The organism is Bradyrhizobium sp. SEMIA (assembly GCF_014844175.1).
GTDB lineage: Bacteria > Pseudomonadota > Alphaproteobacteria > Rhizobiales > Xanthobacteraceae > Bradyrhizobium > Bradyrhizobium arachidis.
The window spans coordinates 2,829,744-2,885,063 of sequence record NZ_CP046601.1 but is presented as its reverse complement, the minus strand read 5'-3'; the positions used below and the strand labels follow the sequence as shown (position 1 = coordinate 2,885,063).

54 protein-coding genes, 1 tRNA gene and 7 pseudogenes (1 of these 62 cut by a window edge) are annotated in these 55,320 nt (G+C 64.3%); 35 read left to right on the top strand and 27 right to left on the bottom strand.

Annotation, left to right across the window (positions count from 1 at the left end; genetic code table 11):
• Positions 1-531 (bottom strand): annotated as a pseudogene (locus FOM02_RS14095) (dienelactone hydrolase family protein) (it extends 212 nt beyond the left edge of the window).
• A 180-nt stretch (positions 532-711) separates the two neighbouring features.
• Here FOM02_RS14095 and FOM02_RS14090 point away from each other — a divergent pair.
• From FOM02_RS14090 to ychF, 4 genes and pseudogenes are all read left to right on the top strand, one after another.
• Positions 712-963: an accessory factor UbiK family protein gene (locus FOM02_RS14090; RefSeq protein WP_018648337.1), complete on the top strand. Its 252-nt coding sequence runs from the start codon at positions 712-714 to the stop codon at positions 961-963.
• 275 nt (positions 964-1,238) lie between these two features.
• The gene (locus FOM02_RS14085; protein WP_265441840.1) at positions 1,239-1,967 is read left to right on the top strand and encodes a 50S ribosomal protein L25/general stress protein Ctc; all 729 of its coding nucleotides are present in this window, start codon (positions 1,239-1,241) and stop codon (positions 1,965-1,967) included.
• A 58-nt stretch (positions 1,968-2,025) separates the two neighbouring features.
• Positions 2,026-2,631 (top strand): aminoacyl-tRNA hydrolase, encoded by a 606-nt coding sequence (gene pth / locus FOM02_RS14080; protein WP_027563014.1) that lies wholly within the window; start codon positions 2,026-2,028, stop codon positions 2,629-2,631.
• 122 nt (positions 2,632-2,753) lie between these two features.
• A pseudogene (ychF, locus tag FOM02_RS14075) lies at positions 2,754-3,850 on the top strand (redox-regulated ATPase YchF).
• Between the two features lie 113 nt (positions 3,851-3,963).
• Here ychF and FOM02_RS14070 read toward each other — a convergent pair.
• A complete protein-coding gene (locus tag FOM02_RS14070; protein WP_027563012.1) occupies positions 3,964-4,260 on the bottom strand; it encodes a DUF4282 domain-containing protein in 297 nt (98 codons plus the stop codon).
• A 175-nt stretch (positions 4,261-4,435) separates the two neighbouring features.
• Between FOM02_RS14070 and FOM02_RS14065 the strand changes: the two genes are divergently transcribed.
• The 3 genes from FOM02_RS14065 to FOM02_RS14055 all read left to right on the top strand — a co-directional run bounded on the left by FOM02_RS14065 (position 4,436) and on the right by FOM02_RS14055 (position 5,830).
• Positions 4,436-4,888, top strand: a complete 453-nt coding sequence (locus FOM02_RS14065) for a MaoC family dehydratase (protein ID WP_027563011.1) — start codon at positions 4,436-4,438, stop codon at positions 4,886-4,888.
• Entirely contained in the window at positions 4,888-5,367 is a 480-nt protein-coding gene (locus tag FOM02_RS14060; protein WP_027563010.1) for a MaoC family dehydratase, read from the top strand. The genes FOM02_RS14065 and FOM02_RS14060 overlap by 1 nt, the downstream gene beginning before the upstream one ends.
• Before the next feature lie 316 nt (positions 5,368-5,683).
• Entirely contained in the window at positions 5,684-5,830 is a 147-nt protein-coding gene (locus tag FOM02_RS14055) for a hypothetical protein (protein ID WP_007596790.1), read from the top strand.
• Positions 5,831-5,866: 36 nt separating this feature from the next.
• Here the strand turns inward: FOM02_RS14055 and FOM02_RS14050 are convergent, their stop codons facing one another.
• From FOM02_RS14050 to FOM02_RS14030, 5 genes are all read right to left on the bottom strand, one after another.
• Positions 5,867-6,004, bottom strand: a complete 138-nt coding sequence (locus FOM02_RS14050) for a hypothetical protein (RefSeq protein ID WP_167336550.1) — start codon at positions 6,002-6,004, stop codon at positions 5,867-5,869.
• A 315-nt stretch (positions 6,005-6,319) separates the two neighbouring features.
• Positions 6,320-6,742 (bottom strand): hypothetical protein, encoded by a 423-nt coding sequence (locus FOM02_RS14045; protein ID WP_027563009.1) that lies wholly within the window; start codon positions 6,740-6,742, stop codon positions 6,320-6,322.
• 337 nt (positions 6,743-7,079) lie between these two features.
• Entirely contained in the window at positions 7,080-8,000 is a 921-nt protein-coding gene (locus FOM02_RS14040) for a hypothetical protein (RefSeq protein ID WP_027563008.1), read from the bottom strand.
• A 273-nt stretch (positions 8,001-8,273) separates the two neighbouring features.
• The gene (locus FOM02_RS14035; RefSeq protein WP_027563007.1) at positions 8,274-8,714 is read right to left on the bottom strand and encodes a nuclear transport factor 2 family protein; all 441 of its coding nucleotides are present in this window, start codon (positions 8,712-8,714) and stop codon (positions 8,274-8,276) included.
• Between the two features lie 359 nt (positions 8,715-9,073).
• Positions 9,074-9,520: a nuclear transport factor 2 family protein gene (locus FOM02_RS14030; RefSeq protein WP_027563006.1), complete on the bottom strand. Its 447-nt coding sequence runs from the start codon at positions 9,518-9,520 to the stop codon at positions 9,074-9,076.
• 270 nt (positions 9,521-9,790) lie between these two features.
• On the opposite strand from FOM02_RS14030, the gene FOM02_RS14025 reads away from it, so the two are divergent.
• From FOM02_RS14025 to FOM02_RS14015, 3 genes are all read left to right on the top strand, one after another.
• Positions 9,791-10,039, top strand: a complete 249-nt coding sequence (locus tag FOM02_RS14025) for a hypothetical protein (protein ID WP_027563005.1) — start codon at positions 9,791-9,793, stop codon at positions 10,037-10,039.
• An 87-nt stretch (positions 10,040-10,126) separates the two neighbouring features.
• Positions 10,127-10,306, top strand: a complete 180-nt coding sequence (locus FOM02_RS14020) for a hypothetical protein (protein ID WP_027563004.1) — start codon at positions 10,127-10,129, stop codon at positions 10,304-10,306.
• Between the two features lie 117 nt (positions 10,307-10,423).
• Positions 10,424-10,813 carry a hypothetical protein gene (locus tag FOM02_RS14015; protein ID WP_027563003.1) on the top strand — a complete coding sequence of 130 codons (390 nt, stop codon included), beginning with the start codon at positions 10,424-10,426 and terminating at the stop codon, positions 10,811-10,813.
• Between the two features lie 82 nt (positions 10,814-10,895).
• On the opposite strand, the gene uvrB is transcribed toward FOM02_RS14015, so the two are convergent.
• The 5 genes from uvrB to FOM02_RS13995 all read right to left on the bottom strand — a co-directional run bounded on the left by uvrB (position 10,896) and on the right by FOM02_RS13995 (position 15,449).
• Positions 10,896-13,178, bottom strand: coding sequence for an excinuclease ABC subunit UvrB (uvrB, locus tag FOM02_RS14010; RefSeq protein ID WP_416207781.1), 2,283 nt, complete (start codon positions 13,176-13,178; stop codon positions 10,896-10,898).
• Positions 13,103-13,585 (bottom strand): hypothetical protein, encoded by a 483-nt coding sequence (locus FOM02_RS47130; protein ID WP_416207770.1) that lies wholly within the window; start codon positions 13,583-13,585, stop codon positions 13,103-13,105. Before FOM02_RS47130 ends, uvrB begins: the two co-directional genes overlap by 76 nt.
• Before the next feature lie 311 nt (positions 13,586-13,896).
• Positions 13,897-14,124 (bottom strand): hypothetical protein, encoded by a 228-nt coding sequence (locus FOM02_RS14005; RefSeq protein ID WP_027563001.1) that lies wholly within the window; start codon positions 14,122-14,124, stop codon positions 13,897-13,899.
• 49 nt (positions 14,125-14,173) lie between these two features.
• On the bottom strand, positions 14,174-14,398 hold the full coding sequence (locus FOM02_RS14000) for a hypothetical protein (protein ID WP_027563000.1): 225 nt from the start codon (positions 14,396-14,398) through the stop codon (positions 14,174-14,176).
• Between the two features lie 109 nt (positions 14,399-14,507).
• Positions 14,508-15,449: a LysR substrate-binding domain-containing protein gene (locus tag FOM02_RS13995; RefSeq protein ID WP_265441838.1), complete on the bottom strand. Its 942-nt coding sequence runs from the start codon at positions 15,447-15,449 to the stop codon at positions 14,508-14,510.
• Positions 15,450-15,755: 306 nt separating this feature from the next.
• Here FOM02_RS13995 and FOM02_RS13990 point away from each other — a divergent pair, with 306 nt between their 5' ends.
• Entirely contained in the window at positions 15,756-16,535 is a 780-nt protein-coding gene (locus FOM02_RS13990; RefSeq protein ID WP_265441837.1) for a sulfite exporter TauE/SafE family protein, read from the top strand.
• Positions 16,532-16,762 (top strand): hypothetical protein, encoded by a 231-nt coding sequence (locus tag FOM02_RS13985; protein ID WP_027562997.1) that lies wholly within the window; start codon positions 16,532-16,534, stop codon positions 16,760-16,762. Before FOM02_RS13990 ends, FOM02_RS13985 begins: the two co-directional genes overlap by 4 nt.
• A 33-nt stretch (positions 16,763-16,795) precedes the next feature.
• On the opposite strand, the gene FOM02_RS13980 is transcribed toward FOM02_RS13985, so the two are convergent.
• Both FOM02_RS13980 and FOM02_RS13975 read right to left on the bottom strand, forming a co-directional pair.
• Positions 16,796-17,371, bottom strand: a complete 576-nt coding sequence (locus FOM02_RS13980; RefSeq protein ID WP_231164145.1) for an SCO family protein — start codon at positions 17,369-17,371, stop codon at positions 16,796-16,798.
• A 23-nt stretch (positions 17,372-17,394) separates the two neighbouring features.
• Positions 17,395-18,510: an MBL fold metallo-hydrolase gene (locus FOM02_RS13975; protein ID WP_027562995.1), complete on the bottom strand. Its 1,116-nt coding sequence runs from the start codon at positions 18,508-18,510 to the stop codon at positions 17,395-17,397.
• 193 nt (positions 18,511-18,703) lie between these two features.
• On the opposite strand from FOM02_RS13975, the gene FOM02_RS13970 reads away from it, so the two are divergent.
• Positions 18,704-19,402 (top strand): glutathione S-transferase family protein, encoded by a 699-nt coding sequence (locus FOM02_RS13970; protein WP_027562994.1) that lies wholly within the window; start codon positions 18,704-18,706, stop codon positions 19,400-19,402.
• 191 nt (positions 19,403-19,593) lie between these two features.
• Here FOM02_RS13970 and FOM02_RS13965 read toward each other — a convergent pair whose 3' ends face one another.
• Positions 19,594-19,797 (bottom strand): cysteine-rich CWC family protein, encoded by a 204-nt coding sequence (locus FOM02_RS13965; RefSeq protein WP_028146510.1) that lies wholly within the window; start codon positions 19,795-19,797, stop codon positions 19,594-19,596.
• A 517-nt stretch (positions 19,798-20,314) separates the two neighbouring features.
• On the opposite strand from FOM02_RS13965, the gene FOM02_RS13960 reads away from it, so the two are divergent.
• From FOM02_RS13960 to FOM02_RS13950, 3 genes and pseudogenes are all read left to right on the top strand, one after another.
• Positions 20,315-21,523 carry a DUF1800 domain-containing protein gene (locus FOM02_RS13960; RefSeq protein WP_416207780.1) on the top strand — a complete coding sequence of 403 codons (1,209 nt, stop codon included), beginning with the start codon at positions 20,315-20,317 and terminating at the stop codon, positions 21,521-21,523.
• Between the two features lie 2 nt (positions 21,524-21,525).
• Positions 21,526-22,741: pseudogene (locus FOM02_RS13955) on the top strand (DUF1501 domain-containing protein).
• Positions 22,742-22,828: 87 nt separating this feature from the next.
• Positions 22,829-23,152, top strand: coding sequence for an antibiotic biosynthesis monooxygenase family protein (locus FOM02_RS13950; RefSeq protein WP_027562991.1), 324 nt, complete (start codon positions 22,829-22,831; stop codon positions 23,150-23,152).
• Between the two features lie 31 nt (positions 23,153-23,183).
• Here FOM02_RS13950 and FOM02_RS13945 read toward each other — a convergent pair whose 3' ends face one another.
• From FOM02_RS13945 to FOM02_RS13920, 6 genes and pseudogenes are all read right to left on the bottom strand, one after another.
• Positions 23,184-24,125 (bottom strand): aldo/keto reductase, encoded by a 942-nt coding sequence (locus FOM02_RS13945; protein ID WP_027562990.1) that lies wholly within the window; start codon positions 24,123-24,125, stop codon positions 23,184-23,186.
• Between the two features lie 263 nt (positions 24,126-24,388).
• The gene (locus tag FOM02_RS13940; RefSeq protein ID WP_027562989.1) at positions 24,389-24,844 is read right to left on the bottom strand and encodes a GNAT family N-acetyltransferase; all 456 of its coding nucleotides are present in this window, start codon (positions 24,842-24,844) and stop codon (positions 24,389-24,391) included.
• A gap of 307 nt (positions 24,845-25,151) precedes the next feature.
• Positions 25,152-25,957: pseudogene (locus FOM02_RS13935) on the bottom strand (PAS-domain containing protein).
• A gap of 217 nt (positions 25,958-26,174) precedes the next feature.
• Positions 26,175-26,333, bottom strand: a complete 159-nt coding sequence (locus FOM02_RS13930) for a hypothetical protein (protein ID WP_035730709.1) — start codon at positions 26,331-26,333, stop codon at positions 26,175-26,177.
• A gap of 72 nt (positions 26,334-26,405) precedes the next feature.
• Positions 26,406-26,582 carry a hypothetical protein gene (locus tag FOM02_RS13925; RefSeq protein ID WP_167336551.1) on the bottom strand — a complete coding sequence of 59 codons (177 nt, stop codon included), beginning with the start codon at positions 26,580-26,582 and terminating at the stop codon, positions 26,406-26,408.
• 154 nt (positions 26,583-26,736) lie between these two features.
• Entirely contained in the window at positions 26,737-27,387 is a 651-nt protein-coding gene (locus FOM02_RS13920) for a glutathione S-transferase family protein (protein WP_027562986.1), read from the bottom strand.
• A 647-nt stretch (positions 27,388-28,034) separates the two neighbouring features.
• On the opposite strand from FOM02_RS13920, the gene FOM02_RS13915 reads away from it, so the two are divergent.
• A complete protein-coding gene (locus tag FOM02_RS13915) occupies positions 28,035-29,237 on the top strand; it encodes a pyridoxal phosphate-dependent aminotransferase (RefSeq protein WP_027562985.1) in 1,203 nt (400 codons plus the stop codon).
• A gap of 485 nt (positions 29,238-29,722) precedes the next feature.
• Here the strand turns inward: FOM02_RS13915 and FOM02_RS13910 are convergent, their stop codons facing one another.
• Entirely contained in the window at positions 29,723-30,859 is a 1,137-nt protein-coding gene (locus FOM02_RS13910) for an alpha-hydroxy acid oxidase (RefSeq protein WP_027565105.1), read from the bottom strand.
• Positions 30,860-30,963: 104 nt separating this feature from the next.
• Between FOM02_RS13910 and FOM02_RS13905 the strand changes: the two genes are divergently transcribed.
• The 11 genes from FOM02_RS13905 (at position 30,964) to FOM02_RS13855 (ending at position 42,707) form a co-directional block, all read left to right on the top strand.
• Positions 30,964-31,131, top strand: a complete 168-nt coding sequence (locus FOM02_RS13905; RefSeq protein ID WP_167336552.1) for a hypothetical protein — start codon at positions 30,964-30,966, stop codon at positions 31,129-31,131.
• Positions 31,132-31,353: 222 nt separating this feature from the next.
• On the top strand, positions 31,354-32,700 hold the full coding sequence (glmM, locus tag FOM02_RS13900) for a phosphoglucosamine mutase (protein ID WP_027565106.1): 1,347 nt from the start codon (positions 31,354-31,356) through the stop codon (positions 32,698-32,700).
• Between the two features lie 267 nt (positions 32,701-32,967).
• The gene (locus FOM02_RS13895) at positions 32,968-34,218 is read left to right on the top strand and encodes an MFS transporter (RefSeq protein WP_027565107.1); all 1,251 of its coding nucleotides are present in this window, start codon (positions 32,968-32,970) and stop codon (positions 34,216-34,218) included.
• Between the two features lie 227 nt (positions 34,219-34,445).
• A complete protein-coding gene (locus tag FOM02_RS13890) occupies positions 34,446-35,282 on the top strand; it encodes an outer membrane protein (protein ID WP_027565108.1) in 837 nt (278 codons plus the stop codon).
• 170 nt (positions 35,283-35,452) lie between these two features.
• Positions 35,453-36,343, top strand: coding sequence for an outer membrane protein (locus FOM02_RS13885; protein WP_027565109.1), 891 nt, complete (start codon positions 35,453-35,455; stop codon positions 36,341-36,343).
• 75 nt (positions 36,344-36,418) lie between these two features.
• Entirely contained in the window at positions 36,419-37,009 is a 591-nt protein-coding gene (locus tag FOM02_RS13880) for a glutathione S-transferase family protein (RefSeq protein WP_092215218.1), read from the top strand.
• 137 nt (positions 37,010-37,146) lie between these two features.
• Entirely contained in the window at positions 37,147-37,611 is a 465-nt protein-coding gene (locus FOM02_RS13875) for a GNAT family N-acetyltransferase (protein WP_027565110.1), read from the top strand.
• Between the two features lie 255 nt (positions 37,612-37,866).
• Positions 37,867-38,073 carry a hypothetical protein gene (locus tag FOM02_RS13870; RefSeq protein ID WP_027565111.1) on the top strand — a complete coding sequence of 69 codons (207 nt, stop codon included), beginning with the start codon at positions 37,867-37,869 and terminating at the stop codon, positions 38,071-38,073.
• A 79-nt stretch (positions 38,074-38,152) separates the two neighbouring features.
• Complete coding sequence (locus tag FOM02_RS13865; protein ID WP_027565112.1) at positions 38,153-39,325, top strand: phosphoserine transaminase; 1,173 nt, start codon at positions 38,153-38,155, stop codon at positions 39,323-39,325.
• Between the two features lie 275 nt (positions 39,326-39,600).
• Positions 39,601-41,190: a phosphoglycerate dehydrogenase gene (gene serA, locus FOM02_RS13860; protein WP_027565113.1), complete on the top strand. Its 1,590-nt coding sequence runs from the start codon at positions 39,601-39,603 to the stop codon at positions 41,188-41,190.
• A 344-nt stretch (positions 41,191-41,534) separates the two neighbouring features.
• On the top strand, positions 41,535-42,707 hold the full coding sequence (locus tag FOM02_RS13855) for a thiolase family protein (protein ID WP_027565114.1): 1,173 nt from the start codon (positions 41,535-41,537) through the stop codon (positions 42,705-42,707).
• A 196-nt stretch (positions 42,708-42,903) separates the two neighbouring features.
• Here the strand turns inward: FOM02_RS13855 and FOM02_RS13850 are convergent.
• Both FOM02_RS13850 and FOM02_RS13845 read right to left on the bottom strand, forming a co-directional pair.
• Positions 42,904-44,454 (bottom strand): annotated as a pseudogene (locus tag FOM02_RS13850) (PAS domain-containing sensor histidine kinase); the annotation flags it as partial.
• A gap of 1,063 nt (positions 44,455-45,517) precedes the next feature.
• Positions 45,518-46,492 carry an NADPH:quinone oxidoreductase family protein gene (locus tag FOM02_RS13845; protein WP_027561790.1) on the bottom strand — a complete coding sequence of 325 codons (975 nt, stop codon included), beginning with the start codon at positions 46,490-46,492 and terminating at the stop codon, positions 45,518-45,520.
• Positions 46,493-46,714: 222 nt separating this feature from the next.
• Here FOM02_RS13845 and FOM02_RS13840 point away from each other — a divergent pair.
• The 6 genes and pseudogenes from FOM02_RS13840 to FOM02_RS13820 all read left to right on the top strand — a co-directional run.
• A pseudogene (locus tag FOM02_RS13840) lies at positions 46,715-46,876 on the top strand (SDR family NAD(P)-dependent oxidoreductase); the annotation flags it as partial.
• A 482-nt stretch (positions 46,877-47,358) separates the two neighbouring features.
• Positions 47,359-47,601, top strand: a complete 243-nt coding sequence (locus tag FOM02_RS47125; RefSeq protein ID WP_416207769.1) for a hypothetical protein — start codon at positions 47,359-47,361, stop codon at positions 47,599-47,601.
• Positions 47,602-47,724: 123 nt separating this feature from the next.
• The gene (locus FOM02_RS47120; protein ID WP_416207768.1) at positions 47,725-48,438 is read left to right on the top strand and encodes a hypothetical protein; all 714 of its coding nucleotides are present in this window, start codon (positions 47,725-47,727) and stop codon (positions 48,436-48,438) included.
• A 232-nt stretch (positions 48,439-48,670) separates the two neighbouring features.
• On the top strand, positions 48,671-49,054 hold the full coding sequence (locus FOM02_RS13830) for a phasin family protein (protein WP_027565116.1): 384 nt from the start codon (positions 48,671-48,673) through the stop codon (positions 49,052-49,054).
• Positions 49,055-49,514: 460 nt separating this feature from the next.
• Complete coding sequence (locus tag FOM02_RS13825; RefSeq protein WP_027565117.1) at positions 49,515-49,949, top strand: phasin; 435 nt, start codon at positions 49,515-49,517, stop codon at positions 49,947-49,949.
• Positions 49,950-50,147: 198 nt separating this feature from the next.
• Positions 50,148-50,224, top strand: a tRNA-His gene (locus FOM02_RS13820).
• Positions 50,225-50,438: 214 nt separating this feature from the next.
• Here the strand turns inward: FOM02_RS13820 and FOM02_RS13815 are convergent.
• Together FOM02_RS13815 and FOM02_RS13810 are read right to left on the bottom strand one after the other, a co-directional pair.
• Positions 50,439-50,993, bottom strand: coding sequence for a tyrosine-type recombinase/integrase (locus tag FOM02_RS13815; protein WP_231164144.1), 555 nt, complete (start codon positions 50,991-50,993; stop codon positions 50,439-50,441).
• Between the two features lie 168 nt (positions 50,994-51,161).
• Positions 51,162-51,620, bottom strand: a complete 459-nt coding sequence (locus FOM02_RS13810) for a hypothetical protein (RefSeq protein ID WP_231164143.1) — start codon at positions 51,618-51,620, stop codon at positions 51,162-51,164.
• Between the two features lie 583 nt (positions 51,621-52,203).
• Here FOM02_RS13810 and FOM02_RS13805 point away from each other — a divergent pair.
• Positions 52,204-52,738 (top strand): annotated as a pseudogene (locus tag FOM02_RS13805) (IS3 family transposase); the annotation flags it as partial.
• Between the two features lie 783 nt (positions 52,739-53,521).
• Here the strand turns inward: FOM02_RS13805 and FOM02_RS13795 are convergent.
• Complete coding sequence (locus FOM02_RS13795) at positions 53,522-53,746, bottom strand: hypothetical protein (protein WP_028146525.1); 225 nt, start codon at positions 53,744-53,746, stop codon at positions 53,522-53,524.
• Positions 53,747-55,320: the final 1,574 nt, after the last annotated feature.

Sequence of the window (55,320 nt, the reverse complement as noted above, 5' to 3'; positions counted from 1 at the left end):
AGGCGAAATAGAGTTCGGCCCTGGTCTTGCTTGCTGCAAGATGCGGGCTGTCGTCCTGGTCGGTTGCGAGATGGGTGCCGTAGATCGAGGCGGCGGCCTTGACCGATCGGGGAAGTGCGTGGCGGCGTTGACCGCGTAGCGGCCGCTCATGCAATAGCCGACGGTGCCGACGATTTTCGTGTTCGCTGCGGCCTGGCCCTCGGCGTAGGTGAGCAGGGCGCGGGTGTCGTCCATGATCATGGGAATGGTGAGCGAGCCCATCAGGGCGAACATGCGCTTGCGCTCGGGCGCGTTCGGATCGGCCGGCAGCGCGCCGAGCTCCATCACGCCGGAGCGGTAATAGAGGTTCGGCAGCATCACGTAATAGCCGGAGGTCGCGAGCCGGCGTGCCATGTCACGCAGCTCCTCGCGGATCGCCGGCGCGTCCATGTAGAACAGGATGACCGGAAACGGCCCGCCACGTTCGGGATGGGTGATGAAGGTTGCGGTGTGGCCGTCCTTGGTCGGGATCGCGATCTGCTGGTCGATCATCTGTTCGATCCTTTCTTGCACCTTCTGATTCTTCTTATGCCGGGACGTTGAATACGATTGCAAGGAAACCGGGGCATGACAAGGATACCGCCGCTTCGCCCTTGAACCATCAGGTGCGGATTGCCATTGTCTTTCCGAGCGTTCGCGCAAAGTTTATCGGAAGACCGCCAGGAGACCGACATGACCCAGACCAGCAACCGGTTTTTCGACGAGATCGGCCGCCTGATGAACGACGCCGCCGGTGCGGCCCAGGGCGTCAAGCGCGAGTTCGACACGGTGATGCGCACGCAGGCCGAAAAATTCCTGCGCGACATGGACCTCGTCAAGCGCGAGGAGTTCGAGGCGGTCAAGGACATGGCGCGCCTCGCCCGCGAGGAGAACGAGGCCCTGAAGGCGCGGATCGCGGCGCTGGAGGCCAAGCTGGGGGGATAGGTATTGTCGTTCCGGGGCGCGACGAAGTCGCGAACCCTGGTGCGCGATTGCGCACCAGGGAACCTCGAGATTCCGGGTTCGGTCGCTGCCGCGACCGCCCCGGAATGACAGCTGATCCGGTCCCTTCCGGTCGCCCATTCTCCTTGTCATTTCCGCATCTTCCGGGTAAAAGCCCGCCACGTCCGCGGCCCCCGCACCCCTGGAGGCTTGCTGCGGACTATGCCATGGGCCGCGCTGCGGCCCATTAACTTTTGCAAAAACAAGGACTTAACGACATGGCGACGACCGTCAAGGAATTGAAGGCGACCGCACGTCCGAAGAGCGGCAAGGGGGCCGCCCGGGCTGAGCGTCGCGCCGGGCGAGTGCCCGGAGTGATCTATGGTGACAACCAGCCCCCGCTGACGATCTCGATTGCAGATCGTGAACTGCGCCAGCGCATCCTCGCCGGCCGGTTCCTGACCACGCTGGTCGACATCGACCTCGACGGCAAGAAGCACCGCGTGATTCCGCGCGACTATCATCTTGATCCGGTCAAGGACTTCCCGATCCATGTCGACTTCATGCGTCTCGGCGAAGGCGCCACCATCCGCATCAGCGTGCCCCTGCACGTGGTGAAGGCGGAAGGCTCCCCGGGCGTGAAGCGCGGCGGCACCGTCAACATCGTCGCCCATGCGATCGAGCTCGAATGCGGCGTCGAGAGCATTCCGCAGTACATCGAGGCCGACGTCGGCTCGCTCGAAATCGGTCACTCGCTGCATCTGTCGGACGTCAAGCTGCCGGCCGGCGTCAAGGCGCTGACCCGCGAGGACGCGACCCTCGTCACCATCGTGCCGCCGTCCGGCTACGCCGAAGAGCAGAAGGCCGCGGCTGCGGCTGCTGCTGGTGGCGCGGCTCCGGCTGCGGGCGCTGCTGCTCCGGCGGCTGGCGCGGCTGCTGCTCCGGCGGCTGGTGCTGCTGCTCCGGCGGCTGCCAAGGCTCCCGCCGGCGGCGACAAGAAGAAGTAATCTCTCAAAGCTGGCGCGCGGTCTCTGGCCGCGCGCCGAGCGAGGGGCGCGCCGCGTCATGCGACTCTTTGTTGGGCTCGGCAATCCCGGCGCGAAATACGCACGTAACCGGCACAATATCGGCTTCATGGCCGTCGACGAGATCGCGCGGCGTCATGGTTTTTCACCATGGCGCCGTCGTTTTCAGGGCGAGACCTCGGAAGGTGCGCTCGGCACTGAGCGCGTGATCCTGCTCAAGCCCACGACCTACATGAACGATTCCGGCCGCAGCGTTCAGGAGGCCGCGAGCTTCTTCAAGATCGCGCCGGGCGACGTCACCGTGTTTCACGACGAGCTGGAGCTGCCACCGGGCAAGGTGCGGGTGAAGATCGGCGGCGGCATCGCCGGCCACAACGGCCTGCGCTCGATCTCCGCCCATATCGGCAACGACTATCGCCGGGTGCGGCTCGGAATCGGTCATCCCGGCGTCAAGGAAATGGTGCACGGCCACGTGCTGTCGGACTTCGCCAAGGCCGACAACGACTGGGTGACGACGCTCTGCGACGCGGTCGCCGAGCACGCCGCACTGATCGCCAAGGGCACGGATGCGACCTTCGCCAACAGGGTGCATCTCGCCATGCAGGCGAAGGGATTTTTGACCAAGGACGAGAACGGCAAGGAATGACACTTGTCATCGCCGGACTTGATCCGGCGATCCATCCCTTCGAAGACGATGGATGCGCGGGTCAAGCCCGCGCATGACGAACTCGGAAGACATTGACGCGCGGAGCGCGGAGGCCAGGACTTATGGGATTCAAATGCGGGATCGTCGGATTGCCCAATGTCGGCAAGTCGACCTTGTTCAACGCGCTGACCGAGGCGGCCGCGGCGCAGGCCGCGAACTATCCATTCTGCACCATCGAGCCGAATGTCGGCGAGGTCGCCGTGCCCGATCCGCGGCTCGACAAGCTCGCGGCGATCGCCAAGTCGGCGCAGATCATCCCGACGCGACTGACCTTCGTCGACATCGCCGGCCTCGTGCGCGGCGCCTCCAAGGGCGAAGGCCTCGGCAACCAGTTTTTGGCCAACATCCGCGAGGTCGACGCGATCGCGCATGTCGTGCGCTGTTTTGAAGACTCCGACATCACCCATGTCGAGGGCAAGATCGCCCCGCTCGCCGACATCGAGACGATCGAGACCGAGCTGATGCTCGCCGACCTCGACGGCCTCGAGAAGCGTGTCGACAACCTCACCAAGAAGGCCAAGGGCAACGACAAGGACGCCAAGGAGCAGCTCGACCTCGTCAACCGCACGCTGGTGCTGCTGCGCGACGGCAAGCCCGCGCGCCTCGTCGAGCGCAAGGCGGAGGAGGAGCGGGCGTTCTCCATGCTCGGCCTGCTCTCGTCGAAGCCTGTGCTCTACGTCTGCAACGTCGAGGAAGGCTCGGCCGCGACCGGCAACGCCTTCTCCAAGGCGGTCGAGGAGCAGGCGGCCAAGGAAGGCGCCGTAGCCGTCGTCATCTCCGCCAAGATCGAATCCGAGATCGCCACCATCTCGCGCGAAGAGCGCGCCGACTTCCTGGAGACGCTGGGTCTTGAAGAGGCGGGCCTCGATCGCCTGATCCGCGCCGGCTACTCGCTGCTCCAGCTCATCACCTATTTCACGGTGGGCCCGAAGGAAGCGCGTGCCTGGACCATCCATCGCGGCACCAAGGCGCCGGGCGCGGCCGGTGTGATCCACACCGATTTCGAGAAGGGTTTCATCCGCGCCGAGACCATCGCGTATGAGGACTACGTCACGCTCGGCGGCGAAGCCGGCGCCCGCGATGCCGGCAAGCTGCGCCTCGAAGGCAAGGAATATGTCGTCGCTGATGGCGAGTGATGCATTTCCGGTTCAATACGTAAGCCCTGTCATTCCGGGGCGCGCGAAGCGCGAGCCCGGAATCCATCGCGCCTCAGAATGATTGGATGAATGGATTCCGGGCTCGCCTCTTCGAGGCGCCCCGGAATGACGGGGGCTACCGCATCCCGCCGCCCTGATCCCGGATCGCGCCGAGATGCTCGTTGATGCGGAATACGATCAGGATCAGCTCGGCGGCGATGCGCGAGAACACGACGCCGACGACGACGCTGGCGATCGACGACAGCAGCACCAGGAAGCCGCCGAACGGGCTGATCGCCATCGTCGCCAGACCCGAGAAGACGCCGGAGAGGCCGAACAGGCAGATCAGCGCGATCACCAGCCAGTAGAAGGTCTTGATGATGGTCGGCGTGATGAAGCGGTCCCATTGAAACAGGTCGCTGAATGAAAACATTGCTCTCCCCAGGGCAAATCGGGACTTTCGGATCGGGACGTCACTCGGGCCTCGGCCTTGACCCGACTCAAATCAAGACAGCCGCCTCCTATGTAGCACGAGCCATGCGGGCCGGCGGGTTGAGATTGCCGCAAACTGCGGCCACAATCTGTCATTTCCGCAACGCACTCCCAAGATGACCCTGACCTTCGAAGACTTCCCGCCCGGCCGGTACGGCACATTCGGCCCGCGCCATGTCACCCGCGACGAGATCCTGGCCTTCGCCGCCGAGTTCGATCCGCAGCCGATGCATCTCGACGAGGAGGCTGCCAGCAAGAGCATGCTGCGCGGCCTGTCCGGCTCCGGCTGGCACCTGTGCTCGCTGATGATGCGGATGATGGCCGACGGCTTCATCACCCGCGCCGCCTCGCTCGGCTCGCCCGGCGTCGACGAAGTGCGCTGGCTCTCGCCGCTCAGGCCCGGTGATGATCTCATGCTCGACGTCGATGTCGTGGAGGCGCGCGCCTCGAAGAGCCGCCCCACACTCGGCATCGTCAAGTTCAAATGCACCGTGCGCAACGCGGCTGGGCAGGCGCTCGCCGAGATGACCTCGCCGATCCTGATCAAGCGGCGCGAGGGAGCGGTCTGATGCGGTTCTTCGAAGACATCGCGATCGGCCAGCGCCGCGAGATCGGCGCCTATACGTTCACGGCGGAGTCCATCAAGACGTTCGCCGCAAAGTTCGATCCGCAGCGCTTCCATCTCGACGAGGAAGAGGGCAAGAACTCGCTGTTCGGCGGGTTAGCTGCTTCCGGCTGGCATGTCGGCTCTGCCTGCATGAGCCTGCTTGTCGCGGATGGCCAGCGTCTGGCGCGGGAAGCCGCAGCGCGCGGCGAGGAGGTCGCGGTGTGGGGCCCGTCGCCGGGCTTTCGCGATTTGCGCTGGATCAAGCCGGTGCTCGCCGGCGATACAGTCTCTTACGTCAACGTCGTCATCGACAAGCGCACCTCCGCCTCGCGCCCCGGCTGGGGCATTTTGACGGCCCAGACCACCGGCACCAACCAGCGCGGCGAGGAAGTCTATTCCATCACCGCCAGCGCCTTCGTGCCGATGCGGAAGAGCGCGTGATTTAGAATAGGTCGACGCGAAGGCTTTCTTTCACCTCTCCCCGCTTGCGGGGAGAGGTCGGATCGCTCTTGCGATCCGGGTGAGGCGGAGAGAGGCCCCTCACCCCAGCCCTCTCCCCGTAAGAACGGGGAGAGGGAGAAGCGAAACCGAGCGAGTGTTGCCCGCGCGCTATGGACGCGATTCCGGGCGGCTGCCATAAGCCTGCTCAACATGGTTACCCGCGAAGCAGTCGGCGGAACCATCGAGTTGCTAACCAATTATGAACCTGTCGCTGTCTAATTGAAACGAATTGGGCAGAGAACAGGGGACGAGGACCATGGCAGACCGCGGCGCACTCAAGCTGGTCGGATTCATTTTTGCTACCGCCACGCTGGCCGTGATGCTGGTTGCCGGCATGGTGGTGAAGGGCTACGCCGACGGCGCCTACACCCTGGAAGCCTCGACCGTGGAAGCGGCCCGGTAAGATCTTAAATCTTCGCGGCCGGATCCGGCCTTCAGCTTAGCGGCTATAGACGAACGCCAAGATGGCGATCGCAACCACGAGCAGCCCGACAAAGCGCAGCATGATCGTGCCGAACTGGTTCGGCGCGGGCCGCAGCGGGATGGGGTCCGTGTTGTCGGGCCGAATGCTTTCCATCTGACATGTCCCCGGCCCGGCCGTGACGGCACGGGCGCTTGGCATTGGTCGCGGGGGCGGGGGAGAGGGTTCAAAACCTCCGCTGTGATGCCCCGTCCTGCCACGTCTTCCACTGTCATGCCCCGCGAAGGCGGGGCATCCAGTACGCCGCGGCCTCTCGGCTCAATCACTGCGGTCTCTGGAATACTGGATCGCCCGCCCCAGTGCGCAATCGCGCACAAGGCGGGCGATGACACCGAGAATGTAGCCCACAAAATCAAAACCGCCGCGCTCCCTTCCGGGAACGCGGCGGCCACTGATGCTTGAAGCTGGCGCTTAGCTGTTGCGCAGGCCGTCGGCGGCGCGCTTCCACTGCGCGACGTTGTCGGAGATCATGCGGGTCGACTTCATCGCGGCCTGGCTGAGCTGGGCGTAGCCGGAGATCTCGCGCTGGACGCGCTGGCCTTCGGCGTGGAGCAGGTCGCGCAGGCTCTCAAGCTCGGAGATCAGGTTCTCGATCTCGGCGAGCGAAGTGCCGGCGACGCGCTGGATCAGCGAGTTGACATTGGTGACGGTGGCCTCCGCGCTCGGATCGAGCGGCGGCGCGTCGGTGGTCGGCGTCGCCGGCCGGCGCAGATAGGCGATGTCATTGCGGACGAAGTCGCGGATGCCGGCCTCGACCTCGGTCACGGCGGCGAGGTCGGTGTCGACCGTCTCGGTCTCGGTGGATTCGATCTTTTCCGGACGAGTAGCGTTCATCGTTGTTCCCCTGATCGCGTTGAGCGCAGCGCGAGTGTCCCCCGCACGACGGCGTTCTATGGGCCGACTAGGGCGCCCGATTTTGGCCGCAACTGGGCCAAGATGCGGCAAGGGCGGACCATTCGGGGGCTTTGCCGTGGCGTATGGTTAGGGAAATGTGAACGGCTGCTGTGAAGATGATCCTATCCCCTCATGGTGAGGAGCGCGAAGCGCGCAGCGGACGATGCTGCGCATCGCCGCGAGAACCATGCGGGCCCCGCCGCTGCGGGGCCTCGATCCTTCGAGACGCGCTCCTTCGGAGCGCCCTCAGGACAAGGGGAAAGAGTGGGGGCTAGGCCTACCAGCTCTTCTTGAAGCCCGCCGTCACGCTCTTGTTGATCGCGCCCTGCGAGGTCTCGCCGACCGAGCCGGAGACGGTGACGTTGTCGAACAGCTTTTGCTCGGCGCCGACCTTGCGCAGCCATTTGTCGTCGGTGGTCGACAGCGACTGGCCGGCGCTGATGCTGGTGCCGGTGTCGGTGATGGTGACCTTGGCGCTCTGGTCGGTCTCGTAATTGCGCGTGATGTGGCCGCCGATGCCGGGCACGGCGGTGGTGCCCTGCTGGTTGACGCTGTAGCCGTTCTGCAGCGTCAGCGACGTGTCGCCCGACAGCGGCATCGACTTGGTCAGCGATGCCCCGAGCTTGCTCTGTTCGGAGCCGGGATCGACACGCGCTTCGACCGCGGTCTTGTCCCAGATCGCGCCCGCGCCCGGCGCGGTCGCGGTCGCCCAGGCGCTGCCGGAGGATTGCGGCAGGCTGCCGCCATTGGCGGCCTTCTGCGCCAGCAGCTCGGACATCGTCCGCGGCTCGCTCGCCACCGTCATGTCGGCGCCGATCCTGGTGTCCCAGAACTCGAACACCGACTGCTTCACGGTCACCGCGGAGGAGCCGTTGGCGTTGGCGTTCGACGACCAGTTCAGCCCGTTATTGGCCGTGGCCTGGGCGCGTTTCTTGGCGGCGATGATGTCGTTGAGCGTGCCGGCGTCGATGGCGAGCTGGCTCCAGTCGAGCTTGTCGACGTCGATGCCCTTCATGATGTCGGGATCATTGACGCTGGGGGCCTCCGCCGTCTCGGCTTCCTCGTCGTCGGGCGCTGCGGCCGGGCCGGGGGAGAAGGGCGGAATGATCTGCGCCGAGACCGTCAGCACCGAGCCGACAATGAACGCGGCCGCCAGCACCGGCAGCCTGGTCCAGCCAAAACCTGTCGAGAATTCCATCGTCCTGCCCGCGAGCCCCGGCGCATGCCGTCCGCCAATAATATAAGGCGGCCTTCGGTGATGACCATGCGCCATTCGGTCCGCAGGCATAGATGCTGATCTATCGTTGCGAAATTGTGGCAACTCGCGCGGACGCGAACCAACGGGCCGCGCGAAGAGGCGCGCGCCCGATGACGAGCTCGTGACACGACGGCATCCGGCGGGGCTGGAAGCCAGGACGTCGCGTCAAGCGTCGTCATCGATCCCGAAAAGCGGGGCCCGTTGGCGTCCCCCTCAGCCGGCGCTGGTCATCTTCGGCAGATGAATGGCGCGGCCGAGTGCCTGCTCGACCAGGTCGAAGGTGTCGATCAGCACGCGCATGCTGATCAGCTTGCCTGCCTTGAACTGGGCGAATTGGGCGACCCGCAAGGAAATCGGCTTGTTGGAATCGAGCGCCGTCAGCGAATAGCGCAGCATCGAGGCGGCGGAATCCACGCCCAGCATGATGCTCTCGCGGTCGAAGCGACGGACCTGGAAATTGTCGGCGAGCTGGCGGATGACCTCGAGCACGGCGTCCCGGCCCTGGCGTGCGCCGAGGAATGGAAACATGTCGATGGGACCATAGAGCGCCCACTCGACGTCCTCGTCGATCAGGGACTCGATGTCCTCGAAATGCCGGTCGTTGATCGCGCGATGCAACGCACGCGAAAAACGCCAGAGGCTGTGCTCTGTCATTTGGGGCAGTCCTGAAGCTGGCTTGCAGAAAAAACGGAAAACGGCCCCATGCACCGCAATGTGCCCCGGGGCGTTCAACTCATTTGTATGCGAACAAGGTAAGGGATTTCGGCCAAAACGCAATTCACGTTTTCGCAATGCACAATTGATGGCGTTTTGTGAGATTTACAATAGAAGCCTGTAGTTTTCCGGTTTCTGCTTCACCTCTCCCCGCAAGCGGGGAGAGGTCGGATCGCTCTTGCGATCCGGGTGAGGGGGTACAGGTCTCATTGCGACCTGATGCGTGGAGAGAGCCCCTCACCCCCACCCTCTCCCCGTAAGAACGGGGCGAGGGAGCGCAGCGGTGATCGCCTCGACACTCAATCCACCCGCCGCCCCATGATCAGCGGCCTGATCTCGCGCTCCAGCACCTGCTGCACCAGATCGTAGGAATCGATGATCTCGCGGATCTGCGAGACCTGCCCGCCGCGGAAGGTGTAGAATACCGCCATGTCGAACTGCACGATGCGGCCGTTGCTGCGCTTCTTGAAATAGCTGTGCATGTAGGTCGCGACCTCGTCGCCGTCGGCGAGGATGTGCGGCGCCTTGTAGCGGATCTCCGAATAGCGCGACCAGATCGTCTGCCAGAGCTCGCGCAGCTCGGCCTTGCCGTGCCGCGGCACCATGTGCGGCAGCACGTCGATCGGCGCATGGGTGAGGAAGTCGACGTCCTCGGTGCAGCACGACAGCGCGGTCTCGAGATCGCCGCGCGCGAAGGCGTCGAGCAGATGCAGCACACGCTGCCTGTTCAGCTTTTCAACCGTCATGCGGCGCCGCCTTTCCTCGGCCGTGGATTGCAAACGCTATCGCGCCGCTCGCGCGCGCTTCAATCCGCAAAAACACAGGGCACAAGGTATGACGCGCGAGCGCAATACCCGGTTCATGGGGTGCAATTGTGGATTGCGTTTGCATCCGCATGCGCGAATTCGGCCGCACCCGGTGACACCCTGCGCACACCGGCGGGCGCGCCGCGCCAGGGAACCCGGGCCCGCTTGCACTCGTTGAGAACTAGACATCGCATCCGGAGACAACGATCCATGAAATCCCCGCTTCTCGCCATCGCCGCCGCACTTTTGATGCTTGGCGTGAGCTCCGCCGCCAACGCCAAGGGCTGCATCAAGGGCGCCGTCGTCGGCGGCGTCGCCGGCCACTATGCCGGCCATCACGGCATGCTCGGCGCCGCCGCCGGCTGCCTCTACGGCCGGCATCATGCCAAAGAACAGCAAATGCAGCAGGAAAGGCAGCGACAACAGCAGGGGCAGCTGAACGGGCAGGGCAAGCTGTAGGCGGAAAACCGCGTTCCCCGCCTTCTACTCGGCATGCCCTGATGGTAAGTTCCGCTCACAAACGCTGGGGTTGAGCGGAAGCGGGCGATGGATATCGTGAAATATCGGTGGGGTGTCGTCCTCGCCACCTTGCTCCTCGGCTTCATCGTCGCGTTCGTCGTCAGCGTCTTCCGCTCGCGAGGCGTCAAATACAATTGGCTCGGCGTCCTGCTGTCGTTCTCGACAATGGGCCTCGCCATCTACCTGGTGTTCTTCCGCCAGCTCTAAAGCCGTTCGCCTCACCCTCCGCCGTGGGAAGGGTTGCCGCCATTGGCGTGACCCATCTCACATCACGCCCTCGCCGGTGCGGATAGCGTCATGTGCATGTCACCAGGGAGACATGCCATGGCCGCCACCATCGCCGCCGCGAGAAAGTCCCGCCTCCACAACGCGCTCGAAGGCCTCGCGCTGACCGCCACGCTGCAGAGCTTCCCGACCTTCGCCGCCGCGGCCTTCCTGCTCAAGCTGATCGGCAACCACGACCTCGTCGGCGACCCCGGCGTCGCCATCTTCGTCGCTATCGCCTCGTTCGCCCACGCGATGTTAGCTGTGACCCTCGGCCCGAGCTTCCCCGGCTTCTTCAAGACTGTCTACGAACCGAAATTCTTCGAGGCCCATCTGTCGCTGTCCGACAAGATCACCGCCTGGCGCACCCAGCCGGTCGCGTCACTTCAGCTCGTGACGATCGTACTGCTGCTGTCGGTGATGGCGGTGGTGACGGCGAGTGTGGGGTAAGGGGACATCTCTCCGCCGTCATTCCGGGCGCCGCAAAGCGGCGAGCCCGGAATCCATAGCCACGACTGGCGCCGCTGCGTCCCTACCGCTTCTTCCAGCCCCCGCGTCGTCCCGGCGCTCCACCCGTCGACTTCGGCGCGGGCCCGAACTCCGGCCCGGACTGCCTTGAGTCCGTCGGCTGGATGATCCGGCTCGTGCTGCCGAACGGCTTTGACGGTAGCGTCTGATTGGCGCGATAGGGCAGCGATTCCGGCCCGTGCATCTCGTCGAGATGCGGCTTGTGCACCCGCGATCCGCTGCCTCCGCCGCTGGCTTTCAGCGCAGAGCTCACGGTCTTTTTCTTCATGGCACTCACCGGCAGGTTCGCGGCGTCGCCATACTTCTTCGCTCCCGCATAGGCGCCGGCCTTGCCCGCGACGGCGCGCTGCTTCGCGGTCGGGTCGTCGACCACCGCAAGCTCTGTCGCGCGCAGGCGCTTGACTTCGTCGCGCAGGCGCGCGGCTTCCTCGAAGTTCAAATCGGCAGCGGCCTCGCGCATCCGCGTTTCCAGATCGGCGAGCACGGCTTCAAAGTTGTGGCCGATCGAGATGACGTCGTCGGTCATGTCGTGGCCGCCGACCTCGACAAGCACGTGGTCGCGCTCGTAGACGGAGTTGAGGATGTCGCCGATCTGCTTCTTCACGCTCTCCGGCGTGATGCCGTTGGCGTTGTTGTACTCGACCTGTTTTTCGCGACGCCGATTGGTTTCCGCAATGGCGCGCTCCATCGAGCCGGTCATGCTGTCGGCATAGAGGATCACCTTGCCGTCGACGTTGCGCGCGGCGCGGCCGATGGTCTGGATCAGCGAGGTCTCGCTGCGCAAAAAGCCTTCCTTGTCGGCGTCGAGGATCGCGACCAGCGCGCATTCGGGAATGTCGAGACCCTCGCGCAGCAGGTTGATGCCGACCAGCGCGTCGAACGCACCGAGACGGAGGTCGCGGATGATCTCGATGCGCTCGATGGTGTCGATGTCGCTGTGCATGTAGCGGACGCGAATGCCCTGCTCGTGCAGATATTCGGTGAGGTCCTCCGCCATGCGCTTGGTGAGCACCGTGATCAGCGAGCGATAGCCGGCCTGCGCGGTGGCGCGGACCTCGCCGACGAGATCGTCGACCTGGGTGCGGGCGGGGCGGATGTCGACAGGGGGATCGATCAAGCCGGTCGGGCGGATGACCTGCTCGACAAAGACGCCGCCGCTCTCGTTGAGCTCCCAGCCGCTCGGCGTCGCCGACACCGCAACCGTCTGCGGCCGCATCATGTCCCACTCCTCGAAGCGCAAGGGGCGGTTGTCCATGCAGGATGGCAGTCGGAAGCCGTATTCGGCCAGCGTCGCCTTGCGGCGGAAGTCGCCGCGGAACATGGCGCCGATCTGCGGGATGGTGACGTGGCTCTCGTCGGCGAAGATCAGCGCGTTGTCGGGGACGTATTCGAACAGCGTCGGCGGCGGCTCGCCGGGGCGGCGCCCGGTGAGATAGCGCGAATAGTTCTCGATGCCGGCGCAGCTTCCGGTCGCCTCCATCATCTCGAGGTCGAACGTGGTGCGCTGCTCCAGTCGCTGCGCTTCGAGCAGACGGCCTTGATCATGCAGCTGGTCGAGCCGCTGCTTCAATTCGAACTTGATCGACTTGATCGCCTGCACCAGCGTCGGGCGCGGCGTCACGTAGTGGGAATTGGCGTACATCTTGATGAATTCGAGCTCATCCTGCTTGTGGCCGGTGAGCGGATCGAATTCCTCGATCTGTTCGATGGTGTCGCCGAACAAATTCACCCGCCAGGCGCGGTCCTCATAGTGCGCCGGGAAGATGTCGATGACGTCGCCGCGCACGCGAAACGTGCCGCGGGTAAAGTCGGCCTGGGTGCGCTTGTACTGGAGTGCGACGAGGTCGGCGATCAGCTGGCGCTGGTCGATGCGCTCGCCCTTCTTCAGCGCGAAGGTCATCGCGGTGTAGGTCTCGACCGAGCCGATACCGTAGATGCAGGACACCGACGCCACGATAATGACGTCGTCGCGTTCGAGCAGCGCGCGCGTCGCCGAGTGGCGCATGCGGTCGATCTGCTCGTTGATGGACGAGTCCTTTTCTATGTACGTGTCCGTGCGAGGGACATACGCTTCAGGCTGGTAGTAGTCGTAATAACTGACAAAATACTCGACCGCGTTATCAGGAAAAAAGTTCTTGAACTCGCCATAGAGCTGGGCGGCGAGCGTCTTGTTCGGCGCCAGGATCAGCGCGGGGCGCTGCGTCGCCTCGATCACCTTGGCCATGGTGTAGGTCTTGCCGGAGCCGGTGACGCCGAGCAGCACCTGCGAGCGGTCGTTGCGCTCGATGCCCTCGACCAGCTCCTTGATCGCGGTCGGCTGGTCGCGCGCGGCTCGTAGGATGACTTGATCTCGAAGCGCACGCCGCCTTCGGACTTTTCCGGGCGCGGCGGGCGATGCGGCGTCCACACCTTCATGGAGCCGTCGTCCTTGCGGAACTCCGGCCGTCCTTCGCGGATCAGCGATTCCAGCGCGTCGGCGGTCGCCTTGACGCCGAGCGCCTCCATCTTGGAACGTGGCGGGCGCGCCAGCGCTTCCGCGTCGTCTTCTTCGGTGGGCAGGCCAAGCTGCCGCGCCAGTTCCGGATCGAGCGTCGGGATCGTGGCGGCAGTGCCGTAATTGGCTTGTGGCGCCTCGTCGAAACCTTCGGTCGAGGCGCGCGCCCCCGGCGGCTGCGGATTGGGCCGCAGCGGCATCGGCCGCGTCGTGCCTCGCCCCCGGCGCGGCGGTCGCGCGAATTGTCCGGCGGCGGCTGCAGCCCGGTGCCCGATCCCAGCCCGGCATCGCCGCGATTGATCGCGGGATTGAGCAGCTCGGCCAGCGCCGGCCCGATCGGCTGCACATCGGGTCGATGCGCTTTGGAGTTCGGGGCCTTGGTTTTGGGGGATTTTGGGGGAGCAGGTTTCTTCGCCATGAGGCGAATATGGGACGAGTCCGGCTCTCAGGAAAGGGCGAATGCCCGGCTCCGTTCAGGCTGCTGACAGCAGGTTGGCAGCAGGCCGCGATGTCACGCGGCCGGCCGCGGGCCCTTGTCGTCGCCGGCCTGATGCGGCTTCAGGATGTCGAGATGGATGCCGCCGCAATCGGTGCAGCGCATGGCCCAGTACTCGCATCCGGCGCGGCCGGCGATCACACGGAGCACCGTGAGATCGCCGTCGCATTCCGGGCATTTCGACAGCACGCTGCGGGCGTAGATCCGAGGCCGCGGTGTGTCTTCGAATTCCATCACTGACATGACCGGTTCCCTGTCTTACCTCGCTGCAGCTGTTCCCTCGGAAATCCGCTTATTCGTCGTCGCTGTCGGCGCGCCGGCGGAAGCGATCGATGTGGTGCTTGGCGTCGGCGATCGCGGCGTCGCGGTCGGGCCAGGCGAAGCCGACTTCCATGGCCGGAAACAGCACGCCGTCGATGGCAAGCGGGCTGAAATCGGCGCGCCGGATACGGGCGTGCCAGAGGCCTTTGCCGGCCTCGAAGGATTCAATGTCAAAGCCGTCGTAGATGGTCGTCATAGGTAGTCCCCAAATGCTCGTGTCGGAGGGTTAGAGGACCACGTTTGAGGATTTCGGTATGTGAAGCCGTTCACATGCAGTCCAGCTTTTTCACCCGAACGGGTGAGGGCTAGAGCGTTTGAGCGAGTGGAACGGAACTAGCCGCGTGCGGCGCCCGGCCCAGCCGCCGCGGGCGGGCGGCGGGTTCCGACGCGGCGCGCATGATCCAGCGGCGGAACGCGGCGAAGTCGCGCTGCTCGGTCTGAAAACTGCGATAGAGGAGATACCAGCGCATGCCCTTGGGCACCGAGAGATCGAATGGCGCGACCAGCCGGCCAGCGGCGATGTCGTCGTCGATATAGGGCCGGATGCCCATGGCGATGCCGAGCCCGTCGGCGGCGGCCTGCAGCGCCTGGCCATAGAACTGGAACTCGGGGCCGCGCGGATTGATGCGCGTGAGGTTCGCGGCCTTCAGCCAGATCGGCCAGTCCTCCGGCGAATGTTCGACACGGATCAGGGTCGGGCCCTTGAGATCGGCCGGGCGTTTCAACGAGGTGGCGAGGCGCGGCACGCAGACCGGCGTGAGGTCGCCGGCGAACAGCGGCTCCGCGACCAGCCCCGGCCAGTCGCCGGTGCCGAGCTTGATGCCGCAGCTCCAGTCCTCGCCGAACGGCACCGAGGCGCCGCCGGTGGTGAAGCGCACTTCGATGTCCGGCTCCTCGCTGCGAAACTCCGACAGGCGTGGGATCAGCCAGCGCATCGCGAAAGTGTGGCCGACGCCGATGGTGAGTACGCGCATGCCGGAGGGCGCCGTCACCTGCGCGGTGAGGCTGGCCAGCGCATCGAAGATCGGCGTCAGCCCGCTCTGATAGGCGCGGCCGGCCTGCGTCAGCACCAGCCTGTTGGCCTTGCGCTCGAACAGCGCGACGCCGAGCCGCTCTTCGAGCAGATGCACCATGCGGCTAACCGCGGCCGCCGACACGCTGAGTTCGAGCCCGGCCGCAGCAAAGCTGCCGGTCCGCGCCGCCGCCTCGAATGCCTTGATGCCGTTGAGAAACAGCAGCCGCCGCAAATGACTGACCCTCAGGAAAGCTGATGCCAGGCCAAGATAACTCAGTTTGCGGAGGGGGAGCAAGCGAGGCACAAGAATGGGAGTAATTCAGGCTGATTTGTTGAAGGCGGGCGCGGTCCCTTCGCCTCTCCCCGCGCGCGGGGAGAGGCCGGAATTTGCGCAAGCAAATTCCGGGTGAGGGGGACTCTCCGCGAGTCTCACTGCTTCCGTCCCTGCAGAGACTCCCCCTCACCCCACCCTCTCCCCGCAAGCGGGGCGAGGGAGTGAAACAGCGTGCGTCCCTTACTCGCCACACCGGAGATACTCGTGACGCCCTTCATGATCGCTGCCCTTGGATTGCTGATGGTCGCCACCGCGTTCCTGTCGGGGCTGTTCGGCATGGCGGGCGGGCTGATCCTGATCGGCGTGCTGCTCGCCCTGATGCCGCTGCCGACTGCGATGGTGCTGCATGCGATCACGCAGATGGCCTCGAACGGCTGGCGCGCGTTCCTGTGGCGGGCGCATATCCGCTGGCGGCCGGTCGCGAACTACATGGTCGGCGCTGCCATTGCGCTCGCGGCCTGGTCGATCACGCGCTACGTGCCGGACAAGCCGGTCGCGCTGCTGATGCTGGGCGCGACGCCATTCATGGCGCGGCTGCTGCCGGCGAACATCAAGCCGGACCCCGATAGGCTCTGGCAGGGCACGGTCTATGGCACGATCTGCATGGGGCTGATGCTGATGACCGGCGTGTCCGGCCCGCTGCTCGACACCTTCTTCCTCGGCGGCGATTTCGGCCGGCGCGAGAAGGTCGCGACGAAAGCGATGTGCCAGCTCGTCAGCCATTTCACAAAACTGATCTATTTCGGCGGCGTGATCGATCAGGCCGCGAGCCTCGATCCCGTGCTCGCGGGCGTTGCGATCGCAGCCTCCATGCTCGGCACCACGCTGGCGCGGCGCATCCTCGAAGCCATGACAGATCAGCAATTCGTGGCCTGGTCGAACAAGCTGATCACCACCATCGCCTGCTACTATATCGCCTATGGCGGCTGGCTCCAGCTTCGCGCGCCGGTGCTGGCCGCCTTCGCCAAAGGTGGTTTGCAATGAGCGGTAACGCCGATCCGCTGGTGCTGGACTTCGTCGAATGGGTCGCGCGCGAGCCGCGCGCCTATGCTGAGGTGATTGCGACCTGGAAGACCTCGTGCCCGCGCCTCACCATCTGGGAGGACGCCGCTGAGCGCGGCTACGTTGCCCGCGAGACGCTGCCCGGCATTGGGCTCGTCATCGCCGTGACCGAAGGCGGCGAGAAATTGCTGCGCACGAATGGACGGTGAGCACGTCGCTTCCGACTTGTTCTCGCCGGAGTGCTAGCGCGAAGGCGCCGCCAGCCGTGGCCGGATGATCTCGACCATGCGCTCGGCCGAGGTGCCCGGCGGAAAGAAGCCGAGATATTTTCCGTCGCGATCCATGAGATAGATGAAGGACGTGTGGTCGACCGTGTATTCGCCGGCGTCCTTGCCGATCGGGATCTTGGCAAAATAAACCTTGTAGGCCTCTGCCGCCGCCCCGATGGCGTCGAGGCTGCCGGTCAGCCCGAGCAGCCGCGGATGAAACATCGGCACGTATTCGGCGAGATGCTCGGCCGTGTCGCGTTCGGGATCGAGCGTGATGAAGACCGGCTGCACGGCGTCGGCGTCCGGGCCGAGCTGCTCGAGCGCCTGTCCGATCGCCATCAGGTCGGTCGGGCAGACATCGGGGCAGTAGGTGAAGCCGAAATAGACCAGCATCAGCCGCCCGCGAAAGTCGCGGTCGCTGCGCGGCTTGCCGGTCTGGTCGATCAGCTCGAACGGGCCGCCGACCGGCTCCCGATTCCACATCAGGATGTCCATGGTCTCCGCAGCCGAGCGCGCCTGCGCCACGCCCGCGCAGGCGAGCGCCAGCATCGCGCAAAGCCAGGCGCCTCGCATCACAGCCCGAAGGTGAGGCGGCTGCCCGTCGTCGTCACCACCACCTTGCCCTCCATCTGGGCATTGGCTTCCTGTGCGAAGTTGAGGCCACTGCAATGCATGGGCACCACGACGTCAGGATTGAGCCCCTTGATCTCGCTCACGACCTGCGTGAGGTAGTCCTTGGGCGCCGGGCCGAGATGGAAGCCGCCGACGATGGCGTGCACCTTCTGAATGCCCGACACCTCCTGCGCCTGCTTCACCGAGTTGACGATGCCGACATGGCCGCAGGAGGAGATCACGACGAGGCCGAGATCCCGCACGTTGAAGCAGGTGGCGTGCTCGTGGATGTGCTCGTCCGGCACGATCTTGCCCTCCATCTCCGCGGGCAAATAGTGGCCGACATTGCAGCCCAGCCCGTCCTTGATGCCGAACTCGACCAGGGTGTTCGGCAGCACGCGCTCGCTGCTGCGGCGGGTGATCTTGCCGGTGGTGAAGGCATGGTCCGCGATCACGGTCGGCGTTTCGCACAGCACGGTCGTCACCTTCTGCGCCGCGAGCTGGCGGCGGTCGAGCGTGCCGAAATCGGCGAACTGCCCCTGCGTCGGCGTCGGGTTGACGCGGTGACAGAAATTATCCTCGCCGCCCGCATAGAGCTTGAGGTCGGCGGGCAGCTTGTCGCGGAACTTGTCGAGGAAGCCGTTCAGGCCGCCGAAATGATCGTAATGGCCGTGGCTGACGATCAGCGCGTTGAGCTTGGCCGGATCGACGCCGATCAGCGCCATGTTGTTGAGCAGCACCTCGGGCGTGTAGCCGTAGTCCAGCATCAGCGTGCGCTGGTTGCCGCCGCCTTCGGATTCCAGCCAGAGCGACAGGCCCCATTCATTGTGCAGCGATTTGCGGAAATCGCCACCGCGCGCGGCCGGTGCGATCGAGACGCCGTTGATCTGCTTGGGGCGGAAGAACAGGTCGAAGCTCGAATCCACGAGAACGCGGACCGAAAGCTTGTCGACGGTCGGAACAGCCATCGGCGCAGCGTTCGCGATCTCGACACAGGTGAAGGCATTTGCGGCCGCTGCTCCCGCGAGTGCCGCCGAGCCGAGCAGGAAATCGCGCCGTGGAATGGTTCTGGTCATTGCAATGCCTCCCGCTGTTTGAAATGCCCGAGCTTAAGTCCAATCCGGGACCGGCTCAACACGCAGCAGCCGGTCCGGCGCGAGGGCCAGCGAGGCCGTCGGGTCACACCCCGGCACCGGCGACGGGACGGCTTTCTTGCGCTCCCTGCCGTGAAGGCTACTGTGCTCGGCAGTTGCAGCAATGGAATTGATCATGTCACTCAAACTGTTCGAACTCGTCGGCACCGACGCGGCGCGCCCCTTCAGCCCGTATTGCTGGCGCACGCGGATGGCGCTAGCGCATAAGGGCCTTGCGGCGGAATCGCTGCCCTGGCGCTTCACCGAGAAGAGCGCGATCGCGCCGCACGGCTCGGAAAAGGTTCCGGTGCTCTTGCATCACGACAAGCCGGTAATCGATTCCTGGGCGATCGCGAATTATCTCGAGGACAATTTTCCGGATCGCCCATCGCTGTTCGGCGGTGAGGGCGGCCGCGCCATGGCGCGCATGCTCAATGCCTGGGGCGACATCGCCATCGTCGGCGGCATCTTTCCGCTGATCGTCGCCGACATCCCGCACAATCTCGCCGACGTCGACGCCGCCTATTTCCGCCAGTCGCGCGAGGCGCGTTTTGGCGGCAAGAGCCTGGAACAGGTGATGGCGAACCGCGATACCGGCGTGGTCGCGTTCCGCAAGTCGCTGGAGGTGATGCGGCAGACCCTGAAGAAGCAGCCCTTTATCGGCGGCAGCGCGCCGAACTATGCCGACTACATCGTGTTCGGCGGCTTCCAATGGGCGCGGGTGACGAGCCCGTTCAAGCTGCTCGAAGCGGATGATCCGGTCTACGCCTGGCGCGAGAAGCTGCTCGATGCGTTCGACGGCATGGCGCGCAAGTCGCCGGGGCACGCGGTGTAGGGCACACTCTCTCCACTGTCGTCCCTGCGAACGCAGGGACCCATACCGCGTGATCTATCGAGCGTGCTTGGTATGAGTACCGAGCGACGGTCTTTCGCCAAACTTCTCCCTGTGGTTATGGGTCCCTGCGTCACGTGCGCAATTGCGCACTGGGCAGGGACGACAGCTAGGGTGTGGTGGCCTTCTCGCACTTAACGAGCAGCGCTCGCCGCGCCCGCCGCCTTCCGCAAACACTCCCGGCACAGACAATCCTCGCCCTCGACCGGCATCGGCAGCTTTGCGGTCTCCTCCGCGCACCAGCAATTGCCCGAGAGGTCGCAGCCGAACTCGGTGCCGCAGCGGGAGCAGGTGAGGCGGCGCGGTTCCGGCGCCGGGGATTCTTTCGGGATTGTCATGATTTACGCAAAAGCTTCGGCGTCATTTTCATGTCGGGTTCATCTGCCGCTGCGGTATATTAGGCGCCGCGCACGTTTCAGGAAAGCGGTTGGCAAGGCGCGAAGGACAAATCGATGGCCCGCGATTCGCAAGCCGCCCTCGTCGCGCTCAACCGCTTCGGTTTCGGCGCCCGCGGCGGCGCATCCGGCGATCTCATCAATGCGGCCTCCGATCCCAGAGGCTTCGTGAAGGCGGAACTGGCGCGCCCCAACGGCGTGCTGCTGGAAGCGCCGGGCCTGCAATCGACGCCGCAGCTCGGGCAGGCGGTGTTTGCCTATCAGGACCAGGTCAAGCAGGCGCGTGAGGCGGCGAAGGCCGCCGCGCCCGCTGAAGCGCCACAGCCGGCGCCGGCCGACCAGAAGCCGGGCCTCCGCAGAAACCTCTCGCTGAATGCGGTCGCAACCGAGATTGCCGGCCAGATGACGGAGGCGAAGCCGGCCGACACTGCGGCGAAGCCCGAGATGATGCAGCCGGGCGCTGCCGCGCCGCCGGCCGCAAAGCCTGCACCGCAGCCGCTCAACGTCATCCAGCGCTGCCGCGCCGCCGGCCGCAAAGCCTGCACCGCAGCCGCTCAACGTCATCCAAAAGACCTTTCGCGCCGAGGCGCTGGCGCGGTTGCAGCGCGCGACGCTGGTCGAGTGCGGTTTCACCGAGCGGCTCGTCGTGTTCTGGTCCAATCATTTCTGCATCTCCGCCAGCAAGGGCGAGCTGGCGCGGATCTGGGCCGGCGCGTTCGAGCGCGAGGCGATCAGGCCGCACGTGCTTGGGCGCTTCGCCGACATGCTGAAAGCGGTCGAGCAGCATCCGGCGATGCTGTTCTTCCTCGACAACCAGCAATCGCTCGGCCCGGATTCGCGCGCGGGGCAAAACCGCAAGCGCGGGCTGAATGAAAATCTCGCGCGCGAGATCATGGAGCTGCATACGCTCGGCGTCGGCGGCGGCTACACGCAGGAGGACGTCACCTCGCTCGCGCGCATCATCACGGGGTGGACCTTTGCCGGACGGCAGGGGCAGCTCGGCACACCCGGCTCCTTCGTGTTCAACACCAACGCGCATCAGCCCGGGCCGCAGGTGCTGCTCGGCAAGACCTACGAGCCGGCGGGCCTCGCGCAAGGCGAGGCGGCGCTCGCCGACATCGCGCGCCATCCCTCGACCGCGAATTTCATCGCGACAAAGTTCGTCCGCCACTTCGTCGCGGACGATCCGCCGCCGGCGCTGGTGGCGCGGCTGCGCGACGTCTTCGTCAGGACCGATGGCGACCTCAAGGCGCTTGCGACCGCGCTGGTCGATTCCGACGAAGCCTGGAAAGCGCCGCTGACCAAGATGCGCAGCCCTTACGATTTCCTCATCGCAAGCGGCCGGCTGCTCGCGCGCGTGCCGGAGGATCCCGGCACCTACCTCAACAATCTCAATCTGCTCGGCCAGCCGCTGTGGTCGCCGGCCGGCCCCAACGGTTTTCCTGACACCAGCGCCGCATGGGCTGCGCCGGAAGGCATCAAGCTCCGGCTCGACATCGCCGCGCAAATGGGCGCGCGGCTCGGCAACAACATCGATCCGCTCGACCTGCTCGAATTCGCTGCTGCGGATGCCGCGTCCGTCGAGACGCGCAAGACCATCGAGCGCGCGGAGTCGCGCCAGCAGGCGCTGGCGCTCTTGCTGATGTCGCCGGAAATGCAGAGGAGATGATGATGATCGACTGCGTCGAGAACCGGCTCCTCACCTCGCGCCGCGGCCTCTTGCTCGGCGGCGCCTCCTTCGCGGCCTGGGCCTATTTGCCGAAATTCGCGCGCGCGGCCGACGGGCGCGATCCCAGGTTGATTGTCGTGATCCTGCGGGGCGCGCTCGACGGGCTCTCGACCGTCGCGCCGGTGGGCGATCCCGATTATGCCGGCCTGCACGGCTCGATCGCGCTCACCGCGGATGGTGCGCATCCCGCGATCATGCTCGATCCTTTCTTCGCGCTGCATCCGTCGATGCCGGAATTCGCGCGCATGTATCGCGACATGCATGCCGCGGTGATCCACGCGGTCGCAACGCCCTATCGCGATCGCTCGCATTTCGACGGCCAGGACGTGCTTGAAAGCGGCTATGCCGCCGGGCCGCGTGCAATCCGGCTGGCTCAACCGCGCGCTGGAAGCGCTGCCGCGCGGCGAGCGCGTGTCGAGCGGGCTTGCGGTCGGCCCGACCACGCCGCTGGTGCTGCGCGGCAATGCGCCGACCGTCGGCTGGGCGCCGGTGGCGCTGCCGCAGGCCGATGACGACACCGCGATGCGCCTCGCCGATCTCTACCGCCACCGCGATCCCGCGCTGGCTGCGGCATTGTCGCAAGGCCTCCAGCTCGAGAAGGCAGCGAACGGCGACGACATGAAGCGCAAGCCCGGCAACCAGGTCGTGCAGATGCGCCAGGTCGCGCGCGGCGCGGCAAAACTGATGGCGGCCGATGACGGCCCGCGCATCGCCGCGCTCGCCTTCGACGGCTGGGACACACACGCCAATGAAGGCGGTCCGGTCGGGCGTCTCGCTTTCCTGCTTGGCGGCCTCGACGGCGCGCTCGCCGAATTCGAAAGCGGCCTCGCTGATCGCTGGCGCGATACCGTCGTCGTCGTCGCCACCGAGTTCGGTCGCACCGCGCGCATCAACGGCACCGACGGCACCGATCACGGCACCGGCACCATCGCGCTGCTTGCCGGCGGCGCCGTGAAAGGCGGCCGCGTCATTTCCGACTGGCCCGGCCTCAAGCTCGCCAATCTCTACGAGGGCCGCGACCTCAAGCCGACGACAGATCTGCGCTCCGTGATCAAGGGCGTGCTGCAAGGCCAGTTCGGCTTGTCCGATCGCGTGCTGGCGGAAACGGTGTTCCCCGATAGCGCGGCGGCACGGCCGATGAAGGGATTGGTTGCCTAACCCACAAACGCTCGTCATTCCGGGCCCGCGCCTTGCGGCGCGTCCCGGAATGACGACATGATGAGCCGGACATCAGGAGATCACCGCATGTACATCGCCATGAACCGCTTCCGCGTCGCCAAAGGCTCCGAGGCTGCCTTCGAGCAGGTCTGGCTCACGCGCGACACGCATCTGGACAAGGTGCCGGGCTTCGTCGAATTCCATCTGCTGCGCGGGCCGGAGCTGGAGGACCACACGCTCTATGCCTCGCACACCGTGTGGGCGAACCATGCCGCGTTCGAGGCCTGGACGAAATCGGAGGCGTTTCGCGCCGCGCATCACAAGGCGGGCGACAACAAGCCGCTTTATCTCGGCCATCCCCAATTCGAGGGGTTTGAGGTGATGCAGACCGTGGGACGCGGCGCCAGATAGCGCCGCGCCGGAGAGATCAGCGCCGCAAAAATCAGCCCAGCGTGATCCTGTCGATCTCCGCCATCTCCTCCGCGCTGAGCTTCCAGGCGATCGCCTTGACGTTCTGCTCGATCTGCTCGACGCGGGTCGCACCCGCGATCACGCTCGACACCTGCGGACGCGCGGCGAGCCAGGAGAAGGCGAGCTCCAGCATGCTGTGCCCGCGCGCGGTCGCAAATGCCTGCAGCTTCTCGACGATCGCCTCGTTGCGCGGCGTGACGTAGCGGTCGCGCAATCGCGGCGTCTGGCCGAAGCGGGTGTCGCCGGGCGCGGCCTCGCCCTTCCGGTATTTGCCGGTGAGAAGGCCGCTCGCGAGCGGGAAGAACGGCAACAGGCCGAGCTTGTATTCCACGGCTGCCGGCAGCAGGTCCTTCTCGATGTCGCGCACGACGAGTGAATATTCGTCCTGGCAGGAGACGAAGCGGCTGACATTCATCGCGCGCGCGACGTATTCGGCTTCCGCGATGCGCCAGGCCGGGAAGTTCGAATTGCCGATGTAGCGCACCTTGCCCTGGCGGACGAGATCGTCGAGCGCGCGCAGGCTCTCCTCGATCGGCGTCAGCGGATCGTAATCGTGCTGCTGGTAGAGATCGATGTAGTCGGTCTTCAGCCGCTTCAGGCTCGCTTCCACGGCCTCCATGATGTAGCGGCGCGAGGCGCCCTGCTTGGTGCCGTCCTCCGCCATCGGCTTGGAATATTTCGTCGCCAGCACGATGTCCTTGCGGCGATCGCCCAGCACGGTGCCGAGCACGTTTTCCGAGCCGCCCATGTTGGAATAGACGTCGGCGGTGTCGAACAGCGTGATGCCGAGATCGAGCGCGCGATGGATCACCTTGCGCGAGGCCTCGAGGTCGGTGCGCTGGCCGAAATTGTTGCAGCCGAGCCCGACCGCGGACACGCGAAGGCCGGAGGCGCCGAGATTACGAATTTCCATGGGAGATCCCTGTCAGAAGTCTACAGCGGTGTATTGTGACCGCGGTGCACGCGACCGGCAAGGAGCCCACCTGCGCTGCTGCCATGCGGCCAAAAAAATGCGGCCCCTGTCAGACGCGGCGACTGACGGGGACCGCTTTGGGGCGCTTGATCGGTGACGGGGGGCCTGATCAGACGCAGCTGCAACTTAATCCCGGTGTGTTACGCGCCAGTGACAGGCAAAGTTATCCACAGGCCGCGTGGTTCGGGAAAAGCCGGCAAAAATCAGAAGATCTTGCGATAGACGATGAAGCCGGAGCGCTCGGCGACCTTGTCGTACAGGCTCTGCGCGGTGACGTTGGTCTCGTGCGTCTGCCAATAGACGCGCGGGGATCCCGCAAGCTTCGCGCGCTCGTAGACGCCATAAATCAGCGCCGAGGCGACGCCTTTGCCGCGCGCGGCTTCCAGCGTGAACAGGTCCTGCAGATAGCAGGACGGCTCGATTGCGGTGGTGCTGCGGTGGAACAGATAGTGCGTCAGTCCGAGCAACTTGCCGTCGCTCTCGGCGACCAGCGCATGCACCGGCTCGTAGGCATCGAAGAAGCGCTGCCATGTCACCTTCGTGATTTCGGGCGCGAGCGCGGTCGGGCCGGAGCGGCCGTAGAAGGCGTTGTAGCCGTCCCAAAGCGGCAGCCATTGGTCGTAGTCCTGCTTCGTGACGGCGCGAATGGCGAGCGACATGTGAGAATTCCGCGAGAGATTGAACTTCATTCATACGGGATGTTCGTGCAGATGATCAAATGTCTTGCGAGACGGATGGATATTCAGTCGTGGCGACAGTGTGCCATGCCCCTCACCCGGATTGCTTCGCAATCCGACCTCTCCCCGCGGAAAGGCGGGGAGAGGTTAAGACGAGCAACGCTCGCTTGGGTAAGGGACGCGCCGCTCTCACACCCCCTCGCCCCGCTCTTGCGGGGAGAGGGTGGGGTGAGGGGCTGTCTCCGCGAGCGCCGGTTCGGATTGTAACGCAGCGGATGGCGCAGTCGCATCACTCCGCGACGCGAAGATACCGGATCAGCTTGCGGTTCTGGGGATCGCGCAGCGAGCGGTAGTAGTCGGCGCGTTCCGGCGCGTCGGTGTGGCGGACGAGGTCAGTCACCGGCGTGTAGCTCAGCATGCGGCCGCCGTCGGGCAGCACGTTGCAGACGAAGCGCAGCACCTCGCCATTGCGCAGCTTGATGTTGATCGGCGTGGCATCGCCGACCCGTACCATCTCCATGCGCTGCGCGATGAAGGTGCTGAGCTCGTCCTCGGGCAGCTCGAACGCGCCGGTGTCGCGGCCGTGATACATCAGCGCGATGAACGGCGGCTTGCCGTCGGCGATCTCGTCCGGCAGCGCAAAATAATCGCGGAACGCGCGGTTGATGAATTCGGCCCGCGTCTCGGCATCGAGCAGCACGATGCCGATGTCGACCTGGTCGAGCGCGGCCGACAGCCGCGCGGCGGTGGCGTGGCTCTGGCGCTCGGCGGCGAAGGTGGCGAGCAGCCGCTCGCGCATCAGGCCGGTGATGCCTGCAGTGCCGAAGGCGGTCACGGCGAGGAGGCCGACTAGGTCGGCGCGGCATGGAGGGACATGGCGCGATGGCCGAGGCAGAACAGCGCCGCGCCGATCACGGCGAGCGCCGCGCTGGTCATCGCGGAGGCGAAACCCGACAGCGCGCCGGCAAGCGCGACGACACAGACGAACACCGGCGCAGGCGAGGGAAGGGGAATGGTGCGATCGAGCAGGATCGCGAGCAGCGCAATCGCTGCCGTCAGCACCGGACCGGAGATCGCACGCCATCCGAACCGCATCTCGTTCCTCCCTGAACGAGTAAGGCGGTCAGACTGACCTACCGTTGCGCGAGCGCAATCCGATTTCGTGCGGTGCGCTTAAGAGGCGCTTGTGGTTCCGGGCAAAGCTTTCGGATGATTTAGAGCGTTTTCGAGCGAAGTGGATACCGGTTCGCGTCAAGAAAACGCGTCAACACAAGAATCCGGAGCCCGGTTCCGATTCCGGCGGAGCGGGGCTCTAGCCCAAATGCATCTGCTTCACGCGCTGGTGCTGCGCCGGGACATTGAGCGTCGACGTTCCCGGACCCTTGCGCGTGCCGACCAAGATCAGCAGCGACGCTGCGACCAGGATGGCCGCGGTCAGGGTGATTGCAACGATGACCACAGGTGATTTCATCGACGTCCTGTCGCGATGCCGGTTGGCGGGGCCACGCGGCGCCTTGAAGGCTGGTCGAGGATGAGACGGGAATCAGACCGGCAGGCCCATCGCCATGGTCGCCTTGGTCGACAGCACCGTCAGGGTGACGATCAGGCACAGCGAGAGCGCGGCGACGGCGAGCGAGGCCGCGACCGCGTTGGTCAGCCGGGAAGACGAAACGGTATCGGTATGGCCCTGAAAGCCTGCCGTGCCGGACGCCCGAATCATGGTCTAAATCCTTCAACGTGCGAGCGAATCACCCGCGACATCGAACAATTTCACTATTTCAACGGGCAATATTGCGGCGGCTATCGCGCCGAAAATGGCGAGATTGCGGCGAAGATGAACCTTATACCCGTTATTCGCCAGCGCGGGCGCGCCCTCAGGCGCCCGCGGCGATGCTGGCGGGATCGTCGATGTCGGCTGGCCGCCAGTCCATCGACACGAAGCCGGGCGTGGCTTCTACCCGCTTCAGCCAGTCCCGAATCGCCGGGAAGGTCGAGAGGTCGAAGTCGCAGCGATCGGCGAGGTGGGTGTAGCCGTACAGCGCGATGTCGGCGACCGTGAGCTGGCGGGCGGCGAAATAGGCGTTGGTCTTGAGATGGTTCTCCATCACCTGCAGCGCGCCATAGCCGCGCTCCATCCAGTCCTCCAGCGCGTGCGTCTGCAGGTCGCGGCCGCCCTTGACCAGCGACAGCCAGAAATAGGCGGCGCCGATGTTCGGCTCGAGCGCGTGCTGCTCGAAGAACATCCATTGCAGCGCCTCGGCGCGATCGATGCGGTTCTCCGGCGCGAGCGGCGTGCCGACGGCGACGTACCAGAGGATGGCGTTGGACTCGGCGAGAAAGCGGTCGTCGCCGACATCGAGCAGCGGCACCTGGCCCGACGGATTCTTGGTCAGAAAATCCGGCGTGCGGCTTTCGCCGCGCAGAATGTCCACCTCGATCGCTTCGTAGGGCACGTTGAGCAGCGCCAGCGCAAGGCGGACCTTGTAGCTGTTGCCCGAGCGTTGCATCGAATAGAGCTTGTACATTCGGGGAGTTTCGAATCCGTGGTTGGGAAAGGCGCGGCACGTGTTGCCCCGCAGCGCGGATAAACAATGATGCCGATGCGAATCCGCCGCAAGAGCCAGCCGATAGAAAAACTCGAAAACCCTACCGCACTGCAACGCCGCGGAAGATCATTTTCGCGCGACGATGCAAATGAGTTCACGCTTGCGTCAACGCGTGGACGCATTCGACCGTGCATTGGTGCCAGAGGGTTGATCGATCCAGTTGAGGCGGGGCGTTGACGCCTCCACGATCGTCATGGCCGGGCATAGCCGTCCGAAGGACGGCGTCGCTTCCGCTCGCCTATGACCCGGCCATCCACGCCTTGCCACGCGGCAAGAAGAACGTGGATGCCCGGGACAAGGCTGGGCATGACGGCGTGCTGCTTTCATAACGGCACGCAACACGCAAAATTGCTCCGAGGACAAGCCTTGCCGGATATGAGGGGTTTGCCCGGCAAAGTTGCGGAAAATTGCGGGAAATCGCGCCTTGAAACGCTCCAAATCCGTAAACTTTTGCGAGATCGGGCCGAAGTTTCTTGCGGCGCAGCGGCACACGTTTTAGGGTGGTCACATTCCCACAATCAGAGTCGTGAGGCGAAAGGCTTCACGACGCTTGTCAGGAGATGACGATGTCCTTCCTTGCCGCTGCGCTCGACCGTGTGAAGCCGTCCGCGACCATCGCGGTCACGGATAAAGCACGCGCGCTGAAAGCGGCGGGCCGCAACGTCATCGGCCTTGGCGCCGGCGAGCCCGACTTCGACACGCCCGCCAACATCAAGCTGGCCGCGATCCGCGCCATCGAAGCCGGCAAGACCAAGTACACCGCGGTCGACGGCATTCCCGAGCTGAAGGACGCCATCATCGCGAAGTTTCAGCGCGAGAACGGCGTCGCCTACAAGCCGAACCAGATCATCGTCGGCACCGGCGGCAAGCAGGTGCTCTACAATGCGCTGATGGCGACCATCAATCCGGGCGATGAGGTGATCATCCCCGCGCCCTATTGGGTCAGCTACCCTGAAATGGTTGCGCTCGCCGGCGGCGAGCCGGTGCCGGTGGTCTGCACCGCCGCGACCGGCTTCAAGCTCGGGGCCGAGGCGCTCGAGCGCGCGATCACGCCGAAGACCAAATGGGTCATCCTGTGCTCGCCGTCGAACCCGACCGGTGCCGCCTACACCCGGGCCGAGCTGAAAGCGCTCACCGACGTCTTGGTCAAGCATCCGCATGTGTGGGTCATGACCGACGACATGTACGAGCACCTCGTCTATGACGACTTCCAGTTCACTACGGTCGCACAGGTCGAGCCCAGTCTCTATGACCGCACGCTCACCGTGAACGGCGTGTCGAAGGCCTATTGCATGACCGGCTGGCGTATCGGTTATGCCGGCGGCCCGGCGCAGCTGATCAAGGCGATGTCGACCATCCAGTCGCAGTCGACCTCGAACCCCTGCTCGATCGCGCAGTGGGCTTCGGTCGAGGCGCTGAACGGTCCGCAGGATTTCATCCCCGCCAACAACAAGGTGTTCAAGGAGCGCCGCGACCTCGTCGTCTCCATGCTCAACCAGGCCAACGGCATCGAGTGCCCGCGGCCGGAAGGCGCGTTCTACGTCTATCCGTCCTGCGCCGGCACGATCGGCAAGAAGGCGCCGTCGGGCAATGTGATCTCGAACGACGAGCAGTTCGTCACCGAGCTGCTCGAGACCGAAGGCGTCGCCGTGGTGCAGGGCTCGGCCTTCGGCCTCGGCCCGGCCTTCCGCATCTCCTACGCGACCAAGACCTCCGACCTCGAAGACGCCTGCAAGCGCATCCAGCGCTTCTGCGGCAATCTGCGGTAAGCTCATTCCAATCGAAACGAAAAGGCCCGCTTCGCGCGGGCCTTTTTTATTTGGTGGCTCGATGAGGTGGAGTCGGATGGACTATTGCTTTGGTTGGCGTTGTGCCTTGCCCCTCACCCGGATTGCTTCGCAATCCCGACCTCTCCCCGCGGGAAAGGCGGGGAGAGGTATAGACGAGCAACGCTCGCTTGGGTAAGGGACGCGCCGCTCTCACACCCCCTCGCCCGAAAGCCGTACCTGAAAGCCAACCCAACATAACAGTTGCCGGATCGGCGCTCCGCCCCGGACAACGCTACGCGTTGCCAAGGCTACGCTTGTCCGGGACGACAGCGGAGATTGTGGCCGCGATCTTCGATTACGCCGAGAACCGGTAGGGTGGGCAAAGGCGCACTTGCGCCGTGCCCACGTCTTCTCTCGCTCTAGGAAAGTTGGTGGGCACACTTACGCTTTGCCCACCCTACGGCACTACGGCACCGCCGCTGCGGCTACACCGCAATGATATGATCGTCGATCTCGTCGATCCGGTTGACGCCGCACAGACCCATCGTGGTCAGCAGCTCCTTCTGGATGATGTCGATCGCCTTGGCGACGCCGGCCTGGCCGCCGGCGCCGAGCCCATAGGCATAGGCACGGCCGATCATACAGGACTTGGCGCCGAGCGCGAGCGCGCGCATCACGTCCTGGCCGGAGCGGATGCCGCCGTCGAACATGATCTCCATCTTGTCGCCGACCGCATCCGCGATCTCCGGCAGCACCTCGATCGAGGATGGCGCGCCGTCGAGCTGGCGGCCGCCATGGTTCGACACCACCAGCGCCTGCGCCCCGGTCTTCGCCGCTTCCTCGGCGTCTTCGACGTCCAAAATGCCCTTGATGATGAGCTTGCCCGGCCAGATGCTGCGGACCCACTCGACGTCCTTCCAGTTCAACGACGTGTCGAATTGCGATGCCGTCCATTCGGCGAGACGGTTGAGATCCTCGGTGTTCTTCACGTGGCCTGCGATGTTGCCGAAGGTGCGGCGCTTGCCTTGCAGCACGCCCGAGACCCAGGCCGGCTTGCTGGCGAAGTCCAAAAGCTTCGATAGCGACCATTCCGGTGGCACCGTCATGCCGTTCTTGATGTCGGCATGGCGCTGGCCGATCACCTGCAGGTCGACGGTGAGCACCAGTGCGCTGCACTTGGCGGCGGCGGCGCGCTGGATCAGCTCCTTGATGAAGCCGCGGTCCTTCATGACGTAGAGCTGGAACCAGAACGGCTTCTCGACATTGGCGGCGATGTCCTCGATCGAGCAGATCGACATGGTCGATTGCGTGAACGGGATGCCGGCGGCCTGCGCGGCGCGGCAGGCGTAAATCTCGCCGTCGCCATGCTGCATGCCGAGCAGGCCCACCGGCGCGAGGATCAGCGGCATGGTCGAGGGCTCGCCCAAAATCGTGGTCGAGGTGTCGCGCTTGGAGACGTCGACCAGGATGCGCTGGCGGAATTTGATCGCCTGCAGGTCCTCGCGGTTGGCGCGCAGCGTTTCCTCGGCATAGGAACCGCGGTCGCAATAGTCGAAGAACGCCTTCGGCACGCGGCGCTTATGCAGCGCGCGAAGATCGTCGATACAGGTGATGTGCTTCATGAACGTTCCCCGGCCCGTCTCGTCTCGGAAGTCTTGCATCGGATGATTGAGGGGTCATCTAGCATGGTTGGATGCACAGCCAAATCGTTTGAGAGGAGGGCGCCATGACGAAGCCGCAGACGGGACCTTCGCCGGAACAGATCAAGGAGAAACAGGCCCTCGAGGACGCACTGGAAGAGGGGCTGGAGGAGACCTTCCCGGGCTCCGATCCCGTCAACGTCACCCAGCCGCCGCCGAGCCGCGACGATGGCCATGTCAAGCGCTCGGGCTAGGCCGGGTTCCACTCCGATTGCGGCGCTGCGGCAGGAAATATAATGTTAACAACCCCTTATCGACGGAGGGAGTACCCCTGTTCCGTAACGATTGATCACATTTTTTGAAGCCAAGTTGACCGCGTTGGGCTTATAAGACCCTCAGCAAATCAGGGATGCGGGGCCCGAACGGGCAGCCCGTGGTTGTAGAGGGGTCCCCTGGTTGTTGCTCTGGGGGACGATATGAGTCGCAAATATTTCGGGACGGACGGGATCCGGGGCCGCGCCAACGGACTGATCACGCCGGAGCTCGCGCTCAAGGTCGGCCAGGCCGCGGGCCTTGCATTCCAGCGCGGTGATCACCGCCACCGCGTCGTGATCGGCAAGGATACCCGCCTGTCCGGCTACATGATCGAATATGCGATGGTCGCGGGCTTCACCTCGGTGGGCATGGACGTGCTGCTGGTCGGCCCGATGCCGACGCCCGCGGTGGCGATGCTGACCAAATCGATGCGCGCCGATCTCGGCGTGATGATCTCGGCCTCGCACAATCTGTTCGAGGACAACGGCATCAAGCTGTTCGGCCCGCAGGGCTTCAAGCTCTCCGACGACGTCGAGAAGCAGATCGAGCAGCTGCTCGACGAGCCCATCGAGAAGCGTCTTGCGCAGAGCGCGAGCCTCGGCCGCGCCCGCCGCATCGACGGCGTGCATGACCGCTACATCGAATTCGCCAAGCGCACGCTGCCGCGCGACCTCTCGCTCGACGGCTTGCGCGTCGTGGTCGACTGCGCCCATGGCGCCGCCTACAAGGTGGTGCCGGAAGCGCTGTGGGAGCTGGGCGCCGACGTGGTGCCGATCGGGGTCGATCCCGATGGTTTCAACATCAACAAGGATTGCGGCTCGACCTCGCCGGAAGCGCTGTCGAAGAAGGTGCGCGAGATGCGCGCCGACATCGGCATCGCGCTCGACGGCGATGCCGATCGCGTCATCCTGGTCGACGAGCGCGGCCATGTCGTCGACGGCGACCAGCTGCTCGCGGTGATCGCGCAGAGCTGGAAGGAAGACGGACGCCTGTCGCGGCCCGGCATCGTCGCGACCGTGATGTCCAATCTCGGCCTCGAGCGCTTCCTGAAAGGGCAGGGGCTCGATCTCGTGCGCACGCCGGTCGGCGACCGCTACGTGCTCGAGCAGATGCTGGGCGGCGGCTACAATCTCGGCGGCGAGCAGTCCGGCCACATCATCCTGTCCGACTATGCCACCACCGGCGACGGTTTTGTCGCCGCACTGCAAGTGTTGGCGGTGGTGCAGAAGCTGCGCCGCCCGGTGTCGGAAGTCTGCCACCGCTTCGATCCGCTGCCGCAGATCCTCAAGAACGTCCGCCACAAGGGCGGCAAGCCGCTCGACGATTCCGAGGTCAAGTCAGCGATCTCCGACGGCGAGAAGCGCCTCAACGGCCACGGCCGCCTCCTGATCCGCTCCTCCGGCACCGAGCCCGTGATCCGCGTCATGGGCGAGGGCGAGGACCGCATCCTGGTCGAGGACGTCGTCGACACCATCGTCTCCGCGCTGGGCCAGGCCGCGGCGGCGTAAGGTCCTTCAAGCGCGAGCGGCGTGGGGCGATCTCATCCCACGGGCAGTATCGTAGGGTAGCGCAAAGCGAAGCGTGCCCACGTCTGTCGCCGTATCAGAGAGATGGTGGGCACGGCGCAAATGCGCCTTTGCCCACCCTACGATATCGGACTCGCGGAGAGGGTAAGACCCACGCATTCCAGCCATTTGCGATTGGCGCTGGTTCCGCCACCGCCTGCATCGTAATGAGTGGATGCGGCGGTTCGCCGCGCCTGCCGGGATGCTCCATTGAACAAGCCTGTCGTCGTCTCCAAGGAAACGCTGACCGAGCCCGTCGTCGTCAGCGATGTCGCGCCCGCCGTCGCCAAGGCGGCGGGGCCGGCCTATGTTGTGCTCGCCGGCATCAGCTTCTCGCACTTTCTCAACGACACCATGCAGTCGCTGATCGCCTCGGTGTATCCGATCCTGAAGGACACCTATGCGCTCGACTTCGCGCAGATCGGCATGATCACGCTGGCGTTCCAGTTCACGGCCTCGCTGCTGCAGCCGGTGGTCGGGCATTACACTGACAAGAAGGCGCAGCCTTATTCGCTGGCGATCGGCATGGCTTCGACCTTCTTCGGCCTGCTGCTGCTCAGCGCCGCCCACCAATATCTCGTCATCCTCGTCGCCGCCGCGCTGGTCGGTCTCGGCTCGGCGGTGTTTCACCCGGAATCGGCGCGCATCGCGCGGCTCGCCTCGGGCGGCCGCTACGGCTTTGCGCAATCGGTGTTTCAGCTCGGCGGCAGCTTCGGCACCTCGATGGGGCCGGTGCTGGCCGCGCTGATCGTGGTGCCGTTCGGGCGGGGCAGCATCGCCTGGTTCTCGTCGATCGCGTTTCTCGCCATTGTCATTCTCTGGCGCATCGGCCGCTGGTACGCACCGCAGATCACGGCGAAGAAAGCTGCGCCGGCCCACACCCAGCCAGGCGGCCCGAGCTCGCGCCGCGTCGCGGTGGCACTGCTCGTGCTGGTGGCGCTGCTGTTCTCGAAGCAGCTCTATGTCTCAAGCCTGTCGAGCTACTACATCTTCTACCTGATCGATCGTTTCGGCGTGTCGACACAGGCCGCCCAGATCTATCTCTTCATCTTCCTCGCAGCGAATGCGGTCGGCGCCTTCTTCGGCGGTCCGCTGGGCGATCGCTTCGGCCGCAAGATCGTGATCTGGATCTCGATCCTCGGCGCGTTGCCGTTCACGCTGGCGCTGCCCTATGCCGGGCTCTACACCAGCGCGGTGCTGTCAGTGATCATCGGCCTCATCATCTCCTCGACGACGTCGTCGATCATCGTGTTCGCGCAGGAGCTGGTGCCGCACCGCTTCGGCATGATCTCCGGCGTGTTCTTCGGCGTCGCCTTCGGCATCGGCGGCCTCGGCGCCGCCGTGCTCGGCAAGCTCGCCGACCACACCTCGATCGCGTTCGTCTATCAGGTCTGCGCGTACCTGCCGGCGATCGGCCTGCTTGCCGTGTTCCTGCCAAAACTGCCGCAGCACGCGCGTTAACAAAATCTGCGCCGCAGCGTTGCGGCTTCATACATCCTTAGCAATTGCGGTCCTGAGCGCTGGCATTTTTGCAACGCTCGCGCTGCATCCGCGTGTGCAGTGAGAAAATATCAACCTTAAAAATTAGGGTTAAGTGGCGCTTAAGCATTTGGTGCCATCGTCCTCCCGTGAGTTTCCAGAACGTGGGGCGTCTGCATTTTGCCTCACCGGCCATAAGGACGAAGCCAATGCGTAGCGTTAAGTCTCTCCTTGCCGCGGGTGCGGCATCCCTGATCTCGTCGATGGCGTTTGCCGCCGATATGCCGATCGCGGCGCCGCCTCCCATGTACGCGCCGCCGGCTCCGCCCGCCGATTTCGGTGGCTGGTATCTCCGGGGCGACATCGGCATGACCAACCAGAGCGCCAAGCGCATCGACAGCGCGACCGCGCAGCAATTCCCCACCCAGACCGTGGGCCTTGGCTTCGACTCCTCGCCGCTGTTCGACCTCGGCGTCGGCTATCGCTTCAACAACTGGTTCCGCGCCGACGTGATTGGACAGTATCGCGGCAAAGCCAATCTGCACGGCTCGGACAACGTCACGCTCAGCGCTACCGATTTCGAGGCCAACAACTACTCCGGCAGCAAGTCCGAGTGGGTCGTGATGGCCAACGCCTATGTCGACCTCGGCACCTGGTGGTGCATCACCCCGTTCATCGGCGCCGGCGTCGGCGGCTCCTACAACAAGCTCAGCGGCTTCCGTGACGACGGCACCCGCATCAATCCCGGTGGCCTCAGCAACAGCGTGACCTACTTCGCCGACAACGGTAAGTGGAATTTCGCCTGGGCCGCCCACGCCGGTCTCGCCTACAAGGTCACCCCCGGCTTCACCGTCGAACTCGCCTACAGCTACATGGATCTCGGCGACGCCAATCCCGGCAACTTCCGCGCCTACGACAACAGCATCTCGGGCCCCTCGACAATCAAAGTCAAGGAAATCACGTCGCACGACGTCAAGCTCGGCGTGCGCTGGGATCTCAACAGCCCGCCGGCCTACGTGCCGCCGCCGCTCGTCACCAAGGGCTGATCCTTCAAGCCCACCGGTTAAACTCTCTTAACGGCGCGGGATCATCCCGCGCCGTTTTGCTTTGCGTATTTTTCATGGCTTCGCGGCGACGAAAAGCTCCAGCGCAACCATTGGTTAAGGTTAACGAGCCATGATCATGGCGAAAGTTCGAGTTTATTTGGAGCGTTGCGATGCGTGGGCTTTTGTTGGCGGCGGCGATGTTGGGGACGGTATCTGCCGCGCACGCGGCCGACATGCCGGATCTGCCGATCCTGCGCGGCAGCGTCACCGACGGTCTGTCGAGGACGAGCCACAATTGGGATGGCTTCTATGTCGGCGGCACCGCCGGCTACACGGCCGACGCGACCGATTTCGGCCAGAGCGTCGTCGGCCTGACCAACTACATCTTCCGCGACAGTGTGCTGCAGGGGCCGACGTCAACGTGGTCGCTGCTGCAAAAGGCCAACACGCAAGGCGTCAATTACGGCGGCTTCATCGGCCGCAATTGGCAGTGGTACGATGCCATTCTCAGTCTCGAAGGCACCTACAGCTATTTCGGCAACCTCTCGACGGGATCGACCGGCTCCAACGCGCTCGTGATCGTCAACCCGGCCGGCGAGGTACGGCCGGCCGGCATCACCCACAATTATGCCGTCTCGCTCACCGGCACCGCCACGGCCCAGGTCAAGGACATGATCACGCTGCGCGGCCGCGCCGGTTGGGACGGCGGACCCTTCATGCCCTACGCGTTCTTTGGCGCTGCCGTCGGACGGATGGACATCACCCGCACGGTGACGAGCGACGTGCGGTTGCGCACGGACGTGACGACAACGGACATCTTCGGCAACCAGAACACCACGATCGGAACGACGTGGGTACCTGTTCCGTCGCAATCGGGTACGCAGGGCCAGCATCGGACCAACACCTTCGCGGTCGGCTGGACCGCCGGCCTCGGCCTCGAATACTGCATCTGGGATGGGCTCTTCGCCCGCATCGAGTACGAGTACGTCCGGTTCTCGCCCGTCATGAACACGTCGGTGACGCTGAACAATGCGCGCCTCGGCGTTGGCTACAAGTTCTGACACGGCCTCGCTGCGCCGCGGTTGACAGGCTCTCCTTGTCCTGATGCTCTGTCGTTCCAAAATGGGGCGGCAGCGATGAAGATCTACGGCGACAGCAATTCCGGCAATTGTCTGAAGGTGAAGTGGGTCTGCGACAAGCTCGCGGTGCCCTATCAGTGGATCGAGATCGACACCCGCAAAGGCGAGACGCGCACGCCGCAATTTCTGGCGATGAACGGCGCCGGCCAGGTGCCGACCGTCGCCTTCGACGACGGCCGCACGCTGGCGCAGTCCAACGCCATCATCCGCTACCTCGCCCGCGACAGCGCGCTGATCCCGCGCGAGGTCTTCACGGCGGCCAAGATGGACGAATGGCTGTTCTGGGAGCAGTACAGTCACGAGCCCTACATCGCGGTGTGCCGCTTCCTCATCGTCTACCTCGGCAAGGCTGCCTCCGAGCTCGACCCTGAAAAGGTCAAGCGCGGCTATGCGGCACTCGACCGCATGGAGCAGCATCTTTCCGGCAGCCGCTTCTTCGCCGGTGAGGCAATGTCGCTGGCCGACGTCTCGTTGCTCGCCTATACCCGCGTTGCGCATGAAGGCGGCTTCGATCTCGGCCGTCATGCGGCCGTCCGCCGCTGGATCGGCGAGGCCGAGGCTTTTCTCGGCCTGCCGCCGGCACGCTAAAGCATGATCCGGAAAAGTGCGCAGCGGTTTTCCCTCGCGACAAACGCGGAACGCGTTTGCGCGGAGATCATGCGCAAACAACAAGCTAAGCGAGATGACGATCCTGATCTCATCGCGCTCTAGGCTGGAGTTTCGATATGAACGAAAAGTCCGTCTCCATCCGTCCCGCGCGCCGCGAGGACGTCGCGGCGATCGTTGAGATGCTCGCCGACGATCATCTCGGGCGCGGGCGTGAGCGCGTCGAGGATCCGCTGCCTGCGTCCTATTACGCGGCGTTCGAGCGGGTCGCGCACGATCCGAACCTGACGCTCGTGGTGGCCGAGAGCGAGGGCAGGGTGGTCGGCTGCCTGCAACTCGCGGTGCTCGCAGGCATCAGCTCGCAAGGCGGCGTGCGCGGACTGCTCGAGGATGTCCGCGTTGCTTCGGATTGCCGCAGCCGCGGCATCGGCGAGCAATTGGTGCAATGGGCGATCGCGGAAGCGAAGGCGCGCGGCTGCAATCTGGTCGAATTGCTGACGCATGCGAGCCGCGTCGATGCACAGCGCTTTTACGAGCGTCTCGGATTCTCACGCAGTCACGTCGGCATGACTGTCCGCTTTTGAGGCAGCAGGAGCGTTTTCGAGCGAAGTGGATACCGGTTCGCATCAAGAAAACGCGTCAATAGAAAAATCCAGAGCCCCATTCCGATTGTATCGGAATGGGGCTCTGGTCGCGGACATTGCATAAGCTGCACAATCGGATCGCGCGTTCGTTCATCTTAAGAGCTGATAAACTACCCGCCCGTCGTTCACGTTTCAGCAGGAACGAACGGTGCTAGGCAGCGTCAGACACCGGGCTCGGTCGGTTCGGGGATTTCGATGACAAGCTATTCCATGATCAAGGTCGGCAACGGCTACGTTGTGCAGGCCAATGACAAGTGCATTCTGAAAGTGAGCAGCCGCCGCCGGGCCGCGCAATTGATCAGCGAGGCCACGGACTTGCTGAATGCGCTCACGCCGGTTGAATCCCCCGATATCGCAGCCGAGCCGCCATCACTCCGCCGTGAGCCGCCGGAACTTTCTTGACTGGTCTGCCCGATTCCCGTATCAGCCGCGGCGGGACACCTCCCCCCAACGGGAGGCTTACTATCTGGAAGGGTAGATCATGACTGTAGCGAAGCCCGCTTCGCGGCCGACCGTGCCGCATTTCTCCTCCGGCCCCTGCGCCAAGCGCCCCGGCTGGAACGCCCAAAATCTCAAGGACGCAGCGCTCGGCCGTTCGCATCGCGCGAAGGTCGGCAAGACCAAGCTCAAGCTCGCGATCGATCTGACGCGCGAAGTGCTTGAGGTGCCCGCCGATTATCGCATCGGCATCGTGCCGGCCTCCGACACCGGCGCGGTCGAGATGGCGCTGTGGTCGCTGCTCGGTGCACGGCCCGTCACCACGCTCGCCTGGGAATCCTTCGGCGAGGGCTGGGTCAGCGACATCGTCAAGGAATTGAAGCTCAAGGACGTCACCAAGCTGAACGCGGCTTACGGTGAGATCCCCGACCTCTCGAAGGTGGACCCTGCGAGCGACGTCGTCTTCACCTGGAACGGCACCACCTCGGGCGTGCGCGTGCCGAACGCCGACTGGATCAGCGCGACCCGCGAAGGCCTGACCATCTGCGACGCAACCTCCGCCGCGTTCGCGCAGCCGCTCGACTGGGCCAAGCTCGATGTCGTCACCTTCTCCTGGCAGAAGGCGCTCGGCGGCGAAGCCGCGCACGGCATGCTGATCCTGTCGCCGCGCGCCGTTGAACGGCTCGAGACCTACAAGCCGGCCTGGCCGCTGCCGAAGATCTTCCGCATGACCAAGGGCGGCAAGCTCAACGAAGGCATCTTCGTCGGCGAGACCATCAACACGCCGTCGATGCTCTGCGTCGAGGATTATCTCGACGCGCTGAACTGGGCCAAGTCGATCGGCGGCCTCAAGGCGCTGATCGCCCGTGCCGACGCCAACACCAAGGTGCTCGCCGACTGGAAGGCGAAGACGCCGTGGATCGACTTCCTGGCCAAGGACGCCTCGATCCGCTCCAACACCTCGGTGTGCCTGAAGTTCACCGATCCCGCGATCACCTCGCTCTCCGACGACGCGCAGGCGGAATTCTCGAAGAAGCTGGTGGCGCTGGTCGAGAAGGAAGGCGCAGGCTACGACTTCGCCTATTACCGCGATGCGCCGGCCGGCCTGCGCATCTGGTGCGGCGCCACGGTGGAAGCAAAGGACGTCGAGCTGCTGACGCAGTGGATCGACTGGGCCTTCGCCGAGACCAAGGCCGCGCTCGCCAAGGCGGCGTAGTTGTTTTCTTCGCCTCTCCCCGTTCTTACGGGGAGAGGCCGGGTCGCGCAGCGATCCGGGTGAGGGGCTCTCTCCGCGAGCACTTCGCCTGTGGCTGCCCCTCACCATAGCCGGTGCTTTGCATCGGCGTCCTTTCTAAAAAACGGCGGCCGAAGGCCGCCTATGCCCTCTTCCCGTAAGGACGGGGAGAGGGAGAGCAACAAGCTTCCAAGTCACTCACGAATTTCCGGCTCTCGGGCCGATCCTCCCTTAGGGACGGTGAAGGACACATCCCCATGACCAAACCCAAAGTTCTCATTTCCGACGCTCTGTCTCCCGCCGCCGTGCAGATCTTCAGGGATCGCGGCGTCGAGGTCGACTTCCAGCCCAACCTCGGCAAGGACAAGGACAAGCTCGCCGAGATCATCGGCAATTACGACGGCCTTGCGATCCGCTCCGCGACCAAGGCCACCGCAAAGATCCTGGAGAAGGCGACCAACCTCAAGGTGATCGGCCGCGCCGGCATCGGCGTCGACAATGTCGAGATTCCCGCGGCGACCGCCAAGGGCATCATCGTGATGAACACGCCGTTCGGCAATTCGATCACGACCGCCGAGCACGCCATCACCCTGATGCTGGCGCTGGCCCGCGAGATCCCGCAGGCCGACGCTTCGACCCAGGCCGGCAAGTGGGAGAAGAACCGCTTCATGGGCGTCGAGATCACCGGCAAGGTGCTCGGTGTCGTCGGCTGCGGCAATATCGGCTCGATCGTCGCCGATCGCGCGCTCGGCCTGCGCATGAAGGTGGTCGCGTTCGATCCGTTCCTGTCGCCCGAGCGCGCCAAGGACATCGGTGTCGAGAAGGTCGACCTCGATGAGCTGCTCAAGCGTGCCGACTTCATCACGCTGCACACGCCGCTGACCGAGAAGACCAGGAACATCATCGACGCGGCCGCGATCGCCAAGATGAAGAAGGGCGTGCGCCTGATCAACTGCGCCCGCGGCGGCCTCGTCGACGAGCAGGCGGTGGTCGATGCGCTCAATTCAAAGCACATTGCGGGTGCCGCCTTCGACGTCTTCGTCGAGGAGCCCGCCAATACCAACGTGCTGTTCGGCCATCCCAACGTGATCTGCACGCCGCATCTCGGCGCCTCCACCACGGAAGCGCAGGAGAACGTCGCGCTTCAGGTCGCAGAACAAATGTCGGACTATCTGCTCACCGGCGCGATCTCGAACGCGGTCAACTTCCCCTCGATCACCGCGGAAGAAGCGCCGAAGCTCAAGCCCTTCATCGCGCTCGCCGAGAAGCTCGGCTCGTTCGCCGGCCAGCTGACTGAAAGCGGCATCCTCAAGGTCGAGATCACCTATGAGGGCCACGTCGCCGAGATGAAGATCAAGGCGATCACCTCCGCGGTGCTGTCGGGCCTGCTGCGGCCGATGCTGGGTGAGGTCAACGTGGTGTCCGCGCCTGTTGTCGCCAAGGAGCGCGGCATGGTGGTGGACGAGATCGTGCGCGCCGCCCAGAGCGATTACGAGAGCCTGATCACCGTCACCGTGGCGACCGAACGCCAGGAGCGCTCGGTCTCCGGCACCGTGTACCATGACGGCAAGCCGCGCCTCGTCGACGTCAAGGGCATCCGCATCGATGCCGAGTTCGGCAAGTCGATGATCTACATCACCAACGAGGACAAGCCGGGCTTCATCGGCAGGTTCGCAAGCCTCCTCGGCGATGCCAAGATCAACATCGCGACCTTCCATCTCGGCCGCGCCGCGCCCGGCAGCGATGCCATCGCCCTCGTCGAGGTCGACGGCGCCGTGCCGGCCGACCTGCTCGCCAAGGTGCAGGCCCTGCCGCAGGTCAAGCAGGCCAAGGCGCTGACGTTCTAGCCGCGCCTTCACCTCTTGCCGTCATGGCCGGGCATAGCCGTCCGAAGCACGGCGTCGCTTCCGCTCGCCTATGACCCGGCCATCCACGCGCTTCCTCGCGGCACGAAGAACGTGGATGCCCGGGTCAAGCCCGGGCATGACGAGTGGATAGAGCGGCGCCCGCAACCTGCGGGATGACGATCATCATATCATATATTCCGAGCTGCGGAACAGCGCCGCCCTTTTCGTAAGGAGCGGCGTTTTTGTTGATCGACTGGCGCGCTTTATTTCTCCCCGCGCTCCCCAACTTTGTGTACCAATGGCGCCCAGGACGCTCTGTTCAAAATCGTCGAAGGGAGAAAACAATGCGTGAAGCCGTCATCGTTTCCTATGCACGCACGGGCCTCGCGAAATCCGGCCGCGGCGGGTTCAACATCACGCCGCCGATGTCGCTGGCGGCCCACGCCATCCAGCACGCGGTCGATCGTGCCGGCGTCGACAAGGACTATGTCGAGGACTGCTATCTCGGCAATTGCGCCCATGGCGCGCCGAACATCGGCCGCCAGGCCGCGCTGCTCGCCGGCTTGCCGAAGACCACCGCCGGCGTCTCGGTGAACCGCTTTTGCTCGTCGGGGCTGCAGACCATCGCGATGGCCGCCAACTCGATCCGCTCGGATGGCGCCGACTGCATCGTCGCCGGCGGCGTCGAGAGCATCTCGATGCCGGGCGGCGGCACGCCGAAGGAATCGATCGATCCTGAATTGCTCAAGGTCGCGCCCGATATCTTCATGGCGATGATCGACACCGCCGACATCGTCGCCGAGCGCTACAAGCTCAGCCGCGAATACCAGGACGAATTCTCGCTGGAATCGCAGCGCCGCATGGCCGCGGCGCAGCAGGCGAACAAGTTCAAGGACGAGATCGTCCCGATGAAGACCAAGATGAAGGTCGTGGACAAGCAGACCAAGGCCGAGAGCATCGTCGACTACGTCGTCGACCGCGACGAATGCAACCGGCCTGAGACCACGATGGAAGGATTGGCCAAGCTCGAGCCGGTGAAGGGCCCCGGCAAGTTCGTCACCGCCGGCAATGCCAGCCAGCTCTCCGACGGCGCGGCCGCCGTGGTGCTGATGGAAGCCAAGGACGCCGAGAAGCGCGGCCTCAAGCCGCTCGGCCGCTTCGTCGCCTGGGCGACCGCCGGCTGCGAGCCCGACGAGATGGGCATCGGTCCCGTGTTCGCGATCCCGAAGCTTTTGAAGCGCACCGGTCTCAAGATCGACGACATCGATCTGTGGGAGCTCAACGAGGCCTTCGCCAGCCAGTGCCTCTATTGTCGCGACCAGCTCGAGATCGATCCCGCCAAGTACAACGTCAACGGCGGCTCGATCGCGATCGGCCATCCCTTCGGCATGACCGGCGCCCGTCTCACCGGCCATTTGCTGCAGGAAGGCGCCCGCCGCAAGGCCAAGTGGGGCGTGGTGACGATGTGCATCGGGGGCGGCCAGGGCGGCGCGGGGCTGTTCGAGATCTATAGCTGAGAGCAGCGTTAGGAATGCGAAAGGGCACGGCGCGCGCCGTGCCCTTTTTGTTTGGGTGGTACTTGTGCGCGTCATTCCGGGGCGTCGCGAAGCGACGAGCCCGGAATCCATCGTGCCACCGTCGTTGCAGCCTGATGGATTCCGGGCTCGCGCCAAGAGGCGCGCCCCGGAATGACGCTGTGCTCGAATTCCGCTCCTACGCCCCCGCCACCACCGGCGCGAACACCACTTCGATCAGCGTGCCGGAGCTGCCTGCGCTCTTGATGTTGAAGCGGGCGCGGTTGGCTTCGACCAGCGCTTTCGTCAGCGACAGGCTGAGCGCCGAATTGTCCGAGGCATCCCCCGGCGGCGGGGTGCGGAACGGCTCCATCGCGGCGGCGAGCTCGCGCTCGGAGAGGCCGTGGCCGGTGTCGCGGATGCGCAGCGCGATCTCGCGGCGGTCGGTCATTGCGGTCGAGACGATCACCTGCCCGCCGGCGCTCGCCAGCCGGATCGAGTTCGAGATCAGGTTCATCGTGATCTGCCGCATCGCGCGCGCATCGGCTGCGACCTGCGGCAGCGCATGGCCGAGCGAGGTGCGGATGATGATGCGCTCGCGGTTGGCCTGCGGCTGCATCACCGCGACGCAGGCCTCGACGAGGTCGTTGAGGTTGAGGTTGGCGAAATTGAGATCGAGCTTGCCGGTCTCGATCCGCGACAGCTCCAGCAAATCGTCGATGATGGCGATGACGCGCTCGCCGGAGGCGCGGATGTCCTTCATGTATTCGCCGTAGCGCTCGTTGCCGAGCGCGCCGAAGCGCTCGGAGATCATCACCTCGGCAAAGCCGATGATGGCATTGAGCGGCGTGCGGATCTCGTGGCTGATCCGCGCCAGCATGTCGGCTTTCGCATTGGCCGCGCCGTCGACGAGGCGGCGCGCCTGCGTCAATTCGCTCTCGCCCTTCTTCGCCTGCGAGAGATCGCGGAACACGGCGAAGAAGTTCGACCCGTCCGGCCGGGTGCGGCCGATGATCATCGCGAGCGGAATGACGCCGCCTTTCTTCTCGCGGCCCAGCACCTCGCGGCCATGGTCGAGCAGGCTCGCAATGTCCTGGCTCTTGAGGCTTTCGAGATAGTCGACGACGACATGCTGGCTCTCGGGCGCGAACAGGCTGACGAGGTTCTGCTCGAGCAGCGCTGCGCCGTCATAGCCGAACAGCGCCTCGGCGCTGCGGTTGCAGGCGTGGATGTTGCCTTCGGCATCGAACATGACGATGCCCTCGGCCGTGGTGTCCAGGATCGCGGCGAGATCCTCGGCATCGGCATCGCCGGCTTCGGGCTCCGGCTCGACCGGCACCTTCGCGACGGCTTCTGTGACCACAGGCGGCGCGACGACGGCCTGCGGCAGTGCGCAGATCAGCGCATGCGCGCTGTCGCCGTCCCAGTCGATGGTGTGCAGATGCGCTTCGGTGGTCGCGAGCGGCGCCTCGCCATTGGCAATCGCCGCGCTGATCGTGATCGGCGTGCCTCCTTGCGAGGTGCTGCTCGCCGAGGACACGCCCACTTCGACATAGAGCGCATCGAGCCCGCCGGCATCCTCCAGCGCGTGGATGCTGGCATAGCCCATGCGCGCGAGGAAGGCGGCGTTGGCGTAGAGCAGGCGGTCGAGGCGATAGATCAGGATGCCCGTCGGCACGAGATCGAGCAGCGCGCGGTCGCGCATGCTGTGGCCGTATGCGGGCGGCGCGGGCTCGGTCAGCCATTCCGCCAGGATCAGGCTCCGCGCGCGCGTCATCAATCCTGCCAGCGTGTCGGCGTCGAGCGTCCTGACGGGCTCGGGCGGTGGTGGTGCTGGCTGCGCTGCGACAGGCGCGGGCGCTTGCACGGGCGTCTGGGCTTGGAGCGCAGTCTGGTAAGCGCTCGCGATCGCTTCGCGGCTCGGCACCGGCGGCGCCGGTAGGCTCTGAGCGTCGGCGCTCGCCAGCACCGCATTGGTGACGCGGGCCGCGTCCTTGGCCGGGGTCTGCCGTGCAGCCGGCGGCGGAGAGGCGACGGTCTGCAGCGTCGAGGCGCCGGCATAGGCGGCGACGAGATCGCGCAGGTCGGATTGAAACACCCCGGCCAGGATCGTGGCCGCGGATACGGCCAGAACCGTCCCGAGAATGGCCGGGATGAACCTGGTTCTCGAGCGCAGCGCCCGCGGCGCATATTCCCGCGGGTCCGGCGCCCCGAGGGGGTCGGACAGGAACAGCGGCATTGGCTCGTCCTGTGGAAGATCAGCCCGTGCGGCACGCGCACGGATGTAGTCCGCGGTGGACGATTGTGACACAGAATTATCGGAGTCGAACGTCCGCGACTCCCTGGACTGACGGTACGCCGTCGTCTCCATGGTGATGCTCCCCATTACTGACGCAACGCTGGGGGCAGTCCGGCTTCAGTCTTCTTATTATTGTCCAGAAGCGCCCCGCAAACTGGAACCGGTAAATCGCCGTCTGAATCAGCCCAAAAAACGACGGCGGTTTGCGCGAATCGGGAAATATTTGGGTTTGATTGCGGCAAGGCCGGGGAATGCACCGCCATTTTGGCGTAATCCGTTGAGGGATTTTTAACCAAGCCGGACCGTGCGCAACGTCGCACGCGCAGCGGAAGGCATTGCGTTGCCCGCGCAAATTTCGTTGTCATGCCCCGCGAAGGCGGGGAATCCAGTACGCCGCGGCTTCTCGGCTAAGTCTCTGCTGTCTCTGGAATCCAGGGTCGTCCGGTCAAGCCGGACGACGACAGTTTTATGTATTGCGAGAGTGCGCGCAGTATCGCGCCGCCATCCCATCACCTCACGGATGCAGGATCACCTTGCCCATGGCCTGACGTCCCGCCAGCACCTTCAGGGCGTCGGCGGTTTGAGCCAGCGGGAAGGTGCGATCGACATGCGATGAAATCTTTCCTTCCGCGGTCCACTTCACAAGCTTCTCGAGATTGGCGCGGTTCTTCTCCGGGTTGAGTCGGGTCCAGGCGCCCCAGAACACGCCGCGGATGTCGCAGCCTTTCAGCAGCGCGAGGTTGAGCGGCATCTTCGGAATGTCACCGGCGGCAAAGCCGATGACGAGGAAGCGGCCTTCCCAGGCGATCGAGCGCAGCGCCTGCTCGGCATACGCACCACCCACGGGATCGAAGACGATGTCGACGCCCTTGCCGCCGGTGAGCTTTTTCAAGCCTTCCTTCAGATCTTCCTTGGCGTAGTTCAGCGTCAGTTCGGCGCCGTGCGCTTTGGCGAATTCCAGCTTCTCGTCCGACGAGGCGCAGGCGATCACCTTCAGGCCCATCAGCTTGCCGAGCTCGCAGGCCGCAAGGCCCGTGCCGCCGGCAGCTCCAAGCACCGCGAGCGTCTCGCCCGGCTTCGGGCTCGCGCGATCTTCCAGCGCATGCAGCGCGGTGCCGTAGATGATGATGATGCCGGCCGCGCGGTCGTAGTCGAGATTGTCGGGAATCTTCACGATCGACGCCGCCGGCAGCGCGATCTTCTCGCGCGCACCGTTGTGGCCGCAGGAGGCGACCACGCGATCGCCGACCTTCAGATCGGTCACGCCAGGACCAATGCTCTCGATCACGCCGGCGACTTCCGCGGCCGGCGAGAACGGGAACGGCGGCTTGATCTGGTACTTGCCCTGGATCATCAGGATGTCGAAGAAATTCAGCGCCGCCGCCTTGATCGCGATCACGGCTTCGCCGGGACCCGCCACCGGATCCGGCACTTCGGCGAGCACGAGATCGTCGGGCTGGCAATATTGCGAGCAGAGGATGGCTTTCATGGCAGCACCTTCTTGAGAGCACTTGGCGTTTCAGGGCGGAATTATCGTTGGCCCGGTTTTGCCGGATTTGGGCCGACCCTACAATCAGGATTCTTTGTTTGAGGAGCGCACGGGCCTATCCTCGTCATTGCCAGCGAAGCGAAGCATCCAGACTATTTCCGCGAGACGGACTCAGGATTGCTTCGCTTCGCTGGCAATGACGGAAAAGGGAGCATTCAAACGATGTTTGAAACAGGTCTGCTCAGGGACAAGCGCATCCTCGTCACCGGCGGCGGCTCGGGTCTTGGCGCCGCGATGGGGCGCCGCTTCCTCGCGCTCGGCGCCGAGCTCGTGATCTGCGGCCGCAAGCTCGGACCGGCGGCACCGATCGCCTCGCGCTCGCGCTCGAGCCGTTCGGACAGTTGCCGGGCGAGCTCGTTGAACGCGCTGTTCTCGACCGGCGTCAGCGTCGGCGATCTGGCATCGCCGGGCGGGCGGAACGGCACGACATTGGGCGAGCTTTCCAAGGGAGTTTCCGAGGGAATTTCCGAGGGCGTTTCCACTGGCGTTTCCGGATCGGTTGGATGTGAATTCGCGTCGGGGGTGGGGTCGGGCAGTTCGGCGACAGGCTCAGGTGTGGGCTCAGGCTCAGGCGGTTCGATTGGCATAGGCGCCTCCGCTGCCGGCGAGTTCTCCGGCTCCGATTCGAGCTCGACGACATCCGCCGAGAGACGCTGCGGCGCCATTGGTTCGACGAACAGCTCGAAGCGGCGCAGCGCATCGAGTCGGTTGAGGCCGTCGAGATCGCGGCAGACGCCAAAGCCGCGGAAGCCCGCAAAGTTGCGCATCCGGTCGTAGATCGGCAGGCCCGCGAGCTCGACCGGAATGTGCTCGCCACCATCGGCCGGCCAGCTCACGGTGATGCCGGCCCAGGTGTCGTGGCTCGCCAGCGCCTGTTCGACGCGGCCATCAGGGTCGAGCGAGAATTCTTCGGCGATCTCGCGCCAGGGCCGGCCGAAGCCGGCGGCAGTGTGCGCGCCCATCAGGCGGATGAACTCGTCGGAGCCGAGCACAAAGCGCCCCTCTGCATCCATCTGCCACAGGAAGCGCAGCGGATGCTGGCGCGGTGACGCTGCTGACGGCGACTCGCCCATGCCGGATGTGATCGGCGCGGCTTGGGGCGGCACAATGGCTGCGGGCGGGTTTTCAACCGGAGTTTGGGCGCCGTCGTTGTGCGAGTCGTGGACGCTTTCTTGGACGGGCTCCTCAGCCGCCGCCTTGACAGCGTGCTGGATCGAGACGATCTCCGCCGCCGCTTCGCCCGCAAGCGGCTCGGGCGTGCTCTCGATGGTGTCGTGCACCGTCTCGACCGGCTCCGCGAAGGCATCGAACAGGTCGATACCGGCAGGCGCATCCTGCGATGGCGACTCTTCGCTGGCCGCCGCTTGCTGAGCAGCCTGAACCGGCGCTTCGGCCACCGCATCCGGCGCGGGGGTCCGGCGCGCTTCGCAGGCGCAGCCTGCTTGCACGGCCGGCGTGATCAGCGCGACCAGGGCGACATCGGCGCCCCGTACCGACCCGTTTGCAGCACCATCCGGCCGTTGGCGATCGCCACCTCGGCGCGGCCGTATCTCAGCGCATCGCTGCGGGCCCGGTCCGCGCCAGCCGCGCCACCTGGCGGCGATGGCGCTCGCCGGGCCGAAGGTTTTTTCCGCGAGCGCCGCGGCATGGGGCGCGCCGAAGAATTTTGCGCCGACCGGATTGGCCCACAGCACGCGGGCGCCATCGGTCGACCAGAGCCAGCTCGACAATGGCGAGGTCGCGTGCACGGAAAGCCGGGGATCGCCGACGCCTCGCAACTGGAAATCCGAACTCGTCATCCGACCGGCTTTAAGTCCTGCGTGTCTGTATCAGGGCCAAGAACAGGGCCAAGACTGCCGGGAATGACAGCCTTAAGAAAGGGTTAGTATCGCCCGCGGGCGCGGGCAGGTCCACGGCCCCCCGTCCGCAGGGGCGGCCTTAAGCCGCGATAACCTTAATCTGGCTGAACCCGCAAGGCGAAGCCCGGTTGCATCCGCAGGAATCGGCGGAGACGGGTGGCTCGCGTCATACCGGCAATACCGTCGGCCGCTAGTCTTGGCGTGGGCGCGCCGGGGGACGGCCGACATGGCCGACAGCAGCAGGACAGGAGTGGATGGGATGACCGACCAGGGACACGAGCGTTTCGAGCTTCCGCCGGAGATGCGCTCGATGGCGGAAACGAGCTTCAGGCAGGCGCGCGAGGCCTTTGAGAAGCTGCTCGCCAATGCCGAGGCCGCCGCCGGCTCGATCGAGGAGCGCGGCGCCAGCATGCGCTCCGGCGCCAGGGACATCGGCGCCCGCGCGATCGCCTTCGCCGAGACCAATGTGCAGGCCTCGCTCGACTACGCCCAGTCGCTGGTCCACGCCAGGGATCTGTCCGAGGTGATGCGGCTGCACGGCGAATACGTCCAGGGCCAGATGAAGACCCTGGCCGAGCAGGCCAGCGAAATGGGCCAGATCGTCGGCCGCGCCGCGATGGACGCGACCCGGGCGAAGCACTGAAGCCTGATCGGATGAGGCACTCGCGCCCCGACGGTGGTGCGTTCCCTCCCCCCTTGTGGGGGAGGGCTAGGGAGAGGGGTGGCCCTGGAAAAGGTGCCGGTTGTTGATGCACCGGAGAGTGCGCGAACGACAGAATCCCCGTGTGGCACCCCTCTCCCCAACCCTCTCCCGCAAGCGGGAGAGGGAGTGAACCGGGTCCATGGTCAGCATCAAAATACCGCAACCCAGAGTTCCCCACCCGGGGAACCTCATCTTCAAGATTAAATTATCGCGTCGCACCTCCGGATCACATTGCGGTGCACAATGTTGACATGATGGAGAGCAATAGTCTGGGCGCTGGGCGAGCCATCTCTTTGTTTCGCGTTTCCAGTCTTTCGTACCCGCTGAATGTCAGGCCTTCGGGGCCCGGCGGGCGCGCCAGAAGGCTCACTCCATTTTTTCATCATCGTGAGGGACGACCATGACAGGTGCGACTGATCCGTTTTCTGCCTCGATCATTCCGTTCGAGGTCCCCGAGCAGATGCGTGCGTTCGCCGAGAAGGGCGTGTCGCAGGCCCGCGAGAACTACGCCAAGTTCAAGGATGCCGCCGAGACCCACAACGGCACCGTCGAGGCCGTGTTCACCACCGCCAGCAAGGGCGCGAGCGAGTACACCGCCAAGCTGGTCGAGTTCATGAAGGCCAACTCTTCGGCCTCGCTGGACTTCGCCCAGGAGCTGCTCGCCGCCAAGAACCCCGCCGATGCGTTCACGCTGTGGACCGGCCACGCCCGCACCCAGCTCGAGACCTTCCAGGCCCAGGCCAAGGAGCTGGTCGAGCTGACCCAGCGCATCGCCAACGAGACCGCCGAGCCGATCAAGGCCAGCGCCTCGAAGCTCTACAAGCCCGCCGCCTGATCAAAACGGCGGATCGCACGCTCTAGGAAACCCGGGCCGCGAGGCCCGGGTTTTGTTCTGGAAATAACGTTGCTTAAGGCGGGAATTATCGGGTTTTGCGGCCTTGCCAAAAACCCCCGTTGCACCTAGTTTCCGCCCCGTCCAGCCCCCTCGGTGACCGGCCCTCCCAGGGCGTCCCAAGGCGCGGCTCGCAAGGATGCAGTTGTAGCTCAGTTGGTTAGAGCGCCTGTCTGTGGAACAGGAGGTCGGTGGTTCGAGCCCACCCAACTGTACCAAAAAGATCAAATACTTACGACGATCGTCGAGGGCTTATGAGTTGTTGTAGCTACCAGATAGCTACCACCAGAGCGCCGGTGCATTGCGCTCGCTTGCGCCCGACCGAAATTCACGTGCTAGGCACGTGGTCCAGATGCCACTTAGTCCGGTCGGTGTGAATGAAGATGAACTGACTCGCACCGGCATCGTCTCGGATGCGCCGGTTGATCGAATTCAACTTGTTACGAGCGTTGATACCAATGCTCTCTCAAGCCTGAAACAGGGGTTCGATTCCCCTAGGAGCGCCAAGGCCTTCTTCTTCATTTTGATTTTCCTATCGTTTTTGCCACTTTCCCCAAACCTGTAGAATGGGTTTGGGGTTTTCTGTTCGCCTTGTGGGTCCTCGAGCTTTACGATCGCGCGCCGTCCGCCGCGCCTACGATCCGCTTCGCGCGTGTAACGTTCGGCTTCGGCCAGAGTTAAGTGGCCCATCGCGGCCATGATGTCGTGCGCTGTCGCTCCAGCGTCTGCGAGCAGTCGCCCGAACGTCTTGCGGAGACCGTGCGGCTGACAACTCAGATCTGCGATCCCGGCCGATGTGACCGCGGCTCTCAGCCAGCCGCTGAACCCGTCGACGGTGAACGGCTTTCCATATTCGGTTGTTAGAATGCAAACGTGTTTCCGGGGCAACGCGGCGAGCGCTTGACGCAGCGAGTCTGCCTTCTCCACCAGGACAGGAACCCCCGTCTTGCGGCGCGTATATTCGAAGTCCTCCGCGTCAGCTTGCATCCATGTGGTTAGATGATGTCAACGCGAGCAGTACCAACGTTGAGCATTAGCTCGTAGGCAGCTCGCTGCTTTGTTCCGAAGGACCATCGCTTCTCGAACGCCGCCAGCTCTGCATCTGTCCAGGCCCGTATCTCCTTTGACTTCCCTCGCTTGATGCCATCGGACGGATCAGTCGTGAGCCATTTCAGGTCCTTGGCGTGCCTGATGAGGATTCGGAGCTTCTTGAGCGTATCTATCTTCGCACCGGGCTTGTTTGTGAAGCGGCTTGAGAATCTTCTCCTCAATTCGATCCTTGGTGAGACCGGCTACTGCGCGGTGGCCATGATCGCGCCTGATCTGATCCAAGCGACTTCGATAGCCGCTCTTGCTACCTTCGCTGAGCGAGCTGAACGCATCGCTGCTTAGATAGGAAGTTATAAGGGCCCCGATCGAGCGCGCCGCATCCTTCGTGATCATAGGCCGGCTCGCAGCCTCGCCGGCAACCGCGGCGGCATACGCAAGCTTAAACTCGTCCGAGGCGGGATCGGCGGGAAGTTTTGTCCGTGGTCCTTTGCCGACACGGTACGAGAGGTAAACATGCCCCTTGACGACATTCTTCTCCACATTCGGAGGAAGCTTGCGACGCATCACTACTCATCCCAACCATCGTCCGAGGAATTGGTGATTGTGCCCTCGAGAGGCAAGCTATCGATCGCCTTGTCGAGCAACCTCACGTCCCACGCTTTGCGGCCAGAGGTCAGAACTCGCGGCGGCGGCATGCGACCCTCTCGCACCATCGCGTCGAATGTATTCGGTGCAACTGATACATACGCAGCGGCCGCCTCACGGCCGATCAGCCGGGGAGGAAGCGTTGGCGGCAATGCGATCTGGCGCGCCATCACGACCCTGACTTGAATCGCCGCAATCGGTTGGGCTGTTGCCGCTCGTGCGAACTTGGGCTCGCATGTGTATGGGCTGGGTCGCCTCTTCTCCAAGCTTTGCACTCGTCAGGCAAAGCAAAAAGGCACGATTGCGGCCACATCAGCACATTCCTGGCTCTTGTGTCAGCGAGACGCAACAATGGGAGATCTTGTTAGTTTCAGGTTGCGCATCCACACGATCGAAGATTCTGAGATGTTTCCAATCTGCTCTGTAGGATGCCCGCCCGATTAGGAAGGCTCTTCAAATCGGGCTTCGAGATACCGGTGCACGGGGATAAGACGGTCGTGGCGCATGGCTATGCGATGCGCTGGGGGTGTCGCGGTCGGGCTTCCATGCCTGGCTGAATCGTTCGCCCAGCGCCAGATCCCGCAGCGACGAAGAGCCTCGGCGGCGAGGTGAAGGCAAGCTTCATGGCGAGTGCTAGTGCGCGCCGGGTGTGGCGTGATCTGCTCGCCGATGGGGCGGACTGTGGCCTCCATCAAATCGAACGGCTGATGCGCCTGCAAGGCTTGCGGGCGCGGCCGCGGCGCCGGCGCTTGCCGAAGGACAGCGGCGATCGACAGCTCGAGGCGTGCCGGCGAACCTCCTTGACCGGCAGTTCATTGCCGAGCGGCCGAACCAGAAGTGGATTGCCGACTTTACGTATCTCTGGACGGCCGAGGGCTGGCTCTACGTCGCAGCAGTGATCGACCTGTTCTCACGCCGGGTAGTGGGTTGGTCGATGAGCGCCGCCATGACAGCTCAGTTGGTGACCGATGCCCTGCTGATGGCCGTCTGGCGACGCGGCAACCGGACGCCCTGTTGCACACTCCGACCAGGGCAGTCATCCAAACCGCGACATCGACCAGCTACTGCCCTGGGCCTACCGAGCTCAAGCCTTCAAAGCCGTGGCCTGAGAACGACGCTTACGAAGTAAGCTTGTGTCCGTGAAAACAGTTAATCCTGTAACCTACGGCTCAGGGTTGCCGATATCGAACGCGCCTAGGTAGTAGTCCTCAGCAACGGACTGTTGCGTCGCCGGCCGCGCCATCAACGTGAACGTTGCGTCGGGGTATCGCCTCCAAACCTCAATGTCTTCGGAGGTTACGGTCAGGTACCCGAAGAAGCACTTGTACCGGCCCGGCTCTGTCGCTCCGCCGATTTTATCCCACGTGATCTTATTTACGCGCATTTTTGATCAACCCAAAAAGAAACCCGCTCACCTTTCGGGAGCGGGCTCCTCCTGCCCATGCGTATCGCCCCGTCCGGTAGGTAGGGCGCTAACAAGCAGCGTAGCTGAGATTGGTTTCCAACCAGTTACTACGCGAGATGAGCCGGCCAAACCGGCAATCTCACTGGGCCCACTCGTTGTCAGGCGGTGAGCCGGGCGGTGGCTTGAGTCTTCGAGGCCCGCTTCAATCATCACCAATTCTTCTTGGATCGCTTTGACCGCGTTTTGCGGGTTGATGCCTGACACGCCTTGCAGCTGACCAAGGACTTTACGGCGATGAGCCAGCAAATTTGTCAAGGCGCGTCGGTCGCATACCATCACGTAGCCAGCGACAATAAGTTCCATGGCCTTCGACACCTTCGCTTTCCATCCAGGCGCTTCTATTCTGGCGGACCATCTAAGTAGGCGTGACCAATGCGTAACCGTGCTTCAACGCCGCCTCAAAGACTCGCTTTAGGCTGGGGTCCCCTAAAACTTCATCGGCGGGGCTAAAACCAGTGATCGGTCGCCAATCGAGCCCTTTAGTCGCCTCGGGTAAATTCGAGACGTTGAAGGCGTAAGCTGTTCGGCCGGTCCGCTCGCCGTAGCCGCCTTGCTCAACGAATTTCTGAAGCCGGTTCATTGACCTTTTCTCCTTGGTACTTACGAGGGTATCGAACCGTGATCGGCCGTTGGGTGCAAGGTGGTCAATGCGCTGATTGCATGGTCCATATGCCTCATATCATCCTTTGGTTGTATAGTTGATGAGTAGCAGCAATCATTCGCGATGGAACGAGGCCACGATGGAAAAAGAGACCTTGTCTGCGATCGTCACGGTTGGGGCAGCTTTCGCCGGCGCGACCTGCGCGCAGGTCTTCTGCACAGCGTTATATCGATCACATCAAGTTGGAATACGTATTGGCGGTGTCTTCGCTAAAGCGACTTTTGGGACGAGCAACGTTGGTCGCCGATGCTGATGAGTCCGACTTAAGGGTCGCCACGGGCGCGTACAAGCCCTACAAGGGCGATTTGCTCGGAAGCCTCGACTTTGACTTGAATGTCAATTCGCAATTCATGTTCAACGCGCGCAGATGGTTTGCTGCTTACCATGAAGAAACAGAGCGATTTGATGTTGCGAACCAGCCCGCGTGCAGCTCAACTATCTAGCCCAAACACTGCGGCTCTTTCTTGGAGGCTGACAGAAGTTGTCAATGCAGATCGGCGACGCGCGAAGCCAGGCCTCTTTCGGAAAATAATTTACGTTGATGGTCTAGCTTCGTACGAAGAAGTCGCAGCGGTCTACAGGAAAATTGGTTGCTCCCCGCCGGAAAAGACCATGTTCGAGCTGTGTAGAAACCTTCCAGAGATTTAAACGGGGAGCCATGCTATGCCGACCTGTAGTCGATCGCGGTTATGCTCTCTTGAGTATACCGCACTCGCTAAAACAGTGCAGATACCGCCAAAAATGTCCAGGTTGTTGCGGACTGCGCTCCAAAAAACTTCCAACACAGCGTGACCCTTCCCTCGCTTAAGCTCGCCATCGAAGAACTTATAGTGGCTTACGGCTCGCACCTAACCAAGCTCGGATGAGCCACTGCACAAAAGAACAGCGATGATGAGCCTGCTGACCCATATCTCTCAAATCCCTCTGTCCACGCTTCGAGAAATCCACGATGACGCCGGCCCCATCCATTGTGAACGCCTGACATCCGACCGTTGCATTGGAGATAACGACGGTAGCTTGTTCACCCGGTTCCTTGAGCCGCGGCTCGATGGCGCCGCCGTTTCCAACTTCTTCAGGTCGGCGCCTGTGACCGCGCTTCCTGCCTGCTCAATGAGCGCGAACCAATTCTGTTCGGGCGGGAAGCCGCTCGCATCCCAGTTCAAGGGGGCGTAGGTGACGACTTGGGGATCACAGATTAGGACCGTCGGGCGCTTGATGAAATGGCCGGCGGGCATCACCGCCGCCGGCCATCGCGTTCGCTGCCTTAGGTTGGGGGGCGCCGGGCAGCGTTGACAGCAAGCTTGACGACGTCCGATTAACGACCCGCTAACGAATTCGGGCGGTCGCGGGACCATTTGACGGCTTGAAGTCGGCGGGCTGCGCCCTCGCGCAAACGCAATTGACGATCGGCATCGGGGAGCAAGCCGCATCGCCATGGACACGACTATTTAACGGTGTTTTAAGACCGTTCCCGATAAGCCGGAGCGGTTTGT

Coding starts and splice junctions, on each gene's coding strand:
- FOM02_RS13965 (WP_028146510.1), bottom strand. CDS start 19,797: ATGACAATCCCGAAAGAATCCCCGGCGCCGGAACCGCGCCGCCTCACC.
- FOM02_RS13855 (WP_027565114.1), top strand. CDS start 41,535: ATGCGTGAAGCCGTCATCGTTTCCTATGCACGCACGGGCCTCGCGAAA.
- FOM02_RS14055 (WP_007596790.1), top strand. CDS start 5,684: ATGGCAGACCGCGGCGCACTCAAGCTGGTCGGATTCATTTTTGCTACC.
- FOM02_RS13975 (WP_027562995.1), bottom strand. CDS start 18,510: ATGACCAGAACCATTCCACGGCGCGATTTCCTGCTCGGCTCGGCGGCA.
- glmM (WP_027565106.1), top strand. CDS start 31,354: ATGAGTCGCAAATATTTCGGGACGGACGGGATCCGGGGCCGCGCCAAC.
- FOM02_RS13810 (WP_231164143.1), bottom strand. CDS start 51,620: ATGCGTCGCAAGCTTCCTCCGAATGTGGAGAAGAATGTCGTCAAGGGG.
- FOM02_RS14015 (WP_027563003.1), top strand. CDS start 10,424: ATGGCCGCCACCATCGCCGCCGCGAGAAAGTCCCGCCTCCACAACGCG.
- FOM02_RS13915 (WP_027562985.1), top strand. CDS start 28,035: ATGTCCTTCCTTGCCGCTGCGCTCGACCGTGTGAAGCCGTCCGCGACC.
- FOM02_RS14065 (WP_027563011.1), top strand. CDS start 4,436: ATGACCCTGACCTTCGAAGACTTCCCGCCCGGCCGGTACGGCACATTC.
- FOM02_RS14000 (WP_027563000.1), bottom strand. CDS start 14,398: ATGACGACCATCTACGACGGCTTTGACATTGAATCCTTCGAGGCCGGC.
- FOM02_RS14025 (WP_027563005.1), top strand. CDS start 9,791: ATGAAATCCCCGCTTCTCGCCATCGCCGCCGCACTTTTGATGCTTGGC.
- FOM02_RS13830 (WP_027565116.1), top strand. CDS start 48,671: ATGACCGACCAGGGACACGAGCGTTTCGAGCTTCCGCCGGAGATGCGC.
- FOM02_RS13885 (WP_027565109.1), top strand. CDS start 35,453: ATGCGTGGGCTTTTGTTGGCGGCGGCGATGTTGGGGACGGTATCTGCC.
- FOM02_RS13815 (WP_231164144.1), bottom strand. CDS start 50,993: ATGCAAGCTGACGCGGAGGACTTCGAATATACGCGCCGCAAGACGGGG.
- FOM02_RS14045 (WP_027563009.1), bottom strand. CDS start 6,742: ATGAACGCTACTCGTCCGGAAAAGATCGAATCCACCGAGACCGAGACG.
- pth (WP_027563014.1), top strand. CDS start 2,026: ATGCGACTCTTTGTTGGGCTCGGCAATCCCGGCGCGAAATACGCACGT.
- FOM02_RS13905 (WP_167336552.1), top strand. CDS start 30,964: ATGACGAAGCCGCAGACGGGACCTTCGCCGGAACAGATCAAGGAGAAA.
- FOM02_RS13880 (WP_092215218.1), top strand. CDS start 36,419: ATGAAGATCTACGGCGACAGCAATTCCGGCAATTGTCTGAAGGTGAAG.
- FOM02_RS13940 (WP_027562989.1), bottom strand. CDS start 24,844: ATGTCGCTCGCCATTCGCGCCGTCACGAAGCAGGACTACGACCAATGG.
- FOM02_RS14060 (WP_027563010.1), top strand. CDS start 4,888: ATGCGGTTCTTCGAAGACATCGCGATCGGCCAGCGCCGCGAGATCGGC.
- FOM02_RS13875 (WP_027565110.1), top strand. CDS start 37,147: ATGAACGAAAAGTCCGTCTCCATCCGTCCCGCGCGCCGCGAGGACGTC.
- FOM02_RS14050 (WP_167336550.1), bottom strand. CDS start 6,004: ATGGAAAGCATTCGGCCCGACAACACGGACCCCATCCCGCTGCGGCCC.
- FOM02_RS14030 (WP_027563006.1), bottom strand. CDS start 9,520: ATGACGGTTGAAAAGCTGAACAGGCAGCGTGTGCTGCATCTGCTCGAC.
- FOM02_RS13930 (WP_035730709.1), bottom strand. CDS start 26,333: ATGAAATCACCTGTGGTCATCGTTGCAATCACCCTGACCGCGGCCATC.
- FOM02_RS13865 (WP_027565112.1), top strand. CDS start 38,153: ATGACTGTAGCGAAGCCCGCTTCGCGGCCGACCGTGCCGCATTTCTCC.
- FOM02_RS13870 (WP_027565111.1), top strand. CDS start 37,867: ATGACAAGCTATTCCATGATCAAGGTCGGCAACGGCTACGTTGTGCAG.
- FOM02_RS13920 (WP_027562986.1), bottom strand. CDS start 27,387: ATGTACAAGCTCTATTCGATGCAACGCTCGGGCAACAGCTACAAGGTC.
- FOM02_RS13845 (WP_027561790.1), bottom strand. CDS start 46,492: ATGAAAGCCATCCTCTGCTCGCAATATTGCCAGCCCGACGATCTCGTG.
- FOM02_RS47130 (WP_416207770.1), bottom strand. CDS start 13,585: ATGCCGCTGCGGCCCAATCCGCAGCCGCCGGGGGCGCGCGCCTCGACC.
- FOM02_RS14005 (WP_027563001.1), bottom strand. CDS start 14,124: ATGTCAGTGATGGAATTCGAAGACACACCGCGGCCTCGGATCTACGCC.
- FOM02_RS14085 (WP_265441840.1), top strand. CDS start 1,239: ATGGCGACGACCGTCAAGGAATTGAAGGCGACCGCACGTCCGAAGAGC.
- FOM02_RS13970 (WP_027562994.1), top strand. CDS start 18,704: ATGTCACTCAAACTGTTCGAACTCGTCGGCACCGACGCGGCGCGCCCC.
- FOM02_RS14070 (WP_027563012.1), bottom strand. CDS start 4,260: ATGTTTTCATTCAGCGACCTGTTTCAATGGGACCGCTTCATCACGCCG.
- FOM02_RS14035 (WP_027563007.1), bottom strand. CDS start 8,714: ATGACAGAGCACAGCCTCTGGCGTTTTTCGCGTGCGTTGCATCGCGCG.
- FOM02_RS14020 (WP_027563004.1), top strand. CDS start 10,127: ATGGATATCGTGAAATATCGGTGGGGTGTCGTCCTCGCCACCTTGCTC.
- FOM02_RS14090 (WP_018648337.1), top strand. CDS start 712: ATGACCCAGACCAGCAACCGGTTTTTCGACGAGATCGGCCGCCTGATG.
- FOM02_RS13985 (WP_027562997.1), top strand. CDS start 16,532: ATGAGCGGTAACGCCGATCCGCTGGTGCTGGACTTCGTCGAATGGGTC.
- FOM02_RS13980 (WP_231164145.1), bottom strand. CDS start 17,371: ATGCTGGCGCTCGCCTGCGCGGGCGTGGCGCAGGCGCGCTCGGCTGCG.
- serA (WP_027565113.1), top strand. CDS start 39,601: ATGACCAAACCCAAAGTTCTCATTTCCGACGCTCTGTCTCCCGCCGCC.
- FOM02_RS13945 (WP_027562990.1), bottom strand. CDS start 24,125: ATGGAAATTCGTAATCTCGGCGCCTCCGGCCTTCGCGTGTCCGCGGTC.
- FOM02_RS13925 (WP_167336551.1), bottom strand. CDS start 26,582: ATGATTCGGGCGTCCGGCACGGCAGGCTTTCAGGGCCATACCGATACC.
- FOM02_RS13950 (WP_027562991.1), top strand. CDS start 22,829: ATGTACATCGCCATGAACCGCTTCCGCGTCGCCAAAGGCTCCGAGGCT.
- FOM02_RS13795 (WP_028146525.1), bottom strand. CDS start 53,746: ATGAACCGGCTTCAGAAATTCGTTGAGCAAGGCGGCTACGGCGAGCGG.
- FOM02_RS13825 (WP_027565117.1), top strand. CDS start 49,515: ATGACAGGTGCGACTGATCCGTTTTCTGCCTCGATCATTCCGTTCGAG.
- FOM02_RS14040 (WP_027563008.1), bottom strand. CDS start 8,000: ATGGAATTCTCGACAGGTTTTGGCTGGACCAGGCTGCCGGTGCTGGCG.
- FOM02_RS13890 (WP_027565108.1), top strand. CDS start 34,446: ATGCGTAGCGTTAAGTCTCTCCTTGCCGCGGGTGCGGCATCCCTGATC.
- FOM02_RS13910 (WP_027565105.1), bottom strand. CDS start 30,859: ATGAAGCACATCACCTGTATCGACGATCTTCGCGCGCTGCATAAGCGC.